The organism is Shewanella maritima (genome assembly GCF_004295345.1).
Taxonomy (GTDB): Bacteria; Pseudomonadota; Gammaproteobacteria; order Enterobacterales; family Shewanellaceae; genus Shewanella; species Shewanella maritima.
The window spans coordinates 4,613,943-4,671,613 of record NZ_CP036200.1 but is presented as its reverse complement, the minus strand read 5'-3'; the positions used below and the strand labels follow the sequence as shown (position 1 = coordinate 4,671,613).

The window sequence follows — 57,671 nt, the reverse complement described above, 5'->3', positions numbered from 1 at the left end:
AAGAAGAACGCTTAAATGCACTAACCCACGGCTTAGGCGTGGTGCTGGGCGTATTTGCACTTGTTGCTATGCTACTTAAACCTGCAGATTTAAACTCGATACAAATTGCTGGCATTATCACTTACGGTTTATCGCTCATCTGCTTGTTTCTCGCTTCAACCCTTTATCACTCAAGCAAAAGTGAATTGTGGCAAAAACGCTTCAAAATGGCAGATCACTGCGCCATTTATACCTTGATTGCAGGTACGTATACCCCACTTATGCTGATTGCCCTATCAAGTGAGTCAGGTTATTGGGTGTTGCTAGCCATCTGGCTACTTACTGCAGGTGGCATAGTATTTAAAACCCTGTTTATTGGGCGTTTTAAAGCATTTAGCGTGACCTTGTACTTAATTATGGGTTGGTTGTGCTTATTGGTAATGGGTCAACTCTATAACGCGCTCAGTGTGCCAGAGTTTAGCTTGTTATTACTTGGCGGCATGCTTTATAGCTTAGGCGTCATCTTCTACGTTAATAAACGCATTCCTTATAACCATGCAATTTGGCACTTGTTCGTTCTTGCTGGCGCTTATAGCCAATTTGCCTGCATCTATCTAATTATTTAGCAATCTCGGAGTTCACGCGTTTGGGTTAAAACTAACCGGCTCGTCAACGCAAGTGCTGTTTGTTATGCTCGATTAACGAAATTTAATTGATGCCACTAACCTTGCAACCAACAGCAAAGCTCACATCTATCGAGCGTATTCAATACATAGTGTCACTGATCCCGCGGGAAAAGTGTTAACCTACGGGCTCGTCGCGGACTACGCGGGATTGCCCGGTCGTGCACGTCTTGTATCTAAAGCACTTAAACAAGCACCTTCACACCTCAATTTGCCCTGGCATAGAGTGATAAATAGCCAGGGCAAGATTTCAATAAATAAGCAATCAAGCGCCTTCGCGCATCAAGTCGAACTATTAAGGCTTGACGGAGTCACAGTAAACACTGGTAAGATTTCATTATCTGAGTTCTTGTGGAAGCCCGATATGGCCACTCTGGTACTCAGTCTGCCGTTTTAGATGACTACTTTAGGGAACTAACTTAGGTGACTAAATCGGTTGATATGTTGACTTCATAAATAGGTACTTAACTTTGATTCATAGATTTTCGCTTAGCGCTTTAACACTTAGCCTTGTGAGCTCGCTCACACTAGCTAATTCACAAGCCATTGAATCCGCAGTTCATACAGAGCAAGGCGCTAGCCCAATAGAGCAATCGAGTCAGGTTGAGACAGCACCAGCGCAGCACATCGCCTTCACCAAAGCTGCTCGTGCGGCAATCATGTCGCCATTAACGCCACATACAGCAAGCTATAAAGTGTTCTATGGCAGTTTTGAGCTTGGTGATGCTCACTATACGCTACCTAAAACAGATTCGAACTATTATAAGTATCACTTCGATAGTGAAGTAGGTCTGTTGATGCTGTCTGACGAGCGTAAAATTGAGAGCGAGTTTCTAGTTGAAGACGGCCGACTCACACCTTATCGCTACTCACATGAACGTACAGGCACAGGTAGTGACTATGAAGAACAAACCTTGTTCTTAAAGAACGAGCAATATGTTCATACCATATATAAGTCTGACGCAATAAAGCTTGATTACAAAGAAGAGCTTTTTGATCCTTTAATGGTGCAGCTGCAATTTAGAATGGACTTAGCAGCGAATAAAAGGCCACTTGCTTTTAAAATGGTCAAGGACATGGAAGTAGACGACTACTCTTTTCGTGTTGTAGCCGATGAGAAGGTCACGCTAGATAGCGGCACATACGACACGGTCAAAATTGAAGTTGTACGCGACAGCAGCAAGAGACAAACCTTTTTTTGGATGGCCAAAGATTTAGCCTACTTACCTGTGCGTTTAAGCCACTTCTCAAAAGGCAGTAAACAATTAGATATTCAACTTGCAAGTTATCAGTTTGATGCGCCGCTACCACCAATGACCACTGCGATAATTGATGGTAGTGATCCTGAGCAAACCAAAAAGGCATTGGAATGGATGCAACAGGAAAACGACACAAGTGAATTAGAAGAGCTAAAGCGACTCGCTACCGAACATTAAGATGCCTTTGCGGAACACTTTCCACTCACCAGGCTTGAGTATGTACCAGTCTTCATTGTCGGTAAGCGGTCTTGTAGCAATCACAGTTACCACGTCATTTGGCGTGGTTTCTTTTTTGAAATCAATAACCACATCAGTATCAATCAATTTCGCTTTACCAAATGGCGCTTTACGGGTGATGTAACTTAAGTTGTTACTGCAATAAAACATTAAGTCATTGCCATCACTGAGTATCATATTAAATACACCAAGCTCGCGAATTTCATCAGCAAGTGTCGCGATATAAGCAAACACATCGCTCATACTCTGCGGCGCAACATCACCAAAGCGATGCACCACTTTATCCATTATCCAGCAAAACGCTTGTTCACTGTCGGTATCACCGACGGCTTTAAATCGCCTTGTGACGAACTTTTCTTCATAGTTACTTAACTGGCCATTATGCGCATAAGTCCAGTAACGCCCCCACAATTCGCGGGTAAAAGGATGGGTATTTTCTAGCGAAACGCCACCACGATTCGCCTGACGGATATGGCTAACGACGGTTTCACTTTTGATCGGGTATGATTTGATCAACTGCGCAATATGCGACTCGCTGCTAGGTTTAGCATCTTTAAACGTGCGGCTGCCTTTACCTTCATAAAAGGTAATCCCCCAACCATCAATATGAGGTCCTGTCACGCCACCGCGCTCGGCTAATCCAGTAAAACTAAACACAATATCAGTCGGAACGTTAGCGCTCATGGCTAATAATTCGCACATTTTTTCACCTTAAAACTTGTCGCAAAAGCCTATTCTGCTGACATTTTACCTCTTTGGTTTAATAGGATAAATAATCAAATCAAACAAAAATTTAAACAATTGTTTGAAAATTACTTGTATTCGATCACACTTAGGTTTAATTTTATGTGATACAGGTCTGACCTCATTAGCGACTTGTGACAATAATCATTCAAAAAGTCTTCCCAATCTTAAATTGGGTATTTAAGGAGAAGTAAAGTGACCACCCTACTATGGATCATCGGAATGATCGCAGTACTTGGTGCCATGGCATACCTGAGGGTATCGCTATTTACTACAACAATTGCTGCGGCAATTGCTGCGGCAATTGTTATGGCTGCAGGTAGTGCGTTAGATATCGTTCATAACTTAGCTTGGATTGTGTTTCTTGTTATTGCACTGCCGCTTAACATCAAATCATTCCGTCAAAATGTTATTAGTCGCCCTTTACTTAAAGTGTACCGCGGCATCATGCCTGAAATGTCTTCGACTGAAAAAGAAGCCATTGAAGCTGGTACGACTTGGTGGGAAGCCGATCTTTTTGCTGGTAACCCTAACTGGCAAAAACTCCACAACTATCCTAAAGCACGCCTAACTGCTGAAGAACAAGCTTTCTTAGATGGCCCTGTTGAAGAAGTCTGCGCCATGCTTAACCAGCACCAGGTGTCACACGAGCTAGCAGACTTACCTGCTGACATTTGGCAGTACCTGAAAGATAATGGCTTCTTCGCCATGATCATCAAGAAGAAATACGGTGGCTTAGAATATTCAGCTTACGCACAATCTCGCGTGCTACAAAAGCTTGCTGGTGTAAGCAGTGAGCTTGCTTCAACCGTAGGTGTACCAAACTCTTTAGGTCCTGGTGAGCTATTACAACACTATGGTACCCCAGAGCAACAAGACCACTACTTACCTCGTCTAGCCAAAGGTTTAGAAGTACCTTGTTTTGCCCTTACTAGCCCAGAAGCTGGTAGTGATGCTGGCGCTATCCCAGATTTCGGTGTGGTATGTAAAGGTGAGTTCCAAGGCGAAGAAGTGCTTGGTATGAAACTAACCTGGAACAAGCGTTACATTACCCTTGCGCCAGTTGCTACCGTACTCGGTCTTGCATTTAAACTTCGTGACCCAGAAGGCTTACTTGGCGGTGAGGAAGACTTAGGTATTACTTGTGCTCTTATCCCTACAGATATTCCTGGTGTTGAAACTGGCCGTCGTCACTTCCCGCTTAACTGTATGTTCCAAAACGGTCCTACTCGCGGTAACGAAGTATTCGTTCCATTAAGCTTCATCATTGGTGGCCCAGAAATGGCAGGCCAAGGTTGGAGAATGCTAGTTGAATGTCTATCAGTCGGTCGAGGTATTACCCTTCCATCTAACTCTGCTGGTGGCGTTAAAACTGCTGCATTGGCAACTGGTGCATACTCACGCATTCGCCGTCAGTTCAAATTACCAATTGGTAAACTTGAAGGTATTGAAGAGCCAATGGCGCGCATCGGTGGTAATGCTTACCTTATGGATGCAGTGACCAGCCTAACAACTACAGGTATCGACCTTGGCGAAAAACCATCAGTAATTTCAGCAATCGTTAAGTATCACTTAACCGATCGCATGCAAAAATGTGTGATTGATGCAATGGATATTCACGGTGGTAAAGGTGTTTGTCTTGGCCCTAGCAACTATCTAGGCCGTGGCTACCAAGCTGCTCCGATTGCAATTACAGTTGAAGGTGCGAACATTTTGACTCGCTCAATGATCATCTATGGTCAAGGTGCGATTCGTTGTCACCCATATGTACTTGCTGAAATGGAATCTGCATTTGATAAAGACGCAGCTCGCGGTTTAGCTAACTTCGATTCAGCAATCTTTGGCCATATCGGATTCGCAACATCTAACTTTATCCGTAGCTTCTGGTTAGGCTTAACCAGTGCTCGTCTGTCTAATTCGCCATATTCAGATAAGACTAAGCGTTACTATCAGCACATGAACCGTTTTAGTGCCAACCTAGCACTGCTGTCTGACTTAGCGATGGCAACACTTGGTGGTAACCTTAAGCGTAAAGAGCGTATCTCCGCACGTTTAGGCGATTTACTAAGTCAGTTATACCTAGTATCTGCAACGCTTAAGCGTTATGAAGACGAAGGTCGTATTAAAGAAGACTTACCACTAGTTCAATGGGCATGTGAAGATGGTCTGTATAAACTACAAGATTCGTTAGATGACCTACTGGACAACTTCCCAATGGGATTAGGTAAAGTACTGCGCTTTGTTATGTTGCCATTTGGTCGCCCTGTTAAGCGTCCTGGCGATATCCTAGATCATAAAGTTGCTAAGATTTTACAAACACCTTCTGCTACTCGCGATCGTATTGGTGAAGGTCAATACTGGGCTGCAGTTGAAAACAATGCTGTTGGTGTTCAAGAGCAAACCTTTAAAGACATCCTTGCTGCAGAGCCGCTATACGACAAAGTTTGTAAAGCAGCCGGTAAACGTCTGCCATTTATGTGGTTAGATAAAGTTGCTGAAGAAGGCAAAGCGCTAGGTGTACTAAGCGAAGCTGAAATTGAATTACTGCAACGTGCCGAGATTGGCCGCATGAAGACGATCAACGTTGATGACTTTGACTCAGATGCGCTAAAAGCGAATGAAGTAAAGCTAACATCGACTGAGCAAGCTGCTTAATCAAAGCTCGCTTTAATGCACACATTCAAGGGTAAAGTTAACGCTTTACCCTTTTTATTTGCTTGAAGCTAAACCCAATGAACAACTAAAAATAAATCAATTTAAGTTAATAGAGCAAGAATCGAAGGAAACTAGTATGACCGGATTACAAGCAATGCAAGCCATGATGGTAGGAAAGATACCGCCACCGACAATGAGCCAAACCTTGCCCATGGCATTAGTGAAAGTAGAGACCGGCATGGTGGTGTTTGAAGCCACTGCAGATGAGCGCCATTTAAACCCAATGGGCGGTGTACATGGCGGTTTTGCTGCCACAGTGCTTGATTCAGCAACAGCATGCGCTGTGCACAGTGCATTAGCTGACAATCAAAGCTATGCCACCATAGATTTGCAAGTAAAAATGGTGCGCCCTGTTCCAAAAGGTAAGCTCATTTTCGCCCAAGGTGAACTGCAGAATTTATCTAAATCTTTAGCAATATCCCATGCCACGTTAAAAGATGAGCAAGGCAAGTTATTGGCAACAGCGACCTGTAGCTGCTTAGTTAAAACTCATGAAAGTTAGCCGTACTATTATGTAAGGCAAACCAACGCCCAGGGCGAGATCATAAACTTTAATCACGCGTTTTCTTATGGGATTAATGAGCTTTGAGTAAGCAAGCCTCTTTAACAGGGATGCTAAAGCGGAGCCGCTAACGTAACTATAGGGGATGATTTTACGGCGTCTTGTGCAATCAAAGTTCGTTAACCCTTAGTGCATGACTGATAATCAATCAACATGCGGCAGCCATGAACCGCTGCCTTGTTTCGTAATACGTATTAATATATCTACTAATAAAAATGGCTAGTCGTCTGACTAGCCATTTTTTGTTCGCTGCAAGTAACTTTTAATTAGTCAGTTTTATTGTTGTAGCTCTTTCTCCAGCTGATTTGCAACTGCTTGTGGCGAGCTGCTGTTTCTTGCGAATAAGCTATATGTCACTGGAATAACCAGCAAGGTAAAGAAGGTTGCCAATAAAATTCCTGACAACACAACAACACCAATCACAAAGCGTGTTTCACTGCCCGCGCCTTCAGAAAGCACTAGAGGGATAGAACCTGCTGCAGTGGTGATACCTGTCATTAGAATTGGGCGTAAACGTTGGCTTGATGCTTCAAGAATCGCTTGTTGAAACTCAACCCCTTTGTCGCGAAGCTGATTGGCAAACTCTACAATCAAGATACCGTTTTTAGCTGCCAGACCAACGAGCATGATAATACCAATTTGACTATAGATATTGATACTTTGATCGGTGATCCACAAACCAATGAGCGCGCCAAGTGTCGCTAACGGGACTGTCAGCATGATAATCGCAGGATGAATATAAGACTCAAACTGCGCTGCTAGAACCAGAAATACCACACCTAACGCTAATGCAAATACAAAGGTCATTGACGATCCAGAATCCTGGTAATCAAGTGATTGCCCTTTATAACTGATATCCGCTTCGGCTGGTAAATACGTATGCGCTAGGTCGTTCAAGTAATTCAACGCTTCACCTAGTGTGTAACCATCAGCCAAATTGGCCTCTAGCGTAATAGAACGCATGCGGTTGTAGCGGTTTAATGTTTCAGCATCGGCAAACTCTTCAATACTCACCAGGTTTGACAATGGAATAAGCTCGCTGGTTCTATCTGAGCGCACATAGATGTTTTCCATGTCTGTGGCAGTATTTTGATTATCACGATTACCTTCCACTATCACGTCATATTCTTCACCATCGCGCATAAAGGTGGTAACCAGCTTGGAACCTAACATGGTTTCTAAGGTTCGACCGATATGTGAAATAGATACTCCCAGATCAGCCGCACGATCTTTATCAATGACGACTCTTAGCTGAGGCTTAGTCTCTTTGTAGTCATGATCTAAACCCACGAGCTTAGGGTTGTCTTTGGCCTTTTCAATCATGATATCGCGCCAGCTGGCTAGCTCTTCATAACTTGGCCCCCAAGCACGAACTGCACAGGTTTGCCGATACCGCGACCAAATGCTTGGCGCATGATTGGAAACGCCCTCACCCCAGCTAAATCACTAATACGACCACGGATATCGGCAATGATCTCTTGTGCTGGTCGGCGCACGCTCCAGTCTTCTAACACTATAATGGCCATACCATTAGAGAAGTTAGCAGCTGTGCCAAATCCACGCGGCGCGCGAATAAGTAGGCGTTTGATATCACCGGCTTCAACCAAAGGCATTAACCGGCCTTCAATTTCGTCCATGTACTGTTCAATGTACTCGTAGCTTGCACCTTGAGGCCCATTGACGAACAAGAACATTGAACCACGGTCTTCCTGAGGTGCAAACTCTTCAGGAACTTGCTTAAGGAGATACCCGCTTAAACTAAAGGCACCTAAAACCATGATGACTACTAACAGCGGTTTATTAATCGCAGCTTTCAGCGACTTTAGGTATACCTGACTAAGCTTGGCCATGATGCTGTCAACTTGGCGCACCAGCCAAGGAGGTGTTTGCTCTTTCTTGAGTAGCTTTGAACACATCATAGGGCTCAGCGTCAACGCCACAATACTTGAGAACATCACCGCTGCGCTCATTGCTACCGCGAACTCTTTAAACAGTTTGCCTAAATCACCCTCAAGGAAAGTGATCGGCATAAACACCGATATCAACACTAAGGTTGTTGCGATAACGGCAAATGCGACTTCTCGGGCGCCTAAAAACGCAGCCTTAAGTGGTGTATCACCGAGTTCAATTCTGCGGTGAATGTTTTCAAGCATTACAATTGCATCATCCACTACCATGCCGATAGCGAGGATCATCGCCAACAATGTCAGCAGGTTAATGGTGTAACCAAGAGCATATAGCACGATAAAGGTTGCAAGCAACGAAACCGGCACCGTTAACGCCGGGATTAGCATGGCGCGAACGCTGCCTAAGAACAAATAGATCACCACAATAACCAGCACCATCGCAATGATTAGCGTGTTATAAACCTCATTAATAGATGCCTCAATAAATACTGAACTATCGTACGAGCGCTTAATCTCCATGCCTTCGGGTAAGGTCGGATTGATCTGGCTAACAAGCGCGTTAGCAGCGCGAGCAACATCAAGGGTATTAGCGGTAGATTGCTTAGACACACCGAGACCAATCATGGCCTCAGTGTTACCTCTAAACATAATACGATCTTCTTCTGAGCCGATTTCAACTTTGGCAACATCACCTAGTCTTACCAGGTAACCGTCTTCACCTTGGGTAATTACCAAGTTTTCAAAGTCATTTTCAGTCAAGAAACTACGGTCAACCCTAACAGTAAAGTGACGTTCTTTAGACTCAACTGAACCTGCGGGTAACTCGACGTTTTCTGAGCGCAGCGCGCTTTCGACGTCCATCACAGTAAGGTTACGAGAAGCCAACGCTTGGCGGTCAATCCAAATGCGCATCGCATAAACTTTACCGCCGCCTAAGCGAATATTTGCTACGCCATCTACGACTGAAAAACGGTCAACCAAGTAACGTCTAGCATAGTCAGTGAGCTCAAGTGTGGTCATTTGATTAGACACTAAATTAAGCCACATGATCACTTCATCACCACTGTTAGCCTTGCGAACTTCAGGCGGCTCAGCTTCATCTGGGAGGTTATCAAGTAAGCTTGATACTCGGTCGCGCACGTCATTGGTTGCAGCTTCAATATCACGGCTAATATCAAACTGGAGCGTGACAGATGATCGACCATCGCGGCTCTGTGAGCTAATATGCTTAATACCTTCAATCCCGCTAATCCTGTCTTCCACCAGCTGGGTAATACGACTTTCTACAACAGATGCACTGGCTCCACGATAGCTGGTATCAATTGATACTATCGGCGGGTCGATGTTTGGGTATTCACGCAGCGGCAGCTTCTGAAATGAAACCAAACCGATGATAATTAATAAGATACTTAAAACTGAAGCGAATACCGGGCGTTTAACTGAGGTATCAGTGAGGATCATACTGCGCTCTCCACATTACCTTTTAATGCAAAGTGAAAACGCTCAGCTTCTTCAGGGGTCACTTCAGCGCCAGGACGCACTTTTAAAATACCGCGAATAATCACAGGATCGCCCACTTGGATACCGTCGATAATTTCTACCCACCCACGAGTGCGCAAACCAAGTGACACAGCTACTCGCTCTACTTTGTTCTCGTTATTTACCAGATAAACATAGTGCTTATTCTGTATAGGAATAATCGCAGACTCTGGTAGCAGCAAAGCTTCACGACTTTGCTTGATTAAGTTGACCTTCATCAACATGCCAGGAATTAACTTGTAGTCGTCATTTGGTACGATTGCGCGCACTGTTACGGCGCGTGTGGTTGGGTTAATTCGACTATCAATACTGGTCACTGTGCCTTTAAAGATTTTATCGGGAAATGCGACTGTTTCAGCAATGATTTGCTTACCTTCTTGTAAGTCTTGAATAAAACGCTCCGGCACCGAAAAATCGAGCTTAATCTTAGTCACGTCATCTAGCGTTGTAATTTGCTCTGAAGGAGTCACAAAGCTACCTAGGCTCACATTACGTAAACCCAGACGACCAGAAAAAGGCGCAACAATTTTCCTGTCTGCCACATTCGACGTCGCTTGATCTAAGCTCGCTCTTGCTGCATCGATTTTACTCTGCAGGCTATCTCGCTCTGTTTCAGCCACTGTCTTGCTTAAAACAAGTGAACTAATACGATCAAACTCACGCATATATTCTTGCAACGCTACTTTAGCCTCACGTACTTTCGCCTGTTGCTCAGTATCTTGCAGTTGCACTAATAGCTGACCTTGCTTGACCAGATCGCCATCATCAAAATTTAGAGCAGTGATTACTTCACTCACCTTAGCGGTAACTGAAATAGACTCGGACGCTTTTGCAGTGCCAAGTGCCTCAACTTCATCGCGAACCTGCATCATTTTAGCGTTGGCTACAACAACATTAGGAATGGGTTTAGGCCGCTTAATTTCTGCCTGCTTGGTATCAAATTGTTGATACGCAAACACAGCGGCAGCTGCGGCTAAAATAGTTATTATAATTTTGTTCATTTGTCCTAACCTAACAACGCACATAGAGATGGAATTTTGAAGGATACATTATTTGATAATGCCTAAGCTTAGATCAAGGCAGTTTAACTTTTGTTTACAAATAAAAATCACACAACACATTTATGTAAAGATAGTTAAAGACATAACGATTAAGGCTAGCTTAAGCTGCTGTTTTAATGGGATTAAAATACTTTCATGTTTGTTTCATATAACAAATAAAAAGTATTACAAAATGATATATAGAACGGAGTGTTGATACTTTATGTTGCAATAAAAAAGGCTCCTTTTGGAGCCTTTATTGTTTTATGAGCGATTGACCTTATTCTAAAACTAGTTCAGTTTCATTTTAGTCACTGCCCAACTAAATTGTGCTTGGCTAACGAACCTTACGGTCTTCTTCCATTAACTCAGCCAATTTGTCGTAAACCTCAACAATTGCACCGTCGTCAACAGGTTCATTATCAACAGTTCTAAACATCAACTTAGTTTTATCTGTTTCATTTGCCTCTTCTAGCACTAGGCGGTAATTACCTTTGTCTAGTTCCAACGCGTCATCGCCCCACAACGAGCTCCAGAAACCACCGGAATCGTCAAGGCTGATATAGTAAAGGCCCTTAGATTTGTCCATGTCGATAATTTCAAAACCCATCTCAGGAAGCACAATACGCAGACGATCCCATGCATTTTCAAATGGCGCATGCGCCATCCAGTAAGCACCTTCGTCTTCAGTTGGGTTAACTAACTCAAGCTGAATACCTAAACTGCGCTTAATGCGAGCTTCACGTAGTGCTTTCTCACGATTCACACTGACGTAAGCAATGGCATTGTTTAACATGTCAATCGTGTAACGGCGCTTGTCATCGCTAGTAAGCAAGATTTGTTGAATTTCTTCATCGAACACTTCTTCATGTTCGATAAGATCAATTTTCAAATCGCCTGTACGGCCATGAGGTTTAACATCAACCGTAAACATGTAGCGCTGACGTAATACATACTCTTTATCGCTACCCCATAGGCTCGTTTCAACCACTTCACTGGTTTCAATCCAGTCGGTTTCGACCACACCGGAATCAAAATCCTGTGAGCGAATAGCAATAGATTTCTTGTTCAAGTAAGCAACGACGTCATCGTAAATTTCTTGTTTAAGATTGGTTTGATTATCGATTGACTCAACCACAATTTTAATATTGTCAGAGCCTTCTTCCACACGAGTACCTTCAGCCATCGGCAATACCTGCAATGGCGGACGAATATCAAGCTGCTTACCCAGTGGGCTATTTTGCGCTTGCTTACCAATTTCAGGAACCTGGTATTCTTCGCTGTACCTTGGGGTATCAAGCCCTTCAGGTATGGTCAATAACGGCTGCGTAGATGCATTAATATAATCTTCCGTGCCGTTTACCTGACGACGCTCGATTGGCGTGCTGCATGCTGTAACGGCCAGAAGTAATACAACTGGGGTGGCTTTTTTTATCATCAATTTATTGCACCTTAATTTGCGCTTGTTGCATTGTTTCTAACAACAGACCATGAAACTCATCAGAAAGTTCAGTCAAAGGTAAACGAATATGGCCAGATTGTATTAATCCCATACGATGAACCGCCCATTTTACTGGGATTGGGTTGGCTTCAGAAAAGAGTGACTGATATATACCGCGCATATGACTATCGGCTTGTTTAGCCTGTTCCACGTTGCCAGCAATTGCCGCATCGCACATCTTTTTAAACAAGTTAGGTACAATGTTATTGGCTACCGAAATCACACCATTGCCACCTAATGTTAAAAACTCACATGCGGTAGCATCGTCGCCACTGTATAGTTTAAAGTCATCGCCGCAAAGGTTGCGAAGTTGCGCAACACGGCTTAAATCTCCCGTTGCCTCTTTGACACCAATAATATTTGGATGCTTAGCCAGTTCAGCAATGGTTTCAGGCAACATATCGACTGAAGTACGGCCTGGCACGTTGTATAGGATTTGCGGAATGTCAGTGCTGTCAGCAACAGCAGTGTAATGCGCAATCAACCCCTTTGGAGATGGTTTGTTGTAATAAGGGGTCACGCCAAGCATGGCGACAACGCCGGAATCTTGCATTGATTGGGTTAACTCAATTGCTTCTGCTGTGGCATTCGCGCCATTTCCGCCAATAACTGGAATGCGACCAGCGGCGAACTTAACTGTTTGGCGAACGACTTCTACATGTTCTTTTGTAGGTAAGGTGGCAGACTCACCTGTGGTACCAACTGCTACAATGGCATCAGTGCCTTGTTCAATATGAAACTCAACCAGTCTTTGCAGGCTTTCATAATCTACTGTGCCATCACTATTCATAGGAGTGATTAAGGCTACGATGCTTCCGTTTATCATCTAAGCTCCCCAAGGTTTAAGGACAGGCTATGTTACTGTTGCAGCCAAGCAATGACAAGCGTTTGGGTCACTGAAACATAAAATAGGTTAATCTGTTTGCAATATCTAAATAACCTTTAATTTAACTGGTTAACCGAAATGGGTTTAACTCAGGCAAATCGTCTAATCGTTAGCCAAATTGCGATAAATTTTACCTTAGCTTAATCGCTGGCTAGTTACTTGTGTTAATATCGCCATCATTGAATTATTTGCAGCTAACAGCGGTGGCATGAGTGCTACCGAAATGGGGATAGATTATGACCAACTATCTGGTCGTGACAGCCATGGGCGCCGATCGCCCTGGCCTTGTCGGAAAACTTTCACGCCTAGTAAGCGAATGTGATTGTGATATTGTCGATAGCCGCATGGCGCTATTTGGTAATGAATTTACCCTTATTATGATGGTGTCAGGCTCTTGGTCGTCCATTACCAAGATTGAAACCACCCTGCCCAGCCTCAGTGTTGAATTAGACTTAATGACGGTGATGAAACGCACCTCTAAGCACACACCACAGAATTACATTTCTCGAATTGAAGTTGCCTTTAACGGTGAAGATCAACGCGGAACCATGAATACCATTACCCAATTCTTGGCCGACCGCTCTCTTGACCTAGCAGCCGTGCGCTCTCATGCCGATGATGATAGCGACCTTAATACCCAGACGATTTTGTTATCGATTAACATTCCAGAAAAAGTTGATCTAGCCAAACTCGAAGTCAGTATTAAACAGCTTGCTGAGCAGCTTAGCCTTGAGTGCACAATCAAACGTATGCAAGGTATTGCCGCTCCTTAGTGTAATAATTAAAAGGCATGCTTAATCGCACATATCCTTTATTAACGACCTATTTTTTCAAAGCTAGTTTTAAAGCTATTTTTAGAACTTAATAACACAGTGGACGTAATATGAATACTTTAAATGTTGGTGATAATGCACCTATGTTTACCTTGCAAAATCAATATGACCAAGCAGTTTCATTACAAGAGTGCTTAAACTCGGGACCAGTTTTAGTTTATTTCTACCCAAAGGCTTCTACGCCTGGCTGTACGGTTCAAGCTCAGGGTCTACGTGATATTAAAGCTGATCTTGACGGTTTAAACATGACGGTATTAGGTATTAGCCCAGATCCAGTTGCCAAGCTATTAAAGTTCTCAGATAAGCAAGAACTTAACTTCCACCTGCTAAGTGATGAAGACCACGCTATAGCAGACGCATTTGGCGTGTGGGGCGAGAAGAAGTTCATGGGTAAGGTATACGATGGTATCCACCGCCTAAGCTTTGTTATCGGCACTGACGGTAAAGTCAGTCACTTTATCAACAAATTTAAAACCAAAGAGCATCACCAGGTGCTGCTTGATACTGTGAATGGCTGATACGGGTAACGTTTAGTATCGATTGATATTGATGTCGTATATAAAACACCAAAACGCCCAGCTGATGCTGGGCGTTTTTTATTCTGCCTGCTCTAGTTACTTAATTATTTTAATTTGATGCTTACTCGCTAATTTCCTTCGTCACCCTTAACGGAAAGTTTGGTGTTAGCAAGCTCAGTCTGTTTATCTTGCCCTTCATTATGGATCAGTTCATTGCGCTCTTCTTCTAGCATTTCTTGTTGTTGCTGCGCTTCAAAATCATTTAACTCTTGCTGCTTACGCTGCAGCTTTTCTTCAGCTAGTTGTAGCTCTCTCTGTTTTGCAGCTATCTTGGCTTGTTGCTCAGCCTCAATTTTTGCAAGACGCAGCTTTTCTTCGTCAATGGCTCGTTGTATTTCAGCTTGTTGTTGAGCTTCTACAGGAAGCAGGCAAATCAACTCAATCCCAACTGGATATTCTTGCAACTTGCTCCCGGAGATCACTTTAACCTTACCCTCTTTAGTCAAATACAACAGCGGGATCGCGGTATCACCATAACGCTTTAAAAAGTCATCAAAGCTAAAGTTGTCGGTAATATTGGTGACTTTAAGTTGCCCACCTTTTGCCATAATGCTGGCAATTTTTGCATAGGACACATTCTCACCAAACAAGCATAAACGTTGCAGATAAGACTCAGACAACTGATGGCGTGCACTGGCAGCATCTGAATTATTTAGCCCGTAGACCTTGTCATCACCAAGTACATCTTGAAAATGAAACGTAACCAACGGATTTAGCTGTCTGTATGGCGACATCACCAATACCCTGCCTATGCCGCTCAAATCCATATAGGTCTCTGCATGTTCAGATGCTGGATTGCCGAAGTAGACCGGAATATTATCCATGCGTGCCTGGCGTATGCTGTCCCAGTTGTTATCAGCCAGGATAACGGGGACATTCTTTGAAGTAAGTAGCTTGGCTAGCTCTCTTGAAAATTTAGAGGCGCCAAAAATCAACAACCCTTGAGCAGAACCTTGTTTAACACCTAGTATTTTTGCCCAAGTGCCCGCAGTTAAGCTCTGTATTACCACTGTACCTATGATGATCATAAATACTAACGGCACAATTGAGCTTGCACTGCTAAAACCAAGTGCCTCAAGCTTAATCGCAAATAACGACGAAATGGCTGCAGCAACGATACCTCTAGGGGCGACCCAACTCAAAAACCATTTATCTTGGCTGGTCAAGTTTGTGCCGATACCGGAAACCCAAATGCTCAAAGGTCTGGCAATAAACATCACTACCAGTAAAACCAGTATGCCACCCCAGCCCAGATCTAGCATGGCATTAGAATCCAACCTAGCTGCAAGCAAGATAAATAAAGCCGAGATAAGCAATACGGTGAGAGTTTCTTTAAACTCGAGAATATCGGCAATATCAACGCCGCGCATATTGGCAAGCCAAATTCCCATGACCGTGACAGTTAACAGTCCAGCTTCTTCCTGCAATAGATTTGAGCCAACAAATATCCCCAACATAATGGTTAACACAGCGGTGTTTTTTAAATAATGCGGAAATAGATTACGGCGCAGCGCAACACCTACAAGATAACCAGAGAGCGCTCCGCCACCTAGACCAATCAATAAGGTCAGGCCAAGCGCATACAATACATGGGTAGTAGGATCTGCTGTTACCGCAATATACTCGTAGACTAAAACCGCAAGCAGTGCGCCTATTGGGTCAATAACTATGCCTTCCCAACGCAAAATGCTAGACAGTTTTGCGCTTGGCTGCACAGTTCTCAGCATAGGAACAATTACAGTCGGACCTGTAACCACCACTAAAGCGCCGAACAGGCAAGCGATCGACCAATCAAATCCAAGGATATAGTGAGCTGCTGGCGCGATACACGCCCAGGTAATGAGAGCGCCAACCGATACAAGATGGCTGACCATACGTCCATGCTCATTAATTTCTTTAAAGTTAAGGGTTAACGCCCCTTCAAACAGGATAACGGCAACACCTAATGAGATGATCGGGAATAATAAATCGCCGAATAATTCATCAGGCTGGAGAACATCGAGACCAGGGCCAAGCAGTAAGCCGCACAACAACAAAGGTAAGATTGCAGGGAGCCTTAGCTTCCAACCAACCCACTGACAAACAAGCGACAACACACCGATCAGCGCTAGCATCCCAGTAATATGCTCTACCATAAAATCTTCCCTATAATGTATGGCCTTGATGCTAAGTGTAAATTCACGCAATCCAGCCTTACTGATATCAATGACAGTTTGATGACAAATGAAACACTAACTTAATTGGGATAATAGGCTAAACGACTGTTATTGCAACACTAAGTTAACATTAAAATCAAAGTGTTCGCTGCAAGTTGAAATAGCTAGATCACCACGCTATAAACCACAACTAGCACTAAACTGAATGCGAATAACTGTTTAATGCGCATTGCGCGCTCAGGCGAATCAACGACCACACGACTAAACCAAGGCTTGGCTAAACCGCCAAGCACCAACCATGCACTGTCAACAACAATAGCAACCAATAAACAGATGGTCGCTGTGTAAGTCATGCTCGTTACCTGAGATTCCAACGACAAACTCACACTTGAGAAAATGGCTAACATAGCTGCGTAGGCTTTAGGATTAATCAGATTCAAAGTAAACCCGTCAAGAAATCCAGGATGCGGATCCCCTGTTTGCTGCTTGCTAGTAAGCTGTTCTTTTGGCATTGGTAATGGCGCCTTAGCTATTTTGTACGCCACATACATGAGGTAGGCAAATGCCAAATACTGCAGGGTAAGACTAATGGTCGGCATAGTTTCAATTACCAAGGCCAAGCCAATGCTGGTAGATAGCATCACCCAAACTAACCCAGTCAAAATACCAAACAGATAACCTAAACTTGCTCGCACGCCAAAACACATACCGTTAATAGCAAGACTTATCGGTACTGGGCCCGGTGAGCCCAAAAGCAATGCTGTAGTAGAGATCAATAAAATTACTTGCTCCTGCAACTTACTACTCCTTAAAACGGATTATTTGATACCTAAAATGCTATAGAATTGCAATTAATCCCAAATAAAATCTTTCACCATCCATTAACTATCAAATTTTTTGATATCAAATTTGAGTAATAAAAAAGCAGCGGGGTACGCTGCTTTTTAAAACTAAATGTGCTCTTGTGGCACACGTACGTTTCCTTCCATCAGTACCCTTGCGCTGCGGCTCATACTGACTTTGTTGACTTGCCAATTACCGGTGTCATTAGTCGCAACTGCGCCAACTTTAAGCGTGCCAGAAGGATGACCAAACACAACTTCGCCTTGAACATCACCACCAGCAGCGAGGTTAACTAAGGTGCCAGGGATAACCGCTGCAGTGCCGATGGCAACCGCCGCAGTACCCATCATAGCGTGATGCAGTTTACCCATAGATAACGCGCGGACACATAAATCAATACTCTGTGCATCAACGTCAGAGTCACTTGAACTTAAATAGCGCTTAGCTGGAGATACAAAAGCAATTTTAGGCGTATGTTGACGCGTCTTGGCTTGCTCAAGATCGGTAATGAGCCCCATTTGCAACGCACCGTAGCTGCGAATGGTTTCAAACCGCGTAAGAGCTGCTTCATCATTGTTTATTGCTTCTTGCAGCTCAGTACCGCTGTAGCCTATCTCATCAGCATTGACAAAGATGGTCGGAATACCTGCATTAATCATGGTCGCTTTAAACGTGCCCACGCCGGGGACATTTAAGTCATCAACCAAGTTACCTGTTGGGAACAGCGCTCCGTCACCATCTGCAGGGTCAACAAACTCAACCTTTACTTCAGCGGCAGGAAATGTCACACCATCAAGCATGAAGTCGCCTGTCTCTTGCACCTCGCCATTGACGATAGGCACATGGGCGATAATGGTTTTACTGATATTTGCCTGCCAAATACGCACGACAGCAATACCATCATTTGGAATACGTGAAGCATCCACTAAACCTTGGCTAATGGCAAAGGCGCCAACAGCTGCGGTTAAGTTGCCACAGTTACCGCTCCAATCAATCGCGGGTTTATCAATAGCAACTTGACCAAATAGATAGTCAACATCGTGATCTGCCACTGTACTTTTTGACAAAATTACTGTCTTACTTGTGCTCGACGTTGCGCCGCCCATACCGTCAGTATGTTTTGCATAAGGGTCGGGACTACCAATAACGCGAAGTAATAGGTTATCACGTGCGCGGCCAGCAACTTGGGCGTCAAGTGGCAGATCAGCAAGGTTAAAGAACACCCCTTTACTGGTTCCACCGCGCATGTAAGTTGCTGGAATTTTTAACTGAGGTTTAAAAGACTGTGTTGTTACAGACATTATTGCCCCTTGTTTTGCAGAGAAAATTTGCTAATTTCTAGCAGCCAAGCTTTAGCAAATAAAGCTGCCAGAACAACCTGTCGCTTGAAAGCTATAGCAAGCTAGCCCGTGTATTGTTCGAGCTAGCTTCTATAGACTTAAGCTTATATAGACTTAAATGACTTATGCGTTTTGCGCTAAAAAGTCTTGGGCAAAGCGTTGTAATACGCCGCCAGCTTCGTACACACTCACTTCTTCAGCGGTATCTAGACGACATTTGACCGGAATATTAATTTGATCGCCGTTTGATTTACTGACAATAAGCGTCAATTGTGCACCCGGTTTACGCTCACCAATGACATCAAATGTCTCAGTGCCATCAATCTGATAAGTATGACGGGTATCGCCACCGGTAAACTCAAGCGGCAGTACGCCCATACCAACCAGGTTGGTGCGGTGAATGCGCTCAAACCCTTCGGCAACAATCACTTCAACACCCGCAAGGCGTACACCTTTTGCAGCCCAGTCACGTGATGAGCCTTGACCATAATCCTTACCGGCAATAATGATAAGCGGCTGTTTACGGTCCATGTAAGTTTCAATCGCTTCCCACATGCGTGTCACTGTGCCTTCTGGCTCAATACGCGCTAATGAGCCTTGCTTAACTTCACCATTTTCCTTAACCATTTCGTTGAACAGTTTAGGGTTGGCAAATGTTGCACGCTGAGCAGTTAAGTGATCGCCGCGGTGAGTCGCATACGAGTTGAAGTCTTCTTCAGGTAAGCCCATTTTGTGCAGATAAGCACCCGCTGCGCTGTCTAACAAAATCGCGTTGGATGGCGATAAGTGATCGGTCGTGATGTTGTCACCAAGCACGGCTAATGGGCGCATACCTTTCATGGTACGCTCACCCGCTAACGCGCCTTCCCAGTAAGGCGGGCGGCGAATATAGGTGCTTTGAGGGCGCCAATCATATTGCGGATTAGTTTCATCACCGTATTCCACTTTAAGGTCGAACATTGGCTCATAGACTTTCTTAAATTGCTCAGGCTTAACGCTTTGGGCGATGACTGCATCAATCTCTTCATCTGTCGGCCACAGATCTTTAAGGGTAATATCATTACCTTGCGCGTCTTTACCTAAGCTGTCTTTTTCGATATCAAATCGAACTGTACCCGCAATAGCATAAGCGACAACAAGTGGCGGTGATGCTAGGAACGCTTGCTTAGCATAAGGATGGATACGACCATCAAAGTTACGGTTACCTGACAATACTGCAGTGGCGTATAAGTCGCGATCAATCACTTCTTGTTGGATCTTAGGATCTAATGCGCCGCTCATACCGTTACAGGTAGTACAGGCAAACGCCACAATGCCAAAGCCCAATGCTTCAAGGTGTGGCAATAACCCTGCTTCCTCAAGATAAAGCTGTACTGCTTTTGAGCCTGGAGCGAGTGACGTTTTCACCCAAGGCTTACGCGTAAGTCCTAGCTTATTAGCATTACGTGCCACTAGACCTGCGGCAATCACGTTGCGTGGATTTGAGGTATTGGTACAGCTAGTAATAGCAGCAATAATACATGCGCCATCTGGCATTTCGCCATCTTTAGCCGCTGGCTCGTTCGATACAGAGATCCCCTGCTCGGCTAAATCGCTTGTCGCAACGCGGCGATGCGGATTAGAAGGACCCGCGATGTTACGTACCACTGTTGATAGGTCGAACTTAAGTACGCGCTCGTATTCAACTTCGGTTAAATCATCAGCCCAAAGCCCAGTTTGTTTAGCGTATTGCTCGACTAGCTTGATTTGCTTGTCATCACGGCCAGTAATACGCAGGTAATCAATGGTTTTATCATCGATATAGAACATAGCAGCAGTAGCGCCGAACTCAGGCGTCATGTTTGAAATGGTTGCGCGATCGCCAAGGGTTAAATCAGCAGCGCCCTCGCCGAAGAACTCAAGGTAGGTAGATACAACACGCTCTTGACGTAAAAACTCAGTGATTGCTAAAACGATATCCGTTGCGGTAATGCCAGGCTGACGTTTACCAACTAGCTCGACACCAACAATATCTGGCAGACGCATGTACGATGGGCGGCCAAGCATCACACTTTCAGCCTCTAGCCCACCAACACCGATAGCGATAACACCTAACGCATCAACATGTGGTGTGTGACTGTCTGTGCCAACTAAGGTGTCAGGAAATGCTACACCATCGCGGGCTTGAATGACCGGCGACATCTTCTCTAAGTTAATCTGATGCATAATGCCGTTACCCGGCTGAATGACATCAATATTCTTAAACGCAGTTTTAGTCCAGTTAATGAAGTGGAAACGATCTTCATTACGTCTATCTTCAATAGCGCGGTTCTTCTCGAACGCGTCTTTTTCAAAACCAGCGTGCTCCACGGCTAATGAGTGGTCAACAATCAGCTGAGTTGGCACAACCGGGTTAACTTTAGCTGGGTCACCGCCCTTTTCTGCAATCGCATCACGTAGACCAGCTAAATCAACTAGAGCAGTTTGACCAAGAATGTCATGACAAACTACTCGCGCTGGATACCACGGGAAATCAAGGTCACGTTTGCGTTCAATTAGCTGTTTAAGGCTATCAGTTAGGGTTTCTGGTGAGCAGCGACGGACTAGGTTTTCCGCTAGTACGCGTGATGTGTAGGGTAAGGTTTTGTAGCTGCCTGGAGCGATGGCTTCAACAGCTTCACGGGTATCAAAGTAATCTAGCCCACTGCCGGCTAGTGTCTTACGATATTGGGTATTCATAGGCGTTCTCTATACTGCAATGCAGCTCAACTTGGCTTATTTGTTGTTGTGATACAAAACCAAAGCGCAGGTTAAGTGCATACTGCTATGTGCTTTGAAAGTGCTCAGTGATTATGGTTACTTGAGCACTTTCATTGTTAATTACTGCAAATATGTAAATTAACGCTCAGCAATTGGCACAACTTTACGTGGCTCGCTACCGGTGTAATCTGCACTTGGGCGGATAATACGGTTATTGGCACGTTGCTCCATCACGTGAGCCGCCCAACCTGTTAGGCGAGAACACACGAAAATTGGCGTGAACAACTTAGTTGGAATTCCCATGAAGTGATACGCCGAAGCATGGAAGAAGTCTGCGTTACAGAATAGTTTTTTGGTGTCCCACATGTATTCTTCACAAGCAACAGAGATGTCGTATAGCGAGGTGTCACCAAATTCTTGCGCGAGCTTTTCAGACCAAGCCTTAATAATCACGTTACGCGGATCTGACTCACGATAAATCGCATGGCCAAAGCCCATGATTTTCTCTTTGCGCTCAAGCATGCCAGCCATTTGCTCTTTGGCATCTGCTGGAGATTTGAATTTTTGGATCATGTCCATAGCCGCTTCGTTTGCGCCGCCATGTAATGGGCCGCGAAGAGAACCAATCGCGCCAGTGATACATGAGAACATATCTGACAGTGTTGAAGCACATACGCGAGCGGTAAAGGTTGATGCATTAAACTCATGCTCAGCATAAAGAATTAATGACACGTCCATCACCTTACGGTGCTGTTCAGATGGCGTTTCGCCGCGCAGCAGTTTAAGGAAGTGACCGCCAATAGAGTCTTCGTCAGTCACACAATCAATTTCAATACCCTCATGTGAATACTTGTACCAGTACACCATGATTGCCGGGAATGCGGCTAATAAACGGTTAGCTGCTTTGTTTTGCTCGCTAAAGTCGTTCTCTGGTTCTAAATTACCTAAGAAAGAGCAACCTGTACGCATCACATCCATTGGGTGTGCATCAGCAGGAATGCGTTGCAGCACTTCTTTTAGTGCTTGCGGTAAGTCACGCATAGCGTGCAATTCAGTTTTATAAGCATCTAGCTGCTCGCTTGTTGGCAGCTCACCATTAAATAGCAGGTAAGCGACTTCTTCGAATGTTGCGTTATCAGCAAGATCTGATACGTCATAACCACAATAAGTCAAACCAGAACCTGATTTACCTACCGTACATAAAGCAGTTTCACCTGCACTTTGACCACGTAAACCTGCACCACCTAATTTTTTATCTACCATGACTGCGTTCCTATTATTTTAAAGTGTTGTCAGGCCCAAACGATAACTCAGCAATTGCAACTAGCATCAGCTAACATCTGGGCGGTTGAAGTTTGATTTACTTGTTTTTTCCTTCAGCAAAAAGCTGATCTAACTTTTGCTCGTAAGCGTGGTAACCAAGGTAATCGTAAAGTTCCATGCGCGTTTGCATGCTATCGACTACCGCTTTTTGATCGCCATTTTCTAAAATCGAGGTATAAACCATTTCGGCGGCTTTATTCATTGCTCTAAAGGCACTTAACGGATAAAGCACCATAGCGGCGCCCCACTCGCCAAGTTGCTCTTTATTCCAAAGCTCGGTTTGGCCAAACTCAGTAATGTTGGCCAAAATTGGCACATCAAGGGCGTCAGCAAATGCGCGGTAATGTTCTTCAGTTTTAACCGCTTCAGCAAAGATACCGTCAGCACCTGCAGCAACATAAGCTTTAGCACGCTCAATTGCCGCTTCTAAACCTTCTTGTGCAAAGGAGTCTGTACGCGCCATGATGAAAAAGTCTGGGTCAGTACGCGCATCAACGGCAGCTTTAATACGGTCAACCATCTCTTCAGTTGAAACGATTTCTTTATTTGGGCGATGACCACAACGCTTTTGTGCAACCTGATCTTCCATATGCACAGCTGCTGCGCCGGCTTTTTCCATATCACGAATAGTTTTTGCGATGTTAAACGCGCCGCCCCAACCAGTGTCGATATCGACCATTAACGGTAAGTCACAAGCTGAAGTGATACGTTGCACGTCTACGATGACATCGTTAAGTGAGGTCATACCTAGATCAGGTAAGCCATAAGATGCGTTAGCGACGCCGCCTCCAGACAGATAAATAGCCTGGTGACCAATTTGCTTTGCCATCATTGCCGTGTAAGCGTTGATCGTGCCGACAATTTGTAGTGGCTTATTATCAACAAGTGCTTGGCGAAATTTCTTTCCTGCGCTCATAGTGACTCCCTTTAAAAATGAGACAGACTCAATTTACTTGAGCTTGTTTTCGATATTATTTCTTGAATACATGATGTGACGGCGCATTAGCATTTCGGCTAATTCAGCGTCACGGTTACTAATTGCTTGAACGATATGTTTATGCTCATCAAACGCAGTACTTACCCTTGGTCCAGCCATACCAAGCTGAACCCGATACATGCGAACCAGATGATAAATACCATCAATGAGCAAAGAGATAAGGTGTTGATTGTTGCTGCCTAGAATAATGCGGTAATGAAAGTCGACATCGCCCGCTTCTTGATAGTAGCTAGTGCCGTCTTTAACGCGATCAAAATGGTGATTAAGCAAAGCGTTAAGATCGCTTACTTCTTGATCTGTCATGTTCTGCGCCGCTAGGCGTGCCGCCATACCTTCAAGCGACTCGCGAACTTGATAAAGCTCTAACAAGCCATCGAGTGATAGTGATACCACGCGTGCACCAACATTGGCTTTACGCTCAACTAGACGGCAAGTCTCTAATCGATTAATGGCTTCACGAATAACCGCTCGGCTAACCTGATACTTTGTCGACAATTCAGGCTCACTTAGTTTACTTCCTGCTGAAATAACACCTTCAACAATATCATTTCTTAATGAAATGAAGGTTTTATCAGCAGAAGTAATCGGTTTTGCTTGCGAAGGCGACATGGGTTACCAAGTTGTTAATCAAATCATTGTCGACAATATAGCAATTTTGAGACATAGATCAACATTAATTTGCGTAAATTGTCGACAAAACTTAGTAACCTGAAGTTTAAACTGATAACTAAGACCTACGATTGTCGACATATTTGCACGTCTAACGAGTTTATCTGAACGATGAGTAGCATAAAGGCGCTAGCCCCGGCTAGAGTTTAAAGGTACAGCTAGCGACAAATTGATGAAGATAATACGGGGTTAATATAATGATGAGGAATTGAAGAAGAATTTATTGATTTAATTTTTTAATCACTTTTGCTGGTACGCCGCCAACAACAGTATCTGCTGGTACATCCTGATTAACGACCGAGCTAGCAGCGACGACACTTCGTGCCCCGATCGTCACGCCTTGGTTAATCACCACGTTACCGCCGATCCACACATCGTCCTCAATAACGATTGGTTTACAGAATGTCTTCCACCCACGGCGCGCTTTATAATCTAAGGAGTGCGATGCGCTATATAACTGAACAGAAGGAGCAATAAGCACATTGTCGCCAATACGGACTTCAGCACCATCCAAAATAGTGCAACCCATATTGATAAAGCTATTGCTGCCGATAATGATATTCTTACCAAATTCACATTTAAACGGCGCTGTGATAAATGAATTATTACCGATTTGACCGAGCAAATCCTTTGCTAGTTGCTGGACAACCTCGCTATCGCCACAATGATTGATTTTTGTCGTTAAGGTCAGTGCATTAGCGCGCACTTGGCAGATTTCCTTATCGCCGGCATCGAAATCGTAGCCCTGCTTCATTTTTTCGTATTCAGTCATTTTGTTATCTTGTTATTGTTATCTACTTCGACACGGCGCAAGCATGATTTAGCTAGCCAATTGTAGAGGCGCGAACGTTAACATATTTATATATGTACTAATAGAGCTAGTATAGTAAATTGATATTTATAAGGATAATGTGAGAAAGGTAAATTTATGGGCAACTGAGCTACTTAAAATAGCTTCAGTAAATACCTGGCCGGCCAGGCTGCTCCACCACATAGATAAAGCATTTAAATGTCTAATTTCATAACGATAACGTCATCGCCTTTATCCACTATCTGATGCACTTTTTTAAAACCAAACTTAGCATACAAACCACCTGATAAGTCTTCGGTTTGCAAGTACAAGTGTTTCATCCCAGCGAGCCTTGCACGCTTGATAGCTTCATGAACTAAGCTAGACGCCACACCTTGCCCTCTTGCATGTTCACTAACATACACGCCACCAAGCCAATACTGGTACTCTGGATACCGCTCCATTTCGTAGGTTTTTAGTTCAGCAGCGCCCAGTAATTGATGTAGGTCTTTTGCTAGCATTAACATTGGCAATTTATCACGACTAGCCGCAGCATCGACCTTTTGTCTCACCTGCTCTAACGAGTAACGCCCAGACTCCCTGCACCACTCGTCAAAGTACCATTGAGCAACCGCAGGAGCACTGCCGGGGTCATCTGCTAGCAATATAACTTTCATATCAACCTTATTACCAAGTTTACAATGGCGTGAAGCACAGGATCAGAATCTAAACCAATTACGGGTTTATAGTAAATCCTAGCCTTAAATCGTGCGACATTGCTGTGATTACTTAGTCAAGGCTAATCTTAAATAACTAAAGTGGCACTCCTTCTTTTCAACAAGAGCACGTGGGATTTTAAATTCACCAAAATTTTACTGTAGGTATAACGCAAAAAAACCCCAACTTTCGTTGAGGCTTTGATACACCACTCTTAACAGAGTTAATAATGGTACCCGAGGCCAGACTTGAACTGGCACGCTTATTCAGCGAGGGATTTTAAATCCCTTGTGTCTACCGATTCCACCACTCGGGCAAAGTGTTGTTTTAACCGATGTAAATACATCCATTAAACACAATATTGTGGAGGCGCGACCCGGAGTCGAACCGAGATCGACGGATTTGCAATCCGCAGCATAGCCATTCTGCCATCGCGCCTTTGGAGCGACATATCGGGTTCGAACCGATGACCTAAACCTTGGCAAGGTTTCGCTCTACCAACTGAGCTAATGTCGCAATCAAATATTTATACTCTCTTGACTAGAGTTGGTAGCTTCAAAACTCACCTTGAAAAGGTTTCAACTTTCCACCTAACAACTGAGCTAATGTCGCTTCTTTCACTTCAAACTTGCTAGCTAATCACCAGTGCCGCTTGAGTGAGATGAATTCTACGGATTTGAGTTAAAGTGTCAATCAACAAATCCAAATAAATGACATAATTATGACTGCTTGCTGCAATTGCGATCAAACTGAGTTATTAATCAGCGAAAGCAGCATAAATTATCAACTCATTTATCCACTTGTAAACAGCCTACGTGTAAACATGCCTACATCAACAACAGCTCTATTGCTTAATGCTATTTAGTTGATGCTCTTATCTAAGTTATCTAGAACCAAACACAAAAAATGCCACTTCATTAAAAAATGAAATGGCATTTGTGTTTTTAACGCAAAACCGAGTTGAATATTCAGTGCCAAGCTTCAACTGCTATCGGCAATGAATGGTAAAGCGAGATTAGGTACTTACCACATTAAATCGTCTGGAATTTCATAGCCTGCATACGGATCTTCTTCATCACTAACCTGCTCTGTTGCGCTATTGTCTTCAGCTTGCCATAAGTAACCACACCATTCTGGGACAAGCAGATTAACGCGCTCAGCAAGCTTATGCGGCACAAGGTAGCTTTTATCTTCATGTCTAACGATACCTAGAGTACCGTTAAGTAATTGCTTTTGAATTGCTTCATCGATATATAAGCTGTGGATCTTACTATCTAAAGTGAAGTTAAACTTAACCTCAGCATCAGTAGGAATAGCAACTGCACGGCGAGTGAACTCTGTGATCAAGCCTCGTACCAGGCCTTTTTCTGATGCCTTGGCAAAACGCTCTTCATTTAACGCTTTATCTTTTTCTGCTTGCGCAGCTTTTTGCTGGGCAATTTGCGCTTTTAACTCAGCGCTACCGTCATCAACTTTTGCTTTACGATTGCGACGCTTTTGCGTTTTCACATCGCGCACTTTCTGTTTACTTGCTAAACCAGCTTTTAATAACTGATCTTGTAATGCATTTGCCATGGTTCACCTACACATTGCATCTAAAATTAACACTTAAGCTTGTAGCGAGTTATAAATCGCCGTTAACGCCGCTAATGGGTCGTCTGCCTTAGTAATTGGTCGGCCGATAACCAAATAATCAGAGCCAGCGGCAATGGCTTTTTCAGGTGTCATCACCCGGTGTTGATCGCCAACGTCAGCGCCGACAGGGCGAATGCCTGGCGTGACTAATTGGAAATCTTCACCTAGCGTTTGCTTAAGTGTGCAGGCTTCTTGCGCCGAGCACACAACACCGTCTAAACCAGCTTCTTGAGTCAGCTTAGCTAAACGCATGACGTGCTCATTAGCTGGTACATCGATACCTAATAGTTTCAAATCGTCGTCAGACATTGAAGTCAGCACAGTTACAGCAATCAGGATTGGTGCTTTTTCGCCGTACGGCTCTAATGCCTTTTTAGCTGCTTGCATCATTGCTAAGCCGCCACTTGCATGAACATTAGTCATCCACACGCCTAATTCAGCAGCGGCTTTAACAGCTTTAGCTACCGTGTTTGGAATGTCATGAAATTTAAGGTCTAAGAATAGATCAAAGCCACGGCTGTGGATCTGTTTTACAAACTCAGGACCAAACAGAGTAAACATTTCCTTGCCAATTTTCAGGCGGCACATTTTCGGGTCTAACTGATCAATAAGTGCCAGTGCTTCATCTTGGTTATCATAGTCTAGGGCGACTACAATGGATTTATTCGACATAGGAAACCTCTTTTGTTACTTACTCACCGTCTAAGCCTTTAACCCGCTTGATACTGCCCCACTCTTTACAAGATGGACAATGCCAATATAAGCCGTGTGACGGAAAGCCACATGAATTACAGCGGAAACTCGGACGGAACTTAATCTGTTGCTCAACAAGTTGAGATAACATGGTCAAACTTTCTTTAGCCGCACCATCTTCAGCTTGTTGTATGTGTAATTTCATTAACTGTTGAAAACCACGCATTGTCGGATGTCTATAAAGGTTTTCTAACATGAGTGATTCGGCTTGGTTCAATAATCCTTGGTTGATTTTAAACTCGGCCAACGCCACTATCACGCTAGCACCTGCACCAGCTTCCATGGCTGAATTCAGCATGGTTTCGTAGCCTTGCTTATCACCTTTCTCCATCAGCAAAGACTTAGCAATACTGATTGCATCAACAAATAACTCGGCATCGGCCTCTATTAAGCTGTTGAGTGCGCGTACGCTTTCGGCGTGTTGATGGTTATCAAAGTAAATACCAGCAAGCGACAGCCAAGCTCGGCCACACTTATCATCAAGCTTGATCGCTTGAATAAACAGTTTAAGTTTTTCACCGTGCTCGGTAGACTCATCAGCAAGCTGACAATAAAAATGTGCGGTAGTTTGCTTAAGGGTTTGCTGACGCTTTCGTGGCAAGCGCTTGGTGGTATTTATCGCCTTTTGCCACTCTTTAGTGATTTGATAAATGGAAATTAAATGGGTTTCCGCTTCTTCACTGTGTTCTTCTTGGCTCACCAAATTGGCAAAAATTTCTTCGGCGCGATCATAAAAGCCTGCCGCAAGGTAATCTTTGCCTAACTCCATCATGGCAATGTCACGCTGCTCGGTTGTTAAACTTGGGCGAGCAATTAAGTTTTGATGAATACGAATTGCGCGGTCGACTTCGCCGCGTTTACGAAATAGCGAGCCTAGCGATAAATGGGTGTCAATCGTTTCATCATCAACGTCGAGCATGCTAATAAACAGATCGACCGCTTTGTCAGACTCGTTCGACAACAGGAAATTTAGCCCAGTAAAATAATCTCGACTAAGCTTTTTAGATTTGTGGCTTTGACTCAAACGAATACTTCGTCGTCCCATATACCAGCCATAACCGGCAGCAATGGGTAAGAGTAGAAACAGCAGCTCCAGCATATTAGGCTGACTTTTCCTCTAACATTCGTTCGTTGTCTAGTTGTAGTTTTTCGATTTGTTTCTGCTTACTTCTTAATGTTAATTTGAGGCGCACTAAATAGAAGGATGCAAATAGCCAACTAATGATGAACCCTAAAAAGAATACAACGGCTAATACGATAGGTAATCGATATTCACCCTCGGCAACAAAATAACTAATAGTGACGACTTGCTCGTTTCTCGCGCCAAAAATCAATGCTAATACAAAACACAATCCAACAATTACGATGGCAAAAAATGATCTCACTATCTGCTCCTTGCATGTGGGCCAATATCCTGATTATCCAAGAATTTGCGGCCTGTGACTAGCGTTGCTTAGCGTTAGATACAAAAAAGCCTCCAATCGGAGGCTTTTTTAGACAGATGCTAATTAATGGTTAACTGCATCTACACGTTCACGTAGTTCTTTACCCGGCTTAAAGTGTGGTACGTACTTACCTTCCAACTCAACTGAAGTACCAGTTTTTGGGTTACGGCCTGTACGCGGCGCACGATAGTGAAGTGAGAAACTACCAAAACCACGGATTTCAATGCGATCTCCGCCTTCTAATGTTGTTGCCATTTGCTCCAACATCTCTTTAATGGCATTTTCCACTTCTTTCGCCGACAGTTGCGACTGCCTGGTGGCGAGTTTTTCGATAAGTTCAGATTTTGTCATCCTAGCTATCCCCTATTATCAAGCCAAAACTCAGTCGCCTAATAGGGAGCGAACTCCCTATACAACAGACGAACGTGATTACTTGCGAGCTGCTTTGAATGCTTCAGCCATTGCGTTGCCGATTGAAGCATCTTCTTGCTTGTTCAGTGAAGCGATCGCTTCCTTCTGCTCAGCTTCGTCTTTCGCGCGGATAGACAGGCTGATAGAACGGTTCTTACGATCAACACCCATGAACTTAGCTTCAACTGCGTCGCCTACTGAGAATTCAGTAGAAGCATCTTCGATGCGCTCAGCAGAAATGTCAGCTACACGGATGTAACCTTCTACAGTTTCAGCAAGCTCAACAGTAACACCTTTAGCGTCAACTGCAGAAACTGTACCATTTACTATAGTACCTTTCTTCTTATCTGCTAAGTAAGCGTTGAATGGATCGTCTTCAGTTTGCTTAACGCCTAGAGAGATACGCTCACGCTCTGGGTCAACTGAAAGAACAACTGCGTGGATTTCGTCACCTTTCTTGTACTCAGATACAGCGTCTTCGCCAGTACCGTTCCAAGAAATGTCAGAGAGGTGAACAAGACCGTCGATGCCGCCGTCAAGACCGATGAAGATACCGAAGTCAGTGATAGACTTGATCTTACCTGAAACTTTGTCGCCCTTGTTGAACTTAGAAGCGAAGTCATCCCATGGGTTAGTCTTACATTGCTTAAGACCTAGAGAGATACGACGACGTTCTTCATCGATGTCTAGAACTAGAACTTCTACTTCGTCACCTAGGTTAACAACCTTAGATGGGTGGATGTTCTTGTTAGTCCAATCCATTTCAGAAACGTGAACAAGACCTTCAACGCCTTCTTCGATTTCAACGAAACAACCGTAGTCAGTTAGGTTAGTAACGCGACCAGTTAACTTAGTGTTTTCTGGGTAGCGCTTGCTGATTTCTAACCATGGATCTTCGCCTAGTTGCTTAAGACCTAGTGAAACACGAGTGCGCTCACGATCGTACTTAAGAACTTTAACGTTGATTTCGTCACCAACGTTTACGATTTCAGATGGGTGCTTAACGCGCTTCCAAGCCATATCAGTGATATGTAGAAGACCGTCAACGCCACCTAGGTCTACGAATGCACCGTAGTCAGTAAGGTTCTTAACGATACCTTTAACTGCTTGACCTTCTTGAAGGTTTTCAAGAAGAGCATCACGCTCTGCACTGCTTTCTGATTCGATAACAGCACGACGAGAAACAACAACGTTGTTACGCTTCTGGTCAAGTTTGATTACTTTGAATTCTAACTCTTTGTACTCTAGGTGAGCAGTGTCGCGAACTGGGCGAACGTCTACTAGAGAACCTGGTAAGAAGGCACGGATACCGTTTAATTCAACAGTGAAACCACCTTTAACTTTACCATTGATGACACCGATTACAGTTTCAGCATCTTCGTAAGCTTTTTCTAGAACAATCCAAGCTTCGTGGCGCTTAGCTTTCTCGCGAGATAGTTGAGTTTCACCAAAACCATCTTCAACAGAGTCAAGAGCTACGTCTACTTCGTCGCCAACTTGAATTTCAAGAACGCCTTGAGCGTTTTTGAATTCGTCAGCAGAGATAGGGCTTTCAGACTTAAGACCAGCGTCAACTAGTACCATACCGTTTTCGATAGCAACAACAGTACCACGTACGATAGAACCAGGGCGGAACTCAAGTTCGTTTAAAGATTGTTCAAATAAATCAGCAAAAGATTCAGTCATGTTTAAGTTACTTATGTAATAAACCACTATCCATCCTAGATGTGGAGTCGAGTAATATTATTCGAATTGTCCTTAATTCAAATACCAATCGCCAAGTAGTAGAACTACTCAGCGATTTTAGATTTGTTTACTTGCTCGAGTACTAACTCGAGCACACCTTCAATACCAATACCCGTTGTATCAATGGTAATGGCATCATCAGCTGGCACAAGAGGCGCAGCTGCGCGGTTCATATCACGTTCATCACGCTCAATAATTTCCGCTAAAAGGCGGTCGATTTTAACATCGAAGCCCTTGTCCTGCAACTGATTAAAGCGTCTTTGGGCACGCTCTTCAGCCGAGGCTGTTAGGAATAATTTAAGCGGTGCTTTTGGGAACACAACTGTGCCCATGTCACGACCGTCTGCGACTAAACCAGGCTCTGCACTAAATGCACGCTGGCGTCGTAATAAAGCTTCTCGCACGCGAGGTAAAGAAGCGACTTTTGAAGCGGCGTTAGATACTTCTTGAGTACGAATTGCATTGGTTACATCTTCGCCCTCTAATACCACCTTGCTACCTTCACCTTCTGATGAAGATACGAATTTCACGTCTAAATGTGCAGCTAGAAGCGTCAGGGCTTCTTCATTTTCTAGTTCAACATCATGATGAATAGCTGCTAGTGCTAACACACGATAAATGGCACCGCTGTCTAATAAATGCCAGCCTAAATGCTGTGCCAGTAATTGGCTAATCGTCCCTTTCCCTGCACCGCTTGGACCATCAACGGTGATAACTGGAGCTCGCTCAGACATATTTTCCTCCGAAATGTAACCATCTTCCATGAAAAGTAAAAAGGGTTAACCAGAAATTAGCGGCGGCATTGTATAACAATTCTGAGGTAAATACTGCGAATATTTTTAGTTTATTCGGTACGGTCTTCTTATCTAACAACAAGAAAACCGTACTGTTTTATATCTGTATCAACTACTTTGCGAGACGCGCAAACTGTGTGAAGTAATCAGGGAAGGTTTTTGATGTGCAATCTGGATCGTTAATGGTGATCCCACAATCGGCAAATGCGATAAGCGAGAAACACATTGCCATACGGTGATCATTGTATGTGTCAATCGCCGCAGTGTTAATTGTCTCAGGTGGCGTGACGCTAATGTAGTCATGCCCTTCATCAACAATTGCACCTACTTTGCGTAATTCTGTCGCCATCGCAGCTAAACGATCTGTTTCTTTAATGCGCCAGTTGTAGATGTTAGTCATACGCGTCGTGCCTTTGGCGAACAAAGCCGCAGTTGCAATAGTCATCGCTGCATCAGGAATATGGTTCATGTCCATATCAATTGCGGTTAGGCTTGAGCGGCGCGCAATAATATAATCATCGCCCCACTCAATGTCAGCGCCCATTGCCGCCAAGGCATCGGCAAACTTTACGTCACCTTGAATGCTCTTTTTACCTACACCGGTAACTTTAACTTCACCGCCTTGAATGGCGCCCGCCGCTAAAAAGTACGATGCAGACGAGGCATCACCTTCAACTAGCACAGTGCCTGGCGATACATATTGCTGGCCAGATTTAATCTCAAAACGCTGATAATTATGGTTGATAACCTTGACACCAAACTGCGCCATTAATTTGATGGTGATATCAATATAAGGTTTAGATACCAGCTCGCCCGTAATATTGATATTAACGGTTTCACGGGTTAGCGGCGCGACCATGAGTAACGCGGTAAGGAACTGACTGGATAAATCACCGGCAATAGATACTTCGCCTCCATTTAGGCCTGTTGCGTTAATTGTTAATGGTGGAAAGCCATCATTTTTTAAGTAAGTCACGTCGGCGCCAAGTTGACGAAGCGCATCCACTAAGTCGCCAATTGGGCGCTCTTCCATACGTGGCTCACCTGTTAGGGTGAACTCACCTTGTCCAAGGGTTAAAGCTGCGCAAAGTGGTCGCATTGCAGTGCCCGCGTTACCCAAAAATAGTGTTTGTGCTTCTGTAGCAGTCAATGCACCGCCATTGCCATCGATGTGACAAACCGTATTATTACTTTCCAACGAATAATTCACGCCAAGCTGCTTTAACGATGTCAGCATGTGCCTGATGTCATCTGAATCAAGTAGGTTAGTTAATGTTGTACGCCCGCGAGCTAACGTTGCCAATAATAGTGCGCGGTTAGAAATACTCTTGGAGCCGGGAATGTTGATTTCGCCATTTATCTTATTAATTGGGTCTAAACGTAACTGCTTCATGACTTCTCTTTATAACTGGGTCGGTGTCGCCTACTTGCTTAATTGCTGTGCCAAAAGGCAAATGACGACATGCGATAGGATTACTAATCAAATTACGTCTGTAAATTATTTATGCCAGACAAACATGGAGACGGTAGGTGTTTATAACACTACTGATCGACGGCGATCTTGCAACCTTTATTTACCGTAAACAGTCGCTTTTAACGCCTAATTGAAAATAATTTAATTAAACGAGTATTTTCATACGTTTTGCAATTGCACCTTGCTCGGCAAGCTTATGTCACAGATACTTTCCAGGTGAAAAATCAACGCCAATGTCAAAATTGTGAGTTTGCTCTAAATTCTCTTTATGAACAGCAGCTAGCAAGTTATCCTAAATCTACTAGTTAAATTGGGCCAGCGCGAAGCGATTAGCCCCATAAAATATAGGTAAAAGGAATGTTCAACACACTTACCGCCCTACCCGCAGATCCGATTTTAGGTCTTTTAACCCAATACCGTAACGATAACCACCCACAAAAAATCGACTTAGGTGTGGGCGTATATAAAGACCCACAAGGCAACACTCCTATTTTGGATTGTGTAAAAAACGCCGAGCAGCTGCGCACAGATAGCGAAACCACGAAAGTGTATATCGGCCCTACCGGCTCTGAGCAATTTAACCAATTAATGTCTCAGTTAGCATTCGGCTCAGACCACAGTGCCTTGCTAGCCGACCGAGTTCGCACCGTATCGACGCCAGGGGGTACTGGTGCTCTTCGCGTAGCAGCCGAATTCATTAAACAGTGCAATCCAGACGCTACAATTTGGGTATCAGATCCTACGTGGGCAAACCACACAGGTTTATTTGAGGCAGCAGGTTTAACCGTTAAAACTTACCCATATTATGACTATGACAGCAAAACACTGAAGTTTGAGCAAATGACTAACGCGCTTAAACAAGTCAGTAAAGATGATGTAGTGTTACTCCATGCTTGCTGTCACAACCCAAGCGGTATGGATCTAACAAACGCTCAATGGGATGAAGTCATCGCGATTGCAACCCAACAAGGCTTTACTCCCCTAATAGACATGGCGTACCAAGGTTTTGGTGACGGTATAGATGAAGACGCTTATGGCGTACGAAAAATGGCGCAGGCCGTTGAAAATATGATTCTCTGCTCGTCATGCTCGAAAAACTTTGGCTTATACCGCGAGCGCATTGGCGCTTGTACCTTAGTAGCGAGCAACACAGCTGTAGCAAATACCGCGTTTTCTGTACTGCTTTACGTTATTCGTTGCATTTATTCTATGCCGCCAGCACATGGTGCAGCGCTAGTTGAAACCATTTTAGGTACGCCAGCGCTTAAGCAACAATTGATTGATGAATTAACCGTGATGCGCGATCGCATTAATGGCAATCGTCAAATGCTAGTCGACAAGCTTATCGAAAATGGCGTTGACCGTGACTTTAGCTTCATTGCTAAACAAAAAGGTATGTTCTCGTTCCTAGGTATTAATGCTGCGCAGGTCGAACAGCTTAAACAAGAGCACAGTATTTACATGGTTGACTCGAGCCGCATGAGTATCGCAGGCATTAGCGAGGCTAACGTCGACTACTTAGCAAAATCAATCAAAGCTGTGCTTTAATACCAATTTGCACAAGGACCAAGATAAATTAATAAAAAAGCGAAATGGCCACGGCTATTTCGCTTTTTTATTGCTGTTAGTTCATTGTTTATATGAAGGTTTTAGCTATAATTCTTTAATATCAATCAGGATAAATAAGTGAGCAGAGATTACACAGGTAAAATCGCTTAGAACAAGGCAGAAATTGCAGCAAGCTAGTTTTGTTCTACCTTCAAAATTTTTAACGACGTTATATGCGATTTTAACCAGTAAGAATGTTCAAATACTTGTGCTGATTGGTATAACGTTTAGCAATACAAGGTAGCTAACATCGATGCGATTAACATTCATCTTTCCACTGCTTTTTGTCGTCAGCGCCACAACGGGCTGCTCAACACACTACCTCGCCGATACTTCTCCTATAACCCCAAGCAATAAAACCAACCCTAGTCTAAATGTAAGCATAGACAGCTTAAGCCCTTGCACTGACGGTTTAGATACCAGCTTAAAACTAGACCCAAACAAAAGCGTGACAATATTGGTCCACGGCTGTGATAGCTCAGCCGGGCGTTTTAGGCAACTCGCGCAGCTGTATGCTTTTCATGATCAGCAAGCTGTTTGTTATAACTATGATGATCGTAAAAGCTTAAAAGATGCAGCCGAGACGTTAGCGAAAGCAACTGATGAATTAGGCAGTAAGCTTAATAATCAAGACATTACGGTAGTAGGTCACAGTATGGGCGGCTTAGTTTCAAGAAGAGCGTTTGAACAAACACCAGCTCAACTTGACACCTCTCAAGAGATTGATCTGGTTACCGTATCAGCACCGATTGCGGGGATCCAAGCTGCCAATACCTGTGGTATTAAACCGCTTCATTGGCTCAGCCTCGGTGTAGTGCCTGGGATATGCTGGATAATTACTGGTGATAATTGGACTGAAATTACTGCTAACTCACCTTTTATTCAGCAACCTAGTGAATTGACGAGTAACGTAAATCGCTACGTGAAAATAGTTACCGATGAAACCAATACTTGTAGGCGTAAAAATGACAATGGAGATTGTATTGAAAGTGACTATGTGTTTAATGTCAGCGAGCAGTATCACCCAGTGATTGATCAATACCCTCAACTGACTAACATTCAAGTGAATGCAGGCCATGTGGCGATTGTCGGCGATGATACCAATATCCCGCGCCAACTTATCTCAATTTTACAACAACAAGGCATTATGCCAACAACGCCTGAAGCACGCCAAGCTGCGTTCGAAAAGCTATTGACCGAAATTTACCTTGAACCAAATGTCACACAAACTATATACAGTGCACCTTAGCTGATTTCATTACCAATTAGTATCTACAGAGCATGCTAGTTAGTGCAGTAACCACACAAATCGGATACTTACTTCTTTAAACTACAGGCATAAAAAAAGGAACCCGAGGGCTCCTTTTTAAACACACAACAACTAATTACTTAGCTAGTGCTTCTTTTGCTTTTTCAACTAAAGTTGCGAAAACAACTTTGTCGAATACAGCGATGTCTGCCAAAATCTTACGATCGATTTCGATAGACGCCTTTTTCAGACCGTTGATGAAACGGCTGTAAGACAGACCATTTTGACGAGAAGCCGCATTGATACGTGCAATCCATAGTTGACGGAATTGACGTTTCTTTTGACGACGGTCACGGTAAGCATATTGACCAGCTTTAGTTACAGCTTGAACTGCAACGCGGTAAGTACGGCTACGAGCGCCATAATAACCTTTAGCTAACTTAAGTACTTTCTTGTGACGAGCACGAGCGGTTACACCACGCTTAACTCTAGGCATTTTTCTTTACTCCTCTAATTAAGCGTATGGTAGTTGACGTGCGATTGCAGGCACATCACTCTTAGCTACTAAACATTTAGCACGTAAGTGACGTTTACGCTTAGTGCTCTTCTTGGTCAAAATGTGACGTAAGTGTGCTTGTTTACGCTTGAAACCATTAGCGGTTTTTCTGAAGCGCTTTTGAACACCCTTGTCTGTTTTCATTTTAGGCATTGCTAAAACTCCGCATTGGGGGATTAATAAAACGTAAGGCGAGCGAAGTCCTCAAAAAGAGTCTTCGCTACTTTTAGTTAGGTTGCCCTACTATTTCTTTTTAGGTGCTAGCACCATAATTGCTTGTCGGCCTTCCATTTTCGGGAAAGACTCAACAACCGCGATTTCGGCCAGGTCGGCTTTAATACGGTTCAAAAGATCCATACCTAAGCTTTGATGAGCCATCTCGCGACCACGGAAACGCAGCGTGATTTTCGCTTTGTCACCGTCTTCTAGAAAACGAGTCAGGTTGCGTAGTTTTACCTGATAGTCGTTTTCATCAGTACCAGGACGGAATTTAACTTCCTTAACCTGGACCTGTTTCTGCTTCTTCTTTTGTTCCTTCAAAGCTTTAGCTTTATCAAAAAGGAACTTACCGTAGTCCATAATGCGACAGACTGGAGGCTCTGCATTAGGGCTGATTTCAACTAGGTCTACACCTGCTTCATCAGCTGCGTTTTGAGCTTCTCTGATACTAACAATACCAATGGACTCACCATCTAGACCTGTAAGGCGTACTTCAGGTACGTCAGTGATTTCTTCATTGATGCGATTAGGGGCTTGCTGTCGCCCTGCTGTTCTTTTGATCTTTATGACCTATTCCTCCAACAATTTGAGACTACGGAGCGAAATTTGTTGACGAATCATAGTAGCGAAGTCTTCAAACTTCATCTTACCTAAGTCGACACCGTCACGTGTACGCACCGCAACTTCCTTATTTTCCATTTCTTGATCACCAACGACCAATAAATAAGGCACACGTCTAAGAGTGTGTTCGCGTATTTTAAAGCCTATCTTCTCATTCCTCAAGTCCGAAGATGCACGAATACCTTGTTCTTTGAAGAATTTAACAACTTCATCAACATAATCTGACTGTTTATCGGTAATATTCATAACAACTGCTTGCTGAGGAGCAAGCCAAGTTGGGAATTTACCGGCATATTCTTCAATCAAAATACCGATGAAACGCTCTAACGAACCTAAAATAGCGCGGTGGATCATAACTGGTGTGTGACGCTCGCCGTCTTCACCAATGTAACTTGCACCTAAACGACCTGGCATAGAGAAGTCTAATTGGATCGTACCGCACTGCCAGTCACGACCTAAGCAGTCGTGCAGTGTGAATTCGATTTTAGGGCCATAAAACGCACCTTCGCCTTCTTGGATTTCATATTTAAGGCCATTAGCACTTAATGCATCCGCAAGGGCTTGCTCTGACTTATCCCAAACTTCATCGCTACCGACACGCTGCTCTGGGCGAGTTGAAAGCTTGATATCAATCTCTTCAAAACCAAAGGTTCTGTAGGTATCGAACACCATTTCAATACAAGAGCTTACTTCTTGTTGAATTTGCTCTTCAGTACAGAATACGTGGGCATCGTCTTGCGTGAATGAACGCACGCGCATTAAACCATGCAGCGAACCTGATGGCTCATTACGGTGAACTAGACCAAACTCAGCCATGCGGTATGGTAAATCACGGTATGACTTAAGACCCTGGTTGAAGATCTGTAAGTGACCTGGGCAGTTCATTGGCTTAACAGCGTAAGTGCGCTTTTCAGATTCAGTTGAGAAGATCATGTCACCGTACTTATCCCAGTGACCAGACTTTTCCCACATACCTACATCAAGAATAAGCGGTGCACGTACTTCTTCGTAACCATACTTATCTAACTGACCACGCATAAATGATTCAAGATCTTTAAATAAGCTCCAACCATTTGCATGCCAGAACACCATACCCGGTGCTTCTTCTTGCCAGTGGAATAAGTCTAACGCTTTACCAATTTTACGGTGATCGCGTTTTGCCGCTTCTTCTAGGCGGGTTAAGTGTGCTTTTAGCTGTTTCTTGTCTGCCCAAGCAGTACCATAGATACGCTGGAGCATTTTATTATCAGAGTTACCACGCCAGTATGCTCCGGCCACACTCATTAACTTAAAGTGGTGACAGAACTTCATGTTTGGCACGTGCGGGCCACGACACATGTCTGTGTATTCTTCGTGGTGATAAAGCGCTGGCGTTGAATCCTTGCTGATGTTTTCATCAAGAATCGCCATTTTGTACTCTTCACCGCGCGCTTCAAATGTATCACGCGCTTCTTGCCATGACACAACGCGCTTTTCTACTGCGTAGTTGGTTTTGGCAAGTTGCATCATACGCTTTTCTAACGCATCAATGTCTTCTTGGGTCAACTTGTGGTCTAGGTCAACGTCATAGTAAAAGCCGTTATCAATCACTGGACCTATAGCCATTTTGGTTTCTGGCCAAAGTTGTTTGATAGCGTGACCTAATAAATGCGCACACGAGTGACGAAGGATTTCAACACCCTCTTCGTCTTTAGCCGTGATGATCGACAACTCTGAATCTTGGTCAATAATGTCACATGCATCTTTTAATTCACCGTTTACACGGCCAGCGATACACGCTTTTGCTAAGCCAGGACCAATGTCCGCAGCGACTTCTAGAGTTGAAACAGGGTTGGCAAACTCGCGTTTGCTGCCATCAGGCAAGGTAATAATAGGCATGAAAATTCCTTATCCAGTGGTGACCCACACGTAGGGCCACATGGTTAGTTAATTAATTCGTAAGTTAGAACCGCCAATCAAGGTAAAACTTTACAATTGTTTTACTCATTTGATTGAGGAAACAGGCATTCTAATTGAAATACAAAGCCTGGCGCAACACACGGATGCAACAAAGTTTACGATTTCAACAATCTGTTGCATAGATTGAAGGCTGTTGCATGGATTTAAAGTATAACGGATGCGATCACGACGAATTCGTAAAATTTGTGTTCAACGCTTAAAGACAAGCATCAAAGCCTTTGAACTGACTTTTTACAATAAAAGAATAACTTGCGACTGAGCTTTTTCCACAGTGCATTTTGCATTGAATATGGTTGACCGCAACAAGGTCAAAATCATGCCATCGCGTGATTTTAACACGCCATTTTCGCACTATATTTAATGTGAGGGTGTTTAAGCGAGGTAAGCTATGAGATTAATCAACAAAGTGATTAGTTGCCCCCACTGTGGGCACCACCAGCATATCAACATAGATACGAGTCTTGGCGATCAAGAGTATTACGACGATTGTCGTGTTTGCTGTAACCCAATCCATATGCGAATGCATATAGATGAAGCACAAAATCGTGTTGAGCTATTTATAGACTCAGATGACGAGCAGGTTTACTAACTAAAACCTGCTCTACTCTGCGCGAGGGCTGAAGCAGCTAATTGTCCAAAATGGTAAGTTCAATCAGCTACAAACTAAATCTACTACGAGCTTCTTGTTTGCGTTTAGAGCATTAGGGTTAGCAGCTAAGCAACGATGGGTAAGTTTAATAACTCTAGTCATCAGCTAGTTAGTCGGCGAACTTGCGTGCCATGATCTTAGCAACCGTGTCGACAATCACTTGAGTTTGGCTATCGATTTCGATATTCACCAACGAAGATTGTTGTAGATCTGACAAGTTAGTAATGCTGAGTGTTTCTGGAATTAGGTGGATCCAGAAGCAATTACCTTCAATTTCACCAACCGTCAGGCTGCATCCATTAATACCGATAAAGCCCTTATAGAAAATATAGTCCAACCACTTCTCATCAACTTCCAGCAAAATGTTGTAATGCTCAGCAGTATGACTAATGGTTTTTACTGTTGCCTGAGTGTGTACATGGCCAGATAACACATGGCCACCAATTTCACTGCCATAAGTTAATGAGCGCTCAATGTTAACTAGATCACCTTGTTTAACATTTCCTAAATTGGTTAGCTTTAAGGTCTCTTCCATCACATCAAAAATAGCGATATTATCGCGCAACTCTGTGACAGTTAGGCACACACCGTTATTCGCGACACTCGCACCGTGTTTTAAGCCCTGTAACAACTCGGTACCTAAAGCGACTTCAAATGTTTTTAAACCCGCTTTTTCGATGATTTTTTCCACTTTACAAGTGGCCTGAACAATACCAGTAAACATAGTTATCTCTTTTTATTAGGTTTTATATGAATAATGCAGGCTATCAAGCCAAACGCCTTACCCAACTCGCCTTGCCAGTATTAGTCGCGCAAGTCACCCAAACCATGATGGGTTTTATCGACACGGTAATGGCGGGACAAATTAGCGCCGTCGATATGGCTGCTGTAGCGGTTGGCTCAAGTCTTTGGCTACCGTCAATCTTATTCATTCAAGGGTTATTGCTAGTATTCACGCCAGTGTTTAGTGAACACCATGGCGCAAACAATCAGCGCGCAATACCACCTTTATTATTCCAAGCTGGATATATTGCCATAATTGGCGCATTTGCTGTGATGATCTTTCTAGCAAGTTCGAGTTTTATTCTCGATTTAATGAACCTTGAGCAAGATTTATATCAGCTAACAACCGGCTACATAAACTTTTTGCTTTGGGGCGCACCAGCATTTTTGCTTTATCAGGTACTTAGGGGTTGCAGTGAGGGACTATCCCATACAATGCCGCCGATGATCATCGGCTTTGTCGGTCTTGCTGTGAACATACCGGCAAACTATATCTTTATTCACGGAAAATTTGGCATGCCAGCCCTTGGCGGTGCAGGATGCGGCGTGGCAACTGCACTGGTATTTTGGGCAATGTTTGCCTCGATGCTCATATATATGAAGTTTGATCGCACATTTAAAGAGTTAGCACCATTTAGAAAATGGTTTATCCCTAAATGGGGCAAGATGTGGAAAATGGTAAAACTGGGTCTACCTGTCGCACTAGCACTGTTTTTCGAGGTCAGCTTATTTGCGGTAATCGCGCTATTTATCGCGCCTCTTGGCTCAACAGTCGTTGCTGCTCACCAAATTGCGATGAATTTCTCATCCATCGTATTCATGCTACCGCTTTCAATTGGTATCGCGGTTTCAATACGCGTGGGATATTACCTAGGTAAAGAGCAACCAGAAATCTCCGCACTTGTAACTAAAGTGGGCACAGCAATCGCGCTGTCGCTTGCCGTGGTCACCGCGATAATTACAGTGGTGTTTAAGCATGACATTGCGCTTTTATATAACGACAATAAAGAAGTGATCCAACTTGCAGGCTCATTGATGTTGTTAGCTGGCCTTTATCAAATATCAGACTCCATTCAAGTTGTCACAGCCGGTGCACTGCGTGGTTATAAAGACACGAAAAGTGCATTCTATATTTCGCTGATATCATATTGGTTTATCGGTATGTCACTAGGCTATGTATTAGCTTATACCGATATCATTGTTGAGCGCATGGGTGCCAGCGGTTTCTGGATTGGGCTAATTGCCGGCTTAAGCACTGCAGCAGTGTTGTTCGCCGGTAGGTTAATTTACATCCAAAAGAATCCAAAACGCTTTGTTATCAGCTGACAGCTGGATGAAACCAACATAGTTTAAGAGATTGAACAATAAATAGGCTTATTGAACCACCAATTGACTCTAGTTTCTCATTGTATGTGTTCTGCAGCCGAGAACGGCTGCAAAGTTGGATAGCATTTGTTCGTTTAAACACAAATTGTATTTTTTTACTTGCAAGGCTTAGTTAAGCCACTTAATATAGCCAGCGCTTTGAAGGGAAACGCTTTTTAGCAATACAACCGTAGCTCAGTTGGTTAGAGCACTACCTTGACATGGTAGGGGTCGGTGGTTCGAATCCACTCGGTTGTACCACTCCCTTTCAAATACAATTCAGATATACAACCGTAGCTCAGTTGGTTAGAGCACCACCTTGACATGGTTTTACCACGCCCCAGTAAGTACCCCACAACCCAGACAGTGCGCTGATTAGTAGAAATCTAACTATATCATTAGAGATGTGCATGCACAACAATGTGCACATTATGCTGCTAAACACCCTGCACGAGCCTGTACCGCTTCCTCTCTAGTATCGAATGTACCCACCGTAACCTGCTTATTACCCTCGTAATAATACGCTGTGAACGTCTTGCCGCGCTTCCTAATTCCTGCATCATGCTTGCGCTCTGGCTGTGCCCTATTTTGATTGTTCACACTCGGTGTAACCACTCGTAAATTGGATGGGCAGTTCGCCGTACGCTCTCGGTTGATGTGGTCAATTTGATACTTTTGACACCCCTTACGCAGTAGGTGCGCATCCGGTATGCCTGCAAGTACAGCAACGATACGATGCACTCTATAATGCCTACCGAATAGCACCACCGTGTAATAACCGTTTGTCGTTATGGTGCCCGCTTTATCTCCTGCTGCGTACGAGCTGCGCTTGCTACTCTTACACTTCCAACTCAACCCGCTAGGACTTTCAGGGTCAATCTTGAAGTACTTATCGAACTTGCTCTTTAATGTAATTAACTGCTTACCTTTCATGTCTCATACCTTTTATTTGGACAATAAAAAGGCACCCGTTTGGATGCCTGTTATCTTGATTTAATGAATCGCTTTCTATTGGCTTCACGCCTCTTTAGCCAGAAGTATTTACTACGCACTCGCTACCTCTGTACCAATATGCTCAGCAATATGACCGACTGTATTAGCGTGTGTGATTTTATGTAGTACGTATTTAAATACAGTACCATCACGAACAACGTGACCATGTAGTACGCCTTTGTGCTCCTGCGGCATGTAATCACGTAGACGCTCTGGATATGGTACGTCTTTAACAGACTCTTTTAATGCGGCCACACGAGCCTCCTCGTATTTACCAAATTGTCGCATATCTATTGAGTGGTTAAATCTATGCAAGCTGTATACCCTACGCGACATGCATACAAATTTAATAACGCGCTGCATGCTTACATTCCTATCATACGAATCGTGATGACGGCGTATTTCTTGCCGCAACTCCTCTGGCGACATATTGTGCGAATGAGAGTCCTCATAATCAGCGCCTGTAATATACTGCTCTGGTAGCTCGTAAATGTTGGTCATTTCTTTGTCTGTCATTTCTTTCATACCTTTCTCCTTTCGATGTACCTACGGGCTGTCTCATCAAGACCTTGGAGTACATCTGTATTACTGCTGTATTGTTCTAATGTGGTTAACTCTTTTGGTAATGGTTCGCTGTGCTTTGAATGGCTGTGACGTAACCAGTACTTACGAGTACCGCCTTGTACATCACTGAACCATAATGATTCATCAAGCTGCTCTGCTTGTTCTTTTGTTAGCTCTTTTGACATTACACCTCCTGATTAGATGGCGCGTAACGTGCGCCAAGCGGGAATAACTAACGCAAGGAACCACCCAAGCGTTAAGGCTTATTGACCGTTCGTATTAACGACGACAGTACCATTACCTGTAAAGGTCATACCGTTACTGAACGCCATATCAGGCGCTAAGTGACCACCGTCTGGGATAGTAATAGAACCACCATTATCGAGCGTGACAACCACCTCAGTTTCGGCAATCACCAATAGGTATTTACGGTTAGAGTTTTGTGATAGCGCTAGGCCATCTGCTGCTAGTGCAACTACTGAACCTGTGTACATGCCTGTACCTCCTTGAATTTTAATTTCATTTCCATAAGACATTACGCCTCCCGTCCGTCCATTCGGATAATGGCTACCTGTGTATCGACTGTCCCTTTACGGCCAGCGACACGACAGAAGTAGTTACCCTGTGTTGCCTCGGACATACTATTGATAACCAAGATTGGCTCTGCAGTGCCTGAGTACGTCTCACCATCATCGATTGGTCGATAGTCCGCTGAATCATCATTGAAGTACCATTGGTATTCTGGGTAATCACCTCCCGCCTTAGCTGCAATAGCTAAGCACTGGACATCCTTTACCGAACCCTCGGGCACTGTTACGTCACTGAATGGCTCAAGCTTAATAATCGGCCAGCCACCATAACCCTTGTAGGCTTTATATGTTGGCGATAACTGCTTGTACCATTGGTGAGCTTTGTATAGTTCTCCCATACAATCTCCTTGCTGTTTAAATGATGTGCGTATCCGAATGACACGCACGGCTAATCCCTGCGAATGCAGTTGCATGTTTGAATGCATGTACTTGATGTACTATTACGTTGCTGAGTAAGGGCTACTCAGGGCGCGTCAGGAGACGCTGGTGGGGTGTTCTGTCTGGTCTAGCCTTTGTGTAGCTTAGCTGGGATAGACTCATCAGAGCCTGTCTGCATTGACCATGCTGAATCGTCAGGCTTAGCCTCTGGCTTTTGTAGTTTCTCGATACGCTTACGCTTAGCCTCTGCTAGCATCTTGTCATGCGTAAGACTTGCGTACATCCTGTGCTTTAATTCAGCGACACGGGCATCAGTGTAATCAACACCATCCCAACCAGCACGACGCGCTTTAAGCAAACCATCAGCGTACTGCGCTTGCGTGATGTACTTGTAACCATCTGGTTTTGATGTTTCATTCCTGATACCTGATGCATATACTTTCTCGTCAGAACTAAGACCAACATTAGCGGTTGCACCTGTTGCCTCTGCCCATTGCATATCTGGCTCCCAATGCTGTACCGAGCCGCTAGTGAACTCTCTATGATTTAGAACTTGTGCCATAAACCCTCCTTATAGCTGGTTCAGGTTAAGACCTGAGTATCTACCATCTTGACCAGTCTTAGCTGCCTGCTCTGCATTGCCTCGACGGAATGACTGCATGTTCTGTAGCATGCGACCTGATAACTCTTTGACTGCTGGGTGATTGTAGTTCTCACCATCCCATGCACCTGACTTACGTAAGCGCTGTAATGACTCTGCGTAAACACGCGCCGTCATTGGCTGACTGTCAGTACTGATACTGTCTTGTACAATCTCTTTCGCGTTCTTACGTTTAAAGTGGTCACCTTGTGGTGCTGCGGTCTTAGAGTTCTGCGCACGTACAGCCATCTCAAGGATTGCATTAGCTGCTGCGCTATCCGGTGCTGCATTGAATGTCTCTGCTAGGTCTGGGCGTTCTGCACGTAGCGCATCGAGCGCTGCTTGCGCTTTCTCTTGGCCGCCTGCTAGGTTAATAATATTACTTCTATTCATTTTCATACCTCTGTATTTGTGTTGGGTTGTGGTCGTGTTAAACCACGTAGTTTATTACTATCTTTAAGTGCGTAATCAGGACGCATTGCCTTACTTGGTTGTGCTGCTAACTGCCTGAGCTGTCCAATCTCGATGTACTTCTCTCGCCAGTACCTGAACTTGTCCGCATCAGGATTACTACCAGTGACGAAGTGGAACATCCTGAATCGCTCGTAGATGTACCGCTCGTCGTACTGCAATAACTTCTGCTGGTCAGGCTCGTCACCCTTGGCAATGCACTGCATGATGTAGTCTTTAAGCTCTTGGTATGGCCTATCGATATCTGCATCAATGTCGCGCTTTACCTCGACTGGTTTAGCAGGTAACTGCATGGCATCAATCTGGCTCAGAGACGCACCGAATCGCTCTGTGTTAAGACGTTTAGCCTCAAGGGTAGTCATACCCCTACTCGACTGGTACTGCGCCATATAAGCCTCCTGTATGCCATGCCTTATTGGTCTGGATGAGCTGCATAAGCGACAGCACAAGACCAAGGTTAAGACCGTACTGGTCTGCTAGGTCTTTAGCCGATACACGCTCGTGCTCGTACTGCATCCAGTACGTATGCCTACGTGATTTAAGGCTTGCCTGGTTAATCACCAGGTAATCAATCAGGTCAGTCCTATTCTGGTAGTACTCAGCTTGCCGCTGCTTACGCGCTATGTCCGTGCATGTTGGTATATCCTTGATGCGCTGCATAATCACACACCAGTTGGTTGATGAATAAGCTCACGGAACACACGGTAACGGACTGCATCGACGAACTCTTGAGCCTCTGCATTAGTCGGGTCGATATCAACCAATAGCTTACGGACGTACTTGGTGACCAGTAGGTCATTAGGGATTAGCTCGATGAACTGCGGGTACTCTGTTGCTACTGCGAATACACCACTAGCAATACCGTCGACACGTTCGTCAATGCTTACTGTATTGATTGGTTGTGCTTTAAAGATGTTACGATTAGCCATACGTGACTCCTTGATAGTTATTGATACTGTTGCTACTGCTTGCGACCGACCAGCTTTAGTAGTCGCTCATCCATACCTGTTGGTACAGAACTCTCTTGTGCTTTCTTAATCTCTGCTTGCCAGATATCGAGTACACCCACACGCTCTAGGATTTGACGAGCCTGTGATAACGATGCTGATTGCACGGATGATTCATCACGCAATGCAACCTCGAACTGATTAATACTCTCGTTGATAACTAGGTCACCTAGGTACTGCAATCGCTCTGCTGTACTGGCATCAGGAGATACCCCTGAGACCTCCTGTACGGCCTTGTGCGAGGGCTTCTCCTGCTTCTGGCCTAATGGTGCTGCGAGGGGTTGAGCGAACTGCTCTGCGTACAACTGAGCGCGTTCTGCTGCTGTCTGTTTAGGCATGTTATTCTCCTTGCTCTTGAACGAATCGACCGGTGATATCACGTGACCGTGCATGCACGAGCCTACTGTAATGCTCAGTGTTAGGTACTGATTGCTCTAGTGCTGCCCGTACTTCATCTTTGGTCAGGCAATCCTCTGGGTCTGTGTTACGTACTGTGCTGTTCTTGGCTACCCAAGCGTAAACATTCTTAGCTGTTACTTTCTTATCTGGGTTAGTCCCGTTAATAAGCTGCACAATCTGCGGTACGCTGTAGCCCATGATGCGAAACATCTTAGCGGCCTTGACAACTTCGCTGCTGTGCATACGTGCCTTGATGTAAGCCTCTAGGTTGTTCTTTGGTTTACCGCAAGGGATACCCTCGTGTACTGCTACGTTTAGGCCAGCTTGCATAATGTCTAGTGCTGATTTACTAGCTGATTTCTGTGTGGTCATGTTGACCTCCTTGATTAAGTTAAAGTGTATTGTTTCTTTGTGGGTGAGGAATGTGCGCGTTCAAACGCATTAGAAAGTGACACACAGCCAAAGAGCTGCCCAAGCTACGGCCAAGGTATGAGTGCCGTGCTGTGTATCGAAAGGGTTGGTGATACTGAAAGGATTGATTGATTAGCTGTCGTGACGGCAGGTGTAGTGCGACTGACGCTGCTCTAGTTCGTACTGGTGAGCCTGCTCGACCTGTTCGTACTGTCGCATCTGCTCGTCTGTCATAGTTAGAGCCAGATGCAATACCTGCCTAACCTCTTGGCCTGTGTAATCATCTAGCATTGGATGATTCAATATCTCTTGTGCTCGCTGTAATAACTTACGTTCTGTCATAGTGTTTACCTTGAATGTATTTAATTAAATGTTCACGTTCATATTGCAACGGTAGACCAAGTATTATCACGTAGCTTATATACTTATATATAAGGGATAACTGCTGATTTACCGTTGCAATGCAACGCTTTGTGCAACGCTACTTAGAGCGACTAAGAAATGAGCGGACTGTGCCGACGTTGATATCTAACTGCCTGCTGATATCTATTGGCCTAATACCATCTGCTGACATAGCAAGTGCCTGAGTTTTCCAGTCTTGGTCATTCAATCTAACCGTTGCTGATTGTTTGAATGCTTGAAGCTCTGCCATTTCTTTACGCATCTGCTGTATCTCATTCTGTAATTCACATAATGATTTCAATCGACCATGTTTCTCTTGGATGCTCTTGACCATATGGCTAACTGATTTATTACAAGCATCTGCTTTATCGGTTCGAGTTCTGTACTTTGCTGCTGTCATAGCTAATGCCTCTGGATGGTTACTGTTAGCGTCCCACGCTGCTCGATTCATCCTTGGCACTTCACGTCTAGCGATTGCTGGTTGGTCTGATTCTGGTACACCTGCTAAGCCTAAGCACGTATGCACTGCTGGGCTGCTACCCACTGCTAATTCGTCATAAACCTTTTTGATAGTTAAGTTGAATTGGTTCTGACTGAATGGTGCGTACTGCTCATCCTCATCCCGTGGTCGTTCACGCTGTTCTTTCTTGAGGTCATTAACCTCTTTGATTTCTGCACGTTTACGAGCCTGTACTTTAGAGCCTCTTGATTCTGATTGGATAGCTTGTACATCTTGGATTGATACACCATGGATGTGCGCTACAGTCTTAGGTGCTGCTCCTGACTTCAAGGACTTACGTATGGCTGCTTTTAATTTATGTACGGACACGAGTAGCCCTCCTGTTGAATGGATTAGTTATGATGATTAGTTCAATGATTGGATTGGTTGATTAGATTGATTGGATTGAGCTAGCTGCTATCTTTCTATACCGATACGGCTAGAGTTCTTTCTAGTAATCAGTGTTAATTAAGAGTTAGCCAAGAGTTAGCCAAGAGTTAACAAAAGATTCTATTGGAGGAGACTATTTGGCTATCAATGTAGATTTCAGTCGAGTCTTTCCTAGTAAGGTGTGGGAATTAAAAGTTGACCGTGGAAAGACTCACTGTGAAAGCTGGAGATTCAGATAAATCACGCCTTGAGAACACGTTGAACGGTGCTTGGATTGCAACCTAGCTCTTTCGCTATGCCTCGTATGCTCACGCCGTCTGTACGTAGCTCTCTGATGCGTTCATGCAGTGCTGTGTCTGCTTGCCTGCCTTTGAACTTCTCTTGCCACTGCTGCTTACTCAGTGCGTCTCTGCCTGCCTGTGCTGATGCCAGTCTATTCACTCGGTCTGCCTCTGCCATACCTGTTAATAAGGTAATCATCAGGTCATTGAGCATCTTCTGCTGTGTGTTCGTGCTTGACGTAAAGGTAAGGTCTTGGTTCACAGTCCTGATGTTGACGCCTTGGTCAAGCAATGCCCTGATAGTGCTGGCCGTGTCACTGTAGTCTCTACCTAATCGGTCTATCCACCATACGATTAATGTGTCACCTCTGCGCAACCTGTTAAGGCACTGCTTTAGCTCTGGCCTGTCAATACCTTTAGATGTACCTGTAATCGTCTCTGTCCATACCTTATCAACGCTTAACCCTTTATTGTCTGCATAGGCTTTGATGGCCTCCTGCTGTGACTCGTAGCCTTGCTGCTTGGTTGATACCCTGATATACGCGTGTGTCTCATGGTGTTCGTTCATGCTGTTATCCATTGTGTGCCACCTGTGTTCTACTCGGTCACAAAGAGCGTGACCTCGTGTGCTATTGGTTGTGTGTGCTCATTGTGGCGTATGCTTTAAATGAGGTCAACTCTAAATGCATACAGATATGATAACTTTGTGATGTGTGCTGTAGGTTATGACCATATACGTACGGTCATTCTGACTGAGTGCTTTCTGTGCTGGGTTAGTCGCCCCAGTTGTTTCAGCAGGGTAAACGTCGAGAGCGTTAGTGCATGTGGTGATTTGTTGGTGATGGTGTGAAGTCAGTACAGCAGGTTACGCGATTTTGATAACGGAATAGTAACAAGTACATGCTAAAAGTGTGATATGTAAAGGGTGTACGGGGACATTGCGCGATGCCTTGGCTTGTATACCCCCACGCATTTTTAAATTATTTTAGAAATCAGAACCAATTAAACTACGGCCTCTTGAGCCAACAGTATCATCATGCACCGATCGAATAAACGCTTAAATTTTAAGCAGTTGTTTTGCTGAATGATAGGAATATAAAAGATATTAAGAAATACTACTGATAAATCATGATCTTACATGTGATCTGGGGTGATTAGCGGGGATTTTATAGATATGTTAATATGTACATAGTCTGAATTTCAGACACAACAAAGCGAGCACTGGCATGCTCGCCTTATTAATTTATCTATATAACAGACCTTGAGGAGGTACTTAATGAGACATAGATTGTTTACATGTAAATTAGTACTTATTTACAACTCGCGATTCTACCCCAAACATAGCACCCTAGAAATCAGACCAGTTAAACCCAACAGTTGGCATGATAAATGCTTTGGTGGTTTATCTGGTTTAATCAGGTGGTTTTTTGGGGTATTGAAAAGATTACTTATATTAACCTGTCAGATAGGTATTGTCACTGGAGTGAATTCAGAGCCAGTACAGGCCTTTATCGCAGCGATTTTTACTAAGTAAAACTTTGAACTAAGGGCTATCTTTTTAGCCCTTTTATCTCACCAAATAATATAAAGCCTAGTGCACTAACTCTGGGTGACCATAAGATACTATAATGCCTTTGGGACTACCCTAGAATTCTGGCTACATCCTTAGCTTGTACATGCGTGTACCTCTGTAAAGACCTGTAATCCTTATGGCCTGATACTGCTTGGAGCTGTGGTATTGATAAACCTTTCTTAGCGTATCTAGTGCATGCTGTATGCCTCAGGCTATGCAGGACTGCTCCCTTGATACCTAGCCTATCGCAGCTACGTCTAAACGCCTGTGACACGCTGTAAGCGGTTAAATCAAATAGATGTTGCCTAGTGTACCCTAGACGGTTTAGCTCTTGAATTACGCCATTCAAGACTTGCACTGCCTTAGTACTTAACGGTACGTCCCTAGCCTCTCCGTTCTTAGTATCCGCTAGATGCAACGTCTTATCATCCCAGTTAATACAATCCCTTGTGATACTAAGTACCTCACTTCTTCGCATCCCAGTTTCCCATAGGATAACAACGATAGGCATAACCTTAGGGCTAATGTCCATAAGGATACGGTTGTACTCCTTTTCGGTCAGGACTCTATCCCTTGGCTTTGATGCCTTGGGTAACTTGTAATCCTTGAAGATATCTAACTCACGGCTAATCATGCCTTGAGCTCTAGCGTACTTCATGCAGCGTGATAGATACTGCAACTCTGCGCGTACTGTACCGTTAGATACAGCTCTATATTTTATGTATTGGTTTAAATCTTGTGTTGTGAATACATCAAGCGGACGTGAACCAAAGTATTGTACTAACGGTTTAAGTCTGTACTGATATTTATCCTTGGTCGATGCTTTGAGTTCATTCAATAGGATTGTACCGATTGAGCTAACAGATACGTCTACAGGTTTAACCTCAGAACGTAACTGCTGCTCGAGTTGATTAGCCCATGCTAGAGCCTCGTCATGTGTGCTGAATGTCTTACTGGTTGGTTTGTGACCACTTAGACGTACTTGTGCTCGATAATTGCCCGATGGGAGTGCCTTGATAGTTGCCATTGTGCACAGTTCCTGTATTATGCACACCGTTCTCCAAGCACGATATACAACCGTAGCTCAGTTGGTTAGAGCACCACCTTGACATGGTGGGGGTCGGTGGTTCGAATCCACTCGGTTGTACCATTCTCTAAGAATACCAGCATTTCTCTCTACATTTCGATTGGTTTGTCTCTTTTGCTAGATATCCACAAAACAGTCCTGATTAATTATTTTCATATTTAATCTGCGAATCAATACCTTACTTGTCTTGTAAAAAGTTGATAACAGCAGTCCAACGGTATCACTGACGGCTCTCCCGTTACACTGACCATTCAGTCGCTGCTCTCATGACCTTTATACATTTTTATACTGCATCTATTTCGACAACATTGCTTTAAATACAAACTTTGGCAAGCGTAAGCAGGTGATTGGTTTTGCCATAACATTAGCTTGCTCTTAGTTTAAAAGGCTCATTGCAAATAGCACATCGCAATCAACCAACGCATGATCGCATGTTCTGATCTAAAAGCACGCTTTTGCGTATAAGTGTACGATGCTAACTTAATCTCGCATCCTTGAAACACTGACCACGATAATAGAGAGCAAACTATTGAAACCTAAATCTTTAATATTTGACCTAGATGACACCTTAGTTAGCTCAAACCTAGATTTCGCTACAATTCGTGAGCAAATTGGCTGTCCGCCGGGAAATGACATCCTTAAATTTACCCAAAACTTACCTCTGCCAGCACGTTTAGAGGCCGAAAAGATAATCTACGGTCACGAAATGCGAGACGCAGAGTCAGCTACGATTATCCAAGGCGTAGAACAAGTCCTAGCTGAACTTGCTAGTAACAGTATCAAGTTGGCAATCGTCACACGAAATTCAAATCAAGCAACACAAATCAAACTGCAACGTACAGGTATAAAGGTCGATAAAGTCATCACTCGAGAGGACGCACCGCCGAAGCCTGCACCAGATGCCTTACTCAGCATTGCAAACGATTGGCAGATTAAGCCACAAGACTGCATCTATGTGGGTGATTTTCGCTATGATTTGGAGGCAGCGTTAAACGCCAACATGCACGCCGCTTGGTTTTCAAATGGTACATCCCCTGCCCCTAAATACAGCGAGATGGCCCACTTTAGTTTTGCTCACTATGATGAATTTATAGAACGCCTCGACAACTACTGGCACTCTGCTCGCCGTCTCTAGGAGATAATTCCATGTTTTCTTTTTTAAAACCTGATCCTGTTAAAAAACTCGAGAAACAGCTAGATCTTATACTCGAGCAAGCTATGAATGCACAAAGAAAAGGTGATATAAGACAGTATTCTCAGTTAACACTTGATGCAGATAACCTTGATAAGCAAATTCAAAAGCTTAAACAGAACAAAAACCAGCAATAATGGTTAACGCTACCTAGGGCCTTAGCCACTTATTCGATAAGCCCTAAAGCGCATCGAGATTCTCAAGTAAGTATTCAGCACGGGAAAGAATAGCTTGTTGTTGCTCTACACTTTGTCGGTTCCAACTTTTATAGGTCAAAGCAGTTCGAGGGTTATGTTCAAATCTAGTTTTATGGCGTTGCAGAAAGTGCCAATAGAGCGAGTTTAGCGGGCAACTATTATCAGACGTTTTATCTTTTACGTCGTACGTGCATTCCCGGCAATAGTCGCTCATTTTATTGATATAGTTACCACTGGAGGCATAAGGCTTAGTTGCAATCAGGCCACCGTCAGCGAATAACGCCATACCTCGAGTGTTGGGCTGCTCTACCCACTCTATCGCGTCGACATAAATACCTAAATACCACGCATCAACTTCATCTGGCTCAATACCTGCTATTAACGCAAAATTACCTGTCACCATTAATCGCTGAATATGATGAGCATATCCATAAGTCAAACTTTGCTCTATCGCTTGTTGCTGACAACGCATTTGTGTTTTACCGGTCCAAAACCAATTAGGAAGTTTACGAGTAGCATTAAGGGCATTGGTGTTGGAATAACTGTCGCCATTAACCCAATATATTCCTCTGACATATTCGCGCCAGCCAAGAATTTGCCTGATAAAGCCTTCAACTTGTGCCAATGATATCTTGTGTTGATTTTGATTAAAGGCATCAATTGCCACTGAGATAACTTGCGCAGGACTTATCATTTTACTATTCAATGCAAAGCTTAATCTCGAGTGATAGAGGCTCCATTTATGCTCAGATTTTGCAGTCATTGCATCCTGAAACCGACCAAAATTAGCTAAACAATGTTGGCAAAAAAAGTTGAGTAAAGCGATCGATTGCTTCCTAGTTACTGGCCACAATAACTCTGGTTCAGCCTTGCCAAAAAACGACACTTGATGTTTGTCCAACCGCTTTAAGATGTGGCTCACGTCATTAGCGAATGTTAATGGCACGGGCAAATTTTCGATATCAACAGGTTTCAGTTTTTGTCGATTTTCTTGGTCAAAGTTCCATTGCCCTCCCAAAGGGCCACCATCATCCATCAATATGTTGAAACGCTTTCGCATTTTCCGATAAAAGCTTTCTAGACGATGGTGTTTACTGGGCGAAAAGTGTGTAAAGAGTTCTTCGTGAGAAAGTAAGAAATGCTCACTACTTACTTGGTGACGAACTACACCAGAGGGCAAATCAAAGCTAATTAACTGTGCGGATAAGCGAAGCTCATCCGGTTGTTGGTATTCAAAAATCTGACACTGATGTTTTATGAGTAGCGCATTTATCAAAGCAGGTAAATCAGCATAATGGCAAGTTTCATCTAAGGTCATATAGCACACTTGATGACCCGCTTGACTCAATGCTTTAGCGAACTGCTCCATTGCTGAAAAAAACGCACAAACCTTTTGCACGTGATGCTTTACGTAACTGGTTTCTTGCGACAGCTCAGCAATTAAATATAGGGCACTATTATCGACTTCTCTAAACCAGGAATGACTTGCGTTAAGTTGATCGCCAAGAATCAATCTAATCCGTTTAAACTGCTTCATTTGTGCCTTTCCTATTGATGATTTGACGATTACCTCTACAACGTTTTGAGCAATACCTCACCTCTTGCCAAACTTTTTGCCATTTTTTACGCCAGTCAAAACGCCGTTGGCACACTGGACAAATTTTATAGAGTTGATTTTTGTTACTAGGCTTATGACTCATACACACCAACATCAAGCAATTGGCCAGTCAGCTATATCGAGACTATCAGTTATGGATACATTGTTTCCTAGCCACTTTTTAGTATAAGTTGCGTCAGGGTCAAAACACACGGCTTGTTTATCTAGGTTAAAATGCCTACCGCCTCTAGGGTCACACCCTACTCCAGCGATGTACTGCCAGTTTCCCCAATTAACGGCTACATCGTAATCAATGAGATGTTGTTGAAAAAATGCAGCGCCAAATCGCCAATCCATTGCAAGTTCGTTCACTAAGCAGCTCGCCGCGATTTGACGACTCCGGTTTGTTATATACCCTGTTTCGGTTAACTCGTGCATTATTGCGTTTACCAGCGGGAACGCTGTGTTCCCTTGAGCCCAAGATACAAATCGCTCCGAGTAAAAACTGGTTAAGGGTTTACTTTTATTCCGCCCACGAAACTTGAATAATTGCTTACCTAACTGCAGTGCGGCCCATTGAAAGTATTCTCGCCACAGTAACTCAACATAAATCCACTCATTTGAATTATTAACACCATGTTCTGTTTGGTATTGAGTTAAATGCCAATACACTTGACGAGGTGACAAGCTACCTGACGCTAACCAGGGAGAAAATTTGCAGGAGTTATCCCAGCCATCCAATGAGTTACGAGTTTGTTTGTAGTGATCTGCATGCCCGTTTTCAAAGAAGCGAGTCAACTGTTTTGAAGCCGCACGCTCGCCGCCAATAAACTTGGTTAATGAGTGGTTTGAAGCGGTTAATTGATTTGCCAAATTAGCGGGGAATACAAGTGATGTTTCATAGGGAATAACCGAAGAAGGCAGTATATCGATTTGTTGCTCCAACCTTGGAACAGAAAAGTTGCTCGCCTTGTGCCTAAAGGGCGTAAATTGCTTTGGCAACTTGTCAATCAACGCAGGAGTATCACTCGAACAATAAAGAGTATAGTTATCAACCTCTATAACATCGATGTCAGGATTTCTCGCTATCACAGCTTTCAGAATGCGTAGCTCATAAAAACCAAACTGTCTGGAAATGATTAGCGTATCAATGCTTGCCTGGTTAATAATATTACTAATCTCAGCCACTGTATCACCATACAACACCTTAATGCCCTGATTAACCTCACCGAGCGCGGTATGCAGCTCGACAAGGCAATCGTGGAGAAATCGCCAACGTTTACACCCCAAATACTGACACTGATAATTGTCTTGTTGAAGTAAACGATCATCGATTGCATAAACGCAAGTTAACGACTGAGCTCGAGAACAGATAGTTAAGGCTTTATTATCGACAATTCTTAGGTCGTGACTGAACCAGTACAAAGCGTTTTTCATTGTTTAATAAATTCTTAATCCAGGAGTTAAGCACCAATAACGTGCATTACGAACCCAACTTCCTGATAGTTCAACGCTATCTAATAAGCGACTGTTGAGCGACGCTACTTGCCTTTAATCAAGCAAACGTAATACCTAAGCTGAATGCGTGAATATAATATGTATTTACTTGATGGCATCACTGCAGCAAAGGACGTATCTTTTAAGCGCCAACCAAATCGCCACCAGCAAAATCCGGTACAATGAGTAAAAGTGGTCA

At 43.8% G+C, this 57,671-nt stretch carries 57 protein-coding genes, 5 tRNA genes and 2 pseudogenes (1 of these 64 only partly in view); 15 read left to right on the top strand and 49 right to left on the bottom strand.

Features of this window, described 5'->3' with window-relative positions; all coding sequences use genetic code 11:
• From trhA to EXU30_RS19950, 3 genes and pseudogenes are all read left to right on the top strand, one after another.
• Positions 1-605, top strand: partial view of a PAQR family membrane homeostasis protein TrhA gene (gene trhA, locus EXU30_RS19960; protein ID WP_130603057.1) — the 3' portion only. It extends 64 nt beyond the left edge of the window; the window shows 605 of its 669 coding nt (coding positions 65-669); its start codon lies beyond the left edge, outside the window; it ends in the stop codon at positions 603-605.
• A gap of 89 nt (positions 606-694) precedes the next feature.
• Positions 695-1,059: pseudogene (locus tag EXU30_RS19955) on the top strand (MGMT family protein).
• Positions 1,060-1,174: 115 nt separating this feature from the next.
• Positions 1,175-2,098, top strand: a complete 924-nt coding sequence (locus EXU30_RS19950) for a DUF3108 domain-containing protein (RefSeq protein WP_242620273.1) — start codon at positions 1,175-1,177, stop codon at positions 2,096-2,098.
• On the opposite strand, the gene EXU30_RS19945 is transcribed toward EXU30_RS19950, so the two are convergent.
• Positions 2,072-2,860: a class II glutamine amidotransferase gene (locus EXU30_RS19945; protein WP_130603055.1), complete on the bottom strand. Its 789-nt coding sequence runs from the start codon at positions 2,858-2,860 to the stop codon at positions 2,072-2,074. The two genes, EXU30_RS19950 and EXU30_RS19945, sit on opposite strands and share 27 nt — an antisense overlap.
• 237 nt (positions 2,861-3,097) lie before the next feature.
• On the opposite strand from EXU30_RS19945, the gene fadE reads away from it, so the two are divergent.
• Positions 3,098-5,557 carry an acyl-CoA dehydrogenase FadE gene (fadE, locus tag EXU30_RS19940; RefSeq protein WP_130603053.1) on the top strand — a complete coding sequence of 820 codons (2,460 nt, stop codon included), beginning with the start codon at positions 3,098-3,100 and terminating at the stop codon, positions 5,555-5,557.
• A gap of 136 nt (positions 5,558-5,693) precedes the next feature.
• Positions 5,694-6,119 (top strand): PaaI family thioesterase, encoded by a 426-nt coding sequence (locus EXU30_RS19935; RefSeq protein WP_130603051.1) that lies wholly within the window; start codon positions 5,694-5,696, stop codon positions 6,117-6,119.
• Between the two features lie 336 nt (positions 6,120-6,455).
• Here EXU30_RS19935 and EXU30_RS19930 read toward each other — a convergent pair.
• The 4 genes and pseudogenes from EXU30_RS19930 to dapA all read right to left on the bottom strand — a co-directional run bounded on the left by EXU30_RS19930 (position 6,456) and on the right by dapA (position 12,992).
• Positions 6,456-9,547: pseudogene (locus tag EXU30_RS19930) on the bottom strand (efflux RND transporter permease subunit).
• Entirely contained in the window at positions 9,544-10,626 is a 1,083-nt protein-coding gene (locus EXU30_RS19925; RefSeq protein ID WP_130603049.1) for an efflux RND transporter periplasmic adaptor subunit, read from the bottom strand. The pseudogene EXU30_RS19930 and the gene EXU30_RS19925 overlap by 4 nt, the downstream one beginning before the upstream one ends.
• A 376-nt stretch (positions 10,627-11,002) precedes the next feature.
• Positions 11,003-12,103 carry an outer membrane protein assembly factor BamC gene (gene bamC / locus EXU30_RS19920; RefSeq protein WP_130603047.1) on the bottom strand — a complete coding sequence of 367 codons (1,101 nt, stop codon included), beginning with the start codon at positions 12,101-12,103 and terminating at the stop codon, positions 11,003-11,005.
• 4 nt (positions 12,104-12,107) lie between these two features.
• Positions 12,108-12,992 carry a 4-hydroxy-tetrahydrodipicolinate synthase gene (dapA, locus tag EXU30_RS19915; RefSeq protein ID WP_130603045.1) on the bottom strand — a complete coding sequence of 295 codons (885 nt, stop codon included), beginning with the start codon at positions 12,990-12,992 and terminating at the stop codon, positions 12,108-12,110.
• A gap of 296 nt (positions 12,993-13,288) precedes the next feature.
• Here dapA and EXU30_RS19910 point away from each other — a divergent pair, with 296 nt between their 5' ends.
• Together EXU30_RS19910 and bcp are read left to right on the top strand one after the other, a co-directional pair.
• Positions 13,289-13,825: a glycine cleavage system transcriptional repressor gene (locus EXU30_RS19910; RefSeq protein ID WP_130603043.1), complete on the top strand. Its 537-nt coding sequence runs from the start codon at positions 13,289-13,291 to the stop codon at positions 13,823-13,825.
• Positions 13,826-13,935: 110 nt separating this feature from the next.
• The gene (bcp, locus tag EXU30_RS19905; protein ID WP_130603041.1) at positions 13,936-14,403 is read left to right on the top strand and encodes a thioredoxin-dependent thiol peroxidase; all 468 of its coding nucleotides are present in this window, start codon (positions 13,936-13,938) and stop codon (positions 14,401-14,403) included.
• A 128-nt stretch (positions 14,404-14,531) separates the two neighbouring features.
• Here the strand turns inward: bcp and EXU30_RS19900 are convergent, their stop codons facing one another.
• From EXU30_RS19900 to aroA, 20 genes are all read right to left on the bottom strand, one after another.
• Positions 14,532-16,598, bottom strand: a complete 2,067-nt coding sequence (locus tag EXU30_RS19900; protein ID WP_130603039.1) for a cation:proton antiporter domain-containing protein — start codon at positions 16,596-16,598, stop codon at positions 14,532-14,534.
• A gap of 185 nt (positions 16,599-16,783) precedes the next feature.
• Positions 16,784-17,416 (bottom strand): LysE family translocator, encoded by a 633-nt coding sequence (locus tag EXU30_RS19895; RefSeq protein ID WP_130603037.1) that lies wholly within the window; start codon positions 17,414-17,416, stop codon positions 16,784-16,786.
• Positions 17,417-17,569: 153 nt separating this feature from the next.
• Positions 17,570-18,763, bottom strand: a complete 1,194-nt coding sequence (gene prpF, locus EXU30_RS19890; RefSeq protein ID WP_130603035.1) for a 2-methylaconitate cis-trans isomerase PrpF — start codon at positions 18,761-18,763, stop codon at positions 17,570-17,572.
• 162 nt (positions 18,764-18,925) lie between these two features.
• Complete coding sequence (gene acnD, locus EXU30_RS19885; RefSeq protein WP_130603033.1) at positions 18,926-21,520, bottom strand: Fe/S-dependent 2-methylisocitrate dehydratase AcnD; 2,595 nt, start codon at positions 21,518-21,520, stop codon at positions 18,926-18,928.
• 159 nt (positions 21,521-21,679) lie between these two features.
• Positions 21,680-22,804 (bottom strand): bifunctional 2-methylcitrate synthase/citrate synthase, encoded by a 1,125-nt coding sequence (gene prpC, locus EXU30_RS19880; protein WP_130603031.1) that lies wholly within the window; start codon positions 22,802-22,804, stop codon positions 21,680-21,682.
• A gap of 97 nt (positions 22,805-22,901) precedes the next feature.
• The gene (gene prpB, locus EXU30_RS19875; RefSeq protein WP_130603029.1) at positions 22,902-23,780 is read right to left on the bottom strand and encodes a methylisocitrate lyase; all 879 of its coding nucleotides are present in this window, start codon (positions 23,778-23,780) and stop codon (positions 22,902-22,904) included.
• A 33-nt stretch (positions 23,781-23,813) separates the two neighbouring features.
• Positions 23,814-24,470, bottom strand: a complete 657-nt coding sequence (locus EXU30_RS19870; RefSeq protein WP_130603027.1) for a GntR family transcriptional regulator — start codon at positions 24,468-24,470, stop codon at positions 23,814-23,816.
• Positions 24,471-24,750: 280 nt separating this feature from the next.
• Positions 24,751-25,302 (bottom strand): sugar O-acetyltransferase, encoded by a 552-nt coding sequence (locus EXU30_RS19865; protein WP_130603025.1) that lies wholly within the window; start codon positions 25,300-25,302, stop codon positions 24,751-24,753.
• A gap of 233 nt (positions 25,303-25,535) precedes the next feature.
• Positions 25,536-25,997, bottom strand: coding sequence for a GNAT family N-acetyltransferase (locus EXU30_RS19860; RefSeq protein ID WP_130603023.1), 462 nt, complete (start codon positions 25,995-25,997; stop codon positions 25,536-25,538).
• Between the two features lie 270 nt (positions 25,998-26,267).
• Positions 26,268-26,353, bottom strand: a tRNA-Leu gene (locus tag EXU30_RS19855).
• A gap of 48 nt (positions 26,354-26,401) precedes the next feature.
• Positions 26,402-26,475: transfer RNA gene (locus EXU30_RS19850), tRNA-Cys, on the bottom strand.
• Positions 26,476-26,477: 2 nt separating this feature from the next.
• Positions 26,478-26,553 (bottom strand) — tRNA-Gly (locus EXU30_RS19845).
• Between the two features lie 507 nt (positions 26,554-27,060).
• Complete coding sequence (locus tag EXU30_RS19840; RefSeq protein WP_130603021.1) at positions 27,061-27,612, bottom strand: DUF2058 domain-containing protein; 552 nt, start codon at positions 27,610-27,612, stop codon at positions 27,061-27,063.
• Between the two features lie 33 nt (positions 27,613-27,645).
• The gene (gene pyrF / locus EXU30_RS19835) at positions 27,646-28,344 is read right to left on the bottom strand and encodes an orotidine-5'-phosphate decarboxylase (RefSeq protein ID WP_130603019.1); all 699 of its coding nucleotides are present in this window, start codon (positions 28,342-28,344) and stop codon (positions 27,646-27,648) included.
• Positions 28,345-28,363: 19 nt separating this feature from the next.
• The gene (gene lapB, locus EXU30_RS19830; RefSeq protein ID WP_130603017.1) at positions 28,364-29,524 is read right to left on the bottom strand and encodes a lipopolysaccharide assembly protein LapB; all 1,161 of its coding nucleotides are present in this window, start codon (positions 29,522-29,524) and stop codon (positions 28,364-28,366) included.
• A gap of 1 nt (position 29,525) precedes the next feature.
• Positions 29,526-29,810 (bottom strand): LapA family protein, encoded by a 285-nt coding sequence (locus EXU30_RS19825; protein WP_130603015.1) that lies wholly within the window; start codon positions 29,808-29,810, stop codon positions 29,526-29,528.
• Positions 29,811-29,933: 123 nt separating this feature from the next.
• Complete coding sequence (gene ihfB, locus EXU30_RS19820; protein WP_130603013.1) at positions 29,934-30,221, bottom strand: integration host factor subunit beta; 288 nt, start codon at positions 30,219-30,221, stop codon at positions 29,934-29,936.
• Positions 30,222-30,299: 78 nt separating this feature from the next.
• Positions 30,300-31,967 carry a 30S ribosomal protein S1 gene (gene rpsA / locus EXU30_RS19815; RefSeq protein WP_130603011.1) on the bottom strand — a complete coding sequence of 556 codons (1,668 nt, stop codon included), beginning with the start codon at positions 31,965-31,967 and terminating at the stop codon, positions 30,300-30,302.
• A gap of 104 nt (positions 31,968-32,071) precedes the next feature.
• Positions 32,072-32,761 carry a (d)CMP kinase gene (cmk, locus tag EXU30_RS19810; protein WP_130603009.1) on the bottom strand — a complete coding sequence of 230 codons (690 nt, stop codon included), beginning with the start codon at positions 32,759-32,761 and terminating at the stop codon, positions 32,072-32,074.
• 172 nt (positions 32,762-32,933) lie between these two features.
• Entirely contained in the window at positions 32,934-34,214 is a 1,281-nt protein-coding gene (aroA, locus tag EXU30_RS19805; protein WP_130603007.1) for a 3-phosphoshikimate 1-carboxyvinyltransferase, read from the bottom strand.
• A gap of 438 nt (positions 34,215-34,652) precedes the next feature.
• Between aroA and EXU30_RS19800 the strand changes: the two genes are divergently transcribed.
• Positions 34,653-35,843, top strand: a complete 1,191-nt coding sequence (locus tag EXU30_RS19800; protein WP_130603005.1) for an amino acid aminotransferase — start codon at positions 34,653-34,655, stop codon at positions 35,841-35,843.
• Between the two features lie 313 nt (positions 35,844-36,156).
• Complete coding sequence (locus EXU30_RS19795; protein ID WP_130603003.1) at positions 36,157-37,152, top strand: esterase/lipase family protein; 996 nt, start codon at positions 36,157-36,159, stop codon at positions 37,150-37,152.
• A 136-nt stretch (positions 37,153-37,288) separates the two neighbouring features.
• On the opposite strand, the gene rplT is transcribed toward EXU30_RS19795, so the two are convergent.
• The 4 genes from rplT to thrS all read right to left on the bottom strand — a co-directional run bounded on the left by rplT (position 37,289) and on the right by thrS (position 40,426).
• On the bottom strand, positions 37,289-37,648 hold the full coding sequence (rplT, locus tag EXU30_RS19790; protein ID WP_028775125.1) for a 50S ribosomal protein L20: 360 nt from the start codon (positions 37,646-37,648) through the stop codon (positions 37,289-37,291).
• Between the two features lie 18 nt (positions 37,649-37,666).
• A complete protein-coding gene (rpmI, locus tag EXU30_RS19785; protein ID WP_055023949.1) occupies positions 37,667-37,861 on the bottom strand; it encodes a 50S ribosomal protein L35 in 195 nt (64 codons plus the stop codon).
• 90 nt (positions 37,862-37,951) lie between these two features.
• Positions 37,952-38,494, bottom strand: a complete 543-nt coding sequence (infC, locus tag EXU30_RS19780) for a translation initiation factor IF-3 (RefSeq protein WP_130603001.1) — start codon at positions 38,492-38,494, stop codon at positions 37,952-37,954.
• A gap of 3 nt (positions 38,495-38,497) precedes the next feature.
• A complete protein-coding gene (gene thrS / locus EXU30_RS19775) occupies positions 38,498-40,426 on the bottom strand; it encodes a threonine--tRNA ligase (RefSeq protein ID WP_130602999.1) in 1,929 nt (642 codons plus the stop codon).
• A gap of 469 nt (positions 40,427-40,895) precedes the next feature.
• Between thrS and EXU30_RS19770 the strand changes: the two genes are divergently transcribed.
• On the top strand, positions 40,896-41,096 hold the full coding sequence (locus EXU30_RS19770; protein ID WP_130602997.1) for a CPXCG motif-containing cysteine-rich protein: 201 nt from the start codon (positions 40,896-40,898) through the stop codon (positions 41,094-41,096).
• A gap of 169 nt (positions 41,097-41,265) precedes the next feature.
• On the opposite strand, the gene EXU30_RS19765 is transcribed toward EXU30_RS19770, so the two are convergent.
• The gene (locus EXU30_RS19765) at positions 41,266-41,880 is read right to left on the bottom strand and encodes a riboflavin synthase subunit alpha (RefSeq protein ID WP_130602995.1); all 615 of its coding nucleotides are present in this window, start codon (positions 41,878-41,880) and stop codon (positions 41,266-41,268) included.
• Between the two features lie 26 nt (positions 41,881-41,906).
• Here EXU30_RS19765 and EXU30_RS19760 point away from each other — a divergent pair, with 26 nt between their 5' ends.
• Together EXU30_RS19760 and EXU30_RS19755 are read left to right on the top strand one after the other, a co-directional pair.
• Positions 41,907-43,265 (top strand): MATE family efflux transporter, encoded by a 1,359-nt coding sequence (locus EXU30_RS19760; RefSeq protein ID WP_130602993.1) that lies wholly within the window; start codon positions 41,907-41,909, stop codon positions 43,263-43,265.
• A 223-nt stretch (positions 43,266-43,488) separates the two neighbouring features.
• A tRNA-Val gene (locus EXU30_RS19755) sits at positions 43,489-43,565 on the top strand.
• Between the two features lie 168 nt (positions 43,566-43,733).
• Here the strand turns inward: EXU30_RS19755 and EXU30_RS19750 are convergent.
• From EXU30_RS19750 to EXU30_RS19675, 16 genes are all read right to left on the bottom strand, one after another.
• On the bottom strand, positions 43,734-44,237 hold the full coding sequence (locus EXU30_RS19750) for an HNH endonuclease (RefSeq protein ID WP_130602991.1): 504 nt from the start codon (positions 44,235-44,237) through the stop codon (positions 43,734-43,736).
• Positions 44,238-44,348: 111 nt separating this feature from the next.
• Positions 44,349-44,822 carry a hypothetical protein gene (locus EXU30_RS19745; protein ID WP_130602989.1) on the bottom strand — a complete coding sequence of 158 codons (474 nt, stop codon included), beginning with the start codon at positions 44,820-44,822 and terminating at the stop codon, positions 44,349-44,351.
• The gene (locus tag EXU30_RS19740) at positions 44,819-45,046 is read right to left on the bottom strand and encodes a hypothetical protein (protein WP_130602987.1); all 228 of its coding nucleotides are present in this window, start codon (positions 45,044-45,046) and stop codon (positions 44,819-44,821) included. Before EXU30_RS19740 ends, EXU30_RS19745 begins: the two co-directional genes overlap by 4 nt.
• A 78-nt stretch (positions 45,047-45,124) precedes the next feature.
• Positions 45,125-45,397: a hypothetical protein gene (locus EXU30_RS19735; RefSeq protein WP_130602985.1), complete on the bottom strand. Its 273-nt coding sequence runs from the start codon at positions 45,395-45,397 to the stop codon at positions 45,125-45,127.
• Positions 45,397-45,789 (bottom strand): immunoglobulin domain-containing protein, encoded by a 393-nt coding sequence (locus EXU30_RS19730; protein ID WP_130602983.1) that lies wholly within the window; start codon positions 45,787-45,789, stop codon positions 45,397-45,399. The genes EXU30_RS19735 and EXU30_RS19730 overlap by 1 nt, the downstream gene beginning before the upstream one ends.
• Positions 45,790-45,956: 167 nt before the next feature.
• On the bottom strand, positions 45,957-46,391 hold the full coding sequence (locus EXU30_RS19725) for a hypothetical protein (protein ID WP_130602981.1): 435 nt from the start codon (positions 46,389-46,391) through the stop codon (positions 45,957-45,959).
• 9 nt (positions 46,392-46,400) lie between these two features.
• Entirely contained in the window at positions 46,401-46,862 is a 462-nt protein-coding gene (locus EXU30_RS19720; protein ID WP_130602979.1) for a hypothetical protein, read from the bottom strand.
• Between the two features lie 2 nt (positions 46,863-46,864).
• Positions 46,865-47,329 (bottom strand): hypothetical protein, encoded by a 465-nt coding sequence (locus EXU30_RS19715; protein WP_130602977.1) that lies wholly within the window; start codon positions 47,327-47,329, stop codon positions 46,865-46,867.
• A complete protein-coding gene (locus EXU30_RS19710; RefSeq protein WP_130602975.1) occupies positions 47,307-47,600 on the bottom strand; it encodes a hypothetical protein in 294 nt (97 codons plus the stop codon). Before EXU30_RS19710 ends, EXU30_RS19715 begins: the two co-directional genes overlap by 23 nt.
• Before the next feature lie 2 nt (positions 47,601-47,602).
• Positions 47,603-47,869 carry a hypothetical protein gene (locus EXU30_RS19705; protein ID WP_130602973.1) on the bottom strand — a complete coding sequence of 89 codons (267 nt, stop codon included), beginning with the start codon at positions 47,867-47,869 and terminating at the stop codon, positions 47,603-47,605.
• Between the two features lie 32 nt (positions 47,870-47,901).
• On the bottom strand, positions 47,902-48,285 hold the full coding sequence (locus EXU30_RS19700; RefSeq protein ID WP_130602971.1) for a hypothetical protein: 384 nt from the start codon (positions 48,283-48,285) through the stop codon (positions 47,902-47,904).
• A gap of 1 nt (position 48,286) precedes the next feature.
• Positions 48,287-48,718: a hypothetical protein gene (locus EXU30_RS19695; RefSeq protein WP_130602969.1), complete on the bottom strand. Its 432-nt coding sequence runs from the start codon at positions 48,716-48,718 to the stop codon at positions 48,287-48,289.
• A gap of 171 nt (positions 48,719-48,889) precedes the next feature.
• On the bottom strand, positions 48,890-49,099 hold the full coding sequence (locus EXU30_RS19690) for a hypothetical protein (RefSeq protein WP_130602967.1): 210 nt from the start codon (positions 49,097-49,099) through the stop codon (positions 48,890-48,892).
• Between the two features lie 139 nt (positions 49,100-49,238).
• Complete coding sequence (locus tag EXU30_RS19685; protein ID WP_130602965.1) at positions 49,239-49,988, bottom strand: helix-turn-helix domain-containing protein; 750 nt, start codon at positions 49,986-49,988, stop codon at positions 49,239-49,241.
• A gap of 300 nt (positions 49,989-50,288) precedes the next feature.
• Positions 50,289-50,897: a recombinase family protein gene (locus EXU30_RS19680; RefSeq protein ID WP_207234085.1), complete on the bottom strand. Its 609-nt coding sequence runs from the start codon at positions 50,895-50,897 to the stop codon at positions 50,289-50,291.
• A gap of 1,072 nt (positions 50,898-51,969) precedes the next feature.
• The gene (locus EXU30_RS19675; RefSeq protein ID WP_130602961.1) at positions 51,970-52,929 is read right to left on the bottom strand and encodes a tyrosine-type recombinase/integrase; all 960 of its coding nucleotides are present in this window, start codon (positions 52,927-52,929) and stop codon (positions 51,970-51,972) included.
• Positions 52,930-52,975: 46 nt separating this feature from the next.
• On the opposite strand from EXU30_RS19675, the gene EXU30_RS19670 reads away from it, so the two are divergent.
• The 3 genes from EXU30_RS19670 (at position 52,976) to EXU30_RS19660 (ending at position 54,318) form a co-directional block, all read left to right on the top strand.
• Positions 52,976-53,052 (top strand) — tRNA-Val (locus EXU30_RS19670).
• 466 nt (positions 53,053-53,518) lie between these two features.
• The gene (locus tag EXU30_RS19665; RefSeq protein WP_165399058.1) at positions 53,519-54,124 is read left to right on the top strand and encodes an HAD family hydrolase; all 606 of its coding nucleotides are present in this window, start codon (positions 53,519-53,521) and stop codon (positions 54,122-54,124) included.
• An 11-nt stretch (positions 54,125-54,135) separates the two neighbouring features.
• A complete protein-coding gene (locus tag EXU30_RS19660) occupies positions 54,136-54,318 on the top strand; it encodes a DUF6435 family protein (RefSeq protein WP_130602957.1) in 183 nt (60 codons plus the stop codon).
• Between the two features lie 43 nt (positions 54,319-54,361).
• Here EXU30_RS19660 and EXU30_RS19655 read toward each other — a convergent pair whose 3' ends face one another.
• Genes EXU30_RS19655 through EXU30_RS19645 form a run of 3 tightly spaced genes read right to left on the bottom strand, consistent with a single transcriptional unit; the run spans position 54,362 to position 57,412 of the window.
• Positions 54,362-55,915, bottom strand: coding sequence for a cryptochrome/photolyase family protein (locus EXU30_RS19655; protein WP_130602955.1), 1,554 nt, complete (start codon positions 55,913-55,915; stop codon positions 54,362-54,364).
• Positions 55,902-56,078: a DUF2256 domain-containing protein gene (locus EXU30_RS19650; RefSeq protein ID WP_130602953.1), complete on the bottom strand. Its 177-nt coding sequence runs from the start codon at positions 56,076-56,078 to the stop codon at positions 55,902-55,904. Before EXU30_RS19650 ends, EXU30_RS19655 begins: the two co-directional genes overlap by 14 nt.
• A gap of 11 nt (positions 56,079-56,089) precedes the next feature.
• Positions 56,090-57,412, bottom strand: a complete 1,323-nt coding sequence (locus tag EXU30_RS19645; protein ID WP_130602951.1) for a DASH family cryptochrome — start codon at positions 57,410-57,412, stop codon at positions 56,090-56,092.
• Between the last annotated feature and the right edge of the window lie 259 nt (positions 57,413-57,671).

Bases quoted from the DNA above. Each gene is read 5' to 3' on its own strand.
- EXU30_RS19945 (WP_130603055.1), bottom strand. From the start codon at position 2,860: ATGTGCGAATTATTAGCCATGAGCGCTAACGTTCCGACTGATATTGTG.
- EXU30_RS19935 (WP_130603051.1), top strand. From the start codon at position 5,694: ATGACCGGATTACAAGCAATGCAAGCCATGATGGTAGGAAAGATACCG.
- EXU30_RS19925 (WP_130603049.1), bottom strand. From the start codon at position 10,626: ATGAACAAAATTATAATAACTATTTTAGCCGCAGCTGCCGCTGTGTTT.
- bamC (WP_130603047.1), bottom strand. From the start codon at position 12,103: ATGATAAAAAAAGCCACCCCAGTTGTATTACTTCTGGCCGTTACAGCA.
- dapA (WP_130603045.1), bottom strand. From the start codon at position 12,992: ATGATAAACGGAAGCATCGTAGCCTTAATCACTCCTATGAATAGTGAT.
- EXU30_RS19910 (WP_130603043.1), top strand. From the start codon at position 13,289: ATGACCAACTATCTGGTCGTGACAGCCATGGGCGCCGATCGCCCTGGC.
- bcp (WP_130603041.1), top strand. From the start codon at position 13,936: ATGAATACTTTAAATGTTGGTGATAATGCACCTATGTTTACCTTGCAA.
- EXU30_RS19900 (WP_130603039.1), bottom strand. From the start codon at position 16,598: ATGGTAGAGCATATTACTGGGATGCTAGCGCTGATCGGTGTGTTGTCG.
- prpF (WP_130603035.1), bottom strand. From the start codon at position 18,763: ATGTCTGTAACAACACAGTCTTTTAAACCTCAGTTAAAAATTCCAGCA.
- acnD (WP_130603033.1), bottom strand. From the start codon at position 21,520: ATGAATACCCAATATCGTAAGACACTAGCCGGCAGTGGGCTAGATTAC.
- prpC (WP_130603031.1), bottom strand. From the start codon at position 22,804: ATGGTAGATAAAAAATTAGGTGGTGCAGGTTTACGTGGTCAAAGTGCA.
- prpB (WP_130603029.1), bottom strand. From the start codon at position 23,780: ATGAGCGCAGGAAAGAAATTTCGCCAAGCACTTGTTGATAATAAGCCA.
- EXU30_RS19870 (WP_130603027.1), bottom strand. From the start codon at position 24,470: ATGTCGCCTTCGCAAGCAAAACCGATTACTTCTGCTGATAAAACCTTC.
- EXU30_RS19865 (WP_130603025.1), bottom strand. From the start codon at position 25,302: ATGACTGAATACGAAAAAATGAAGCAGGGCTACGATTTCGATGCCGGC.
- EXU30_RS19860 (WP_130603023.1), bottom strand. From the start codon at position 25,997: ATGAAAGTTATATTGCTAGCAGATGACCCCGGCAGTGCTCCTGCGGTT.
- EXU30_RS19840 (WP_130603021.1), bottom strand. From the start codon at position 27,612: ATGGCAAATGCATTACAAGATCAGTTATTAAAAGCTGGTTTAGCAAGT.
- pyrF (WP_130603019.1), bottom strand. From the start codon at position 28,344: ATGTCGAATAAATCCATTGTAGTCGCCCTAGACTATGATAACCAAGAT.
- lapB (WP_130603017.1), bottom strand. From the start codon at position 29,524: ATGCTGGAGCTGCTGTTTCTACTCTTACCCATTGCTGCCGGTTATGGC.
- ihfB (WP_130603013.1), bottom strand. From the start codon at position 30,221: ATGACAAAATCTGAACTTATCGAAAAACTCGCCACCAGGCAGTCGCAA.
- rpsA (WP_130603011.1), bottom strand. From the start codon at position 31,967: ATGACTGAATCTTTTGCTGATTTATTTGAACAATCTTTAAACGAACTT.
- cmk (WP_130603009.1), bottom strand. From the start codon at position 32,761: ATGTCTGAGCGAGCTCCAGTTATCACCGTTGATGGTCCAAGCGGTGCA.
- aroA (WP_130603007.1), bottom strand. From the start codon at position 34,214: ATGAAGCAGTTACGTTTAGACCCAATTAATAAGATAAATGGCGAAATC.
- EXU30_RS19800 (WP_130603005.1), top strand. From the start codon at position 34,653: ATGTTCAACACACTTACCGCCCTACCCGCAGATCCGATTTTAGGTCTT.
- EXU30_RS19795 (WP_130603003.1), top strand. From the start codon at position 36,157: ATGCGATTAACATTCATCTTTCCACTGCTTTTTGTCGTCAGCGCCACA.
- rplT (WP_028775125.1), bottom strand. From the start codon at position 37,648: ATGCCTAGAGTTAAGCGTGGTGTAACCGCTCGTGCTCGTCACAAGAAA.
- rpmI (WP_055023949.1), bottom strand. From the start codon at position 37,861: ATGCCTAAAATGAAAACAGACAAGGGTGTTCAAAAGCGCTTCAGAAAA.
- thrS (WP_130602999.1), bottom strand. From the start codon at position 40,426: ATGCCTATTATTACCTTGCCTGATGGCAGCAAACGCGAGTTTGCCAAC.
- EXU30_RS19770 (WP_130602997.1), top strand. From the start codon at position 40,896: ATGAGATTAATCAACAAAGTGATTAGTTGCCCCCACTGTGGGCACCAC.
- EXU30_RS19765 (WP_130602995.1), bottom strand. From the start codon at position 41,880: ATGTTTACTGGTATTGTTCAGGCCACTTGTAAAGTGGAAAAAATCATC.
- EXU30_RS19760 (WP_130602993.1), top strand. From the start codon at position 41,907: ATGAATAATGCAGGCTATCAAGCCAAACGCCTTACCCAACTCGCCTTG.
- EXU30_RS19750 (WP_130602991.1), bottom strand. From the start codon at position 44,237: ATGAAAGGTAAGCAGTTAATTACATTAAAGAGCAAGTTCGATAAGTAC.
- EXU30_RS19745 (WP_130602989.1), bottom strand. From the start codon at position 44,822: ATGAAAGAAATGACAGACAAAGAAATGACCAACATTTACGAGCTACCA.
- EXU30_RS19740 (WP_130602987.1), bottom strand. From the start codon at position 45,046: ATGTCAAAAGAGCTAACAAAAGAACAAGCAGAGCAGCTTGATGAATCA.
- EXU30_RS19735 (WP_130602985.1), bottom strand. From the start codon at position 45,397: ATGTCTTATGGAAATGAAATTAAAATTCAAGGAGGTACAGGCATGTAC.
- EXU30_RS19730 (WP_130602983.1), bottom strand. From the start codon at position 45,789: ATGGGAGAACTATACAAAGCTCACCAATGGTACAAGCAGTTATCGCCA.
- EXU30_RS19725 (WP_130602981.1), bottom strand. From the start codon at position 46,391: ATGGCACAAGTTCTAAATCATAGAGAGTTCACTAGCGGCTCGGTACAG.
- EXU30_RS19720 (WP_130602979.1), bottom strand. From the start codon at position 46,862: ATGAATAGAAGTAATATTATTAACCTAGCAGGCGGCCAAGAGAAAGCG.
- EXU30_RS19715 (WP_130602977.1), bottom strand. From the start codon at position 47,329: ATGGCGCAGTACCAGTCGAGTAGGGGTATGACTACCCTTGAGGCTAAA.
- EXU30_RS19710 (WP_130602975.1), bottom strand. From the start codon at position 47,600: ATGCAGCGCATCAAGGATATACCAACATGCACGGACATAGCGCGTAAG.
- EXU30_RS19705 (WP_130602973.1), bottom strand. From the start codon at position 47,869: ATGGCTAATCGTAACATCTTTAAAGCACAACCAATCAATACAGTAAGC.
- EXU30_RS19700 (WP_130602971.1), bottom strand. From the start codon at position 48,285: ATGCCTAAACAGACAGCAGCAGAACGCGCTCAGTTGTACGCAGAGCAG.
- EXU30_RS19695 (WP_130602969.1), bottom strand. From the start codon at position 48,718: ATGACCACACAGAAATCAGCTAGTAAATCAGCACTAGACATTATGCAA.
- EXU30_RS19690 (WP_130602967.1), bottom strand. From the start codon at position 49,099: ATGACAGAACGTAAGTTATTACAGCGAGCACAAGAGATATTGAATCAT.
- EXU30_RS19680 (WP_207234085.1), bottom strand. From the start codon at position 50,897: ATGAACGAACACCATGAGACACACGCGTATATCAGGGTATCAACCAAG.
- EXU30_RS19675 (WP_130602961.1), bottom strand. From the start codon at position 52,929: ATGGCAACTATCAAGGCACTCCCATCGGGCAATTATCGAGCACAAGTA.
- EXU30_RS19660 (WP_130602957.1), top strand. From the start codon at position 54,136: ATGTTTTCTTTTTTAAAACCTGATCCTGTTAAAAAACTCGAGAAACAG.
- EXU30_RS19655 (WP_130602955.1), bottom strand. From the start codon at position 55,915: ATGAAGCAGTTTAAACGGATTAGATTGATTCTTGGCGATCAACTTAAC.
- EXU30_RS19650 (WP_130602953.1), bottom strand. From the start codon at position 56,078: ATGAGTCATAAGCCTAGTAACAAAAATCAACTCTATAAAATTTGTCCA.
- EXU30_RS19645 (WP_130602951.1), bottom strand. From the start codon at position 57,412: ATGAAAAACGCTTTGTACTGGTTCAGTCACGACCTAAGAATTGTCGAT.